The organism is Haloterrigena salina JCM 13891 (assembly GCF_000337495.1).
GTDB classification, from domain to species: domain Archaea; phylum Halobacteriota; class Halobacteria; order Halobacteriales; family Natrialbaceae; genus Haloterrigena; species Haloterrigena salina.
On record NZ_AOIS01000061.1, the window covers coordinates 1 to 53,371 of the forward strand.

The window sequence follows — 53,371 nt, forward strand, 5'->3', positions numbered from 1 at the left end:
TCGCGCCATCAGAGATGTGTATAAGAGACAGCAGTCGTGCCGGAACCAACGAAAGACGCTTTGCGTCTTTCGAGCGTTAGACCTCTCTCGTACGCTCAATCGTGTCTGAAGCTCCGCTGGCCCGTAAACGCCATCGCGATCCCGTGTTCGTCCGCGGCCTCGATCACGTCGTCGTCGTTAACCGAGCCGCCGGGCTGGACGACCGCCTCGATGCCCGCCTCGGCGGCCTCCTCGATCCCGTCCGGGAACGGGAAGAAGGCGTCCGAGGCCATGACCGCGCCCTCGGCGTCCTTTCCCTCGGCGTGCTCGTCGGCCTTCATCGCCGCGAGGCGGACCGCGTCGACGCGGGAGACCTGCCCCATGCCGATGCCGACCGTCTCGGTGCCGTCCGCGAAGAGGATCCCGTTGGACTTGACGTGTTTCAGGGTCTGCCACGCGAAGACCATCGACTCGAGTTCCTCGTCGGTCGGCTCGCGCTCGGTGACGACCTCGAGGTCGTCGACCGAGATCGACTGCAGGTCGCGTTCCTGGACGAGTCGGCCGCCGACGAGCGGTTTCTCGGTGAAGCGTTCGGTCCGCTCGCCGAGTTCGCCCACGTCGAGGACGCGCAGGTTGTCCTTCTCGAAGAGCACCTCGAGGGCGTCGTCGGTGTAGCCGGGGGCGACGACGACCTCCTTGAAGGAGTCGATGATCTGTTCGGCGGTTTCGGCGTCGCACTCGCGATTCAGGGCGACGATGCCGCCGAAGGCGCTCATCGGGTCCGTCGAGAGGGCCTTCTCGTAGGCCTCGGAAAGCGAGTCGGCGGTCGCACAGCCAGCCGGGTTCGTGTGCTTGATCACCGCGGCGGCGGGCTCGTCGAACTCCTTGATCAGGTTGAGCGCCCCGTCGGCGTCGTTGTAGTTGTTGTACGACAGCGCCTTCGCGCCCTCGTTGAGCTGGTCGGCGTGGACGACGCTGGCCTCGTCCGTCGTGTAGTCAGTGTAGACCGCGGCGTCCTGGTGGGGATTCTCCCCGTAGCGGAGGGTGTCGGCGCGGTCGTTTGAGACGAGCCGGCGCAACGGGAGACCGTCGTGGTCCTCGTCTCCGACGGTCGCCACGTCGCTCTCGACAGTGACCTCGCCGGCCTCCGTATCCACGTCCACTGCCCCGTCGGCGAACCACTTCACCGCACGCGGGTACGCGCGGAACTCGCCCTCGTAGAGGACGCGCTCCTTCAGGCTCTCCTCGTCGTCGCCCTCGTAGACCGGAATCGGCTCCTGAGTGACGATCGGGCCGGCGTCGACGTCTTCTTCGACGACGTTTCCGTCCCCGTCGGTCGCGTCCGTGACGACGTGGACCGTACAGCCCGTCACCGAGACGCCCTCCTCGAGCGCATCGCCCCAGGCGTCCATCCCGGGGAACGCGGGCAAGAGCGCAGGGTGGACGTTCAGCGTCGTCGGCGCCTCGGAGAGGAACGTCTCCGAGAGGATGCGCATGTAGCCGTCCAGACAGACCAGCTCGAAGTCGTACTCCGAGAGGGCCTCGAGCACCGCTTCCTCGTGCTCGCTCCGACTCATGTCGTCCTCGAGCGGGACGACTTCGGTCGGGATCCCGCGCTCGGCAGCGGCCTCGAGCACCGGCGCGTCCGCGTCGTTCGTGAGGACGACGGCCAGTTCGGCCCCGCCCGGGTTGCGATCGGCGATGTTCAACAGGTTGCGCCCTCGGTTGCCGGCCATCCCGGCGATTCGCGTCATGGTCGGAGTGGCGCCCGCGAACGGCAAAGTGGTTGCGGTCTCGTTCCCTCGGGTATGCACATTCGTGGACACTTATGCCGATATTACCGGACCGGAACGTCGAGATATGCACGCTCGTGGCCCCGAGCGGGTCGCGGTTTCGATACCCTTTTTCGCCATCGTTGCGGACGGACTACTATGGCCGACACCGACGCCCTGTACGCCGTCTCGCCGCTGGACGGTCGGTACAGCAGCCGGACCGCACCGCTGTCGCCGTACGCCAGCGAGGCCGCGCTCATGCGAGCGCGGGTTCGCGTCGAAGTCGAGTACCTCGTCGCGCTGGCCGACCTCGAGGCGACGCCGCTCGAACTCGACCTCGAGGAGCGCGAACACCTCCGCGGGCTCTACAAGCACTTCGCCGAGGAGGACGCCCGCCTGATCAAGAAACTCGAGACCGAGGGCCACGGCGAGTTCGAGGCCACCAACCACGACGTCAAGGCCGTCGAGTACTTCATCCGCCACGAACTCCCCGCTGACAGCGACGCCTCGGCGTGGATCCACTTCGGGCTGACCAGCGAGGACGTGAACAACCTCGCCCACCGGCTGCTCGTCCGGGACGCCGTCGACGAGGTGCTCCTGCCCGAACTGTACGAGGTCCGCGACGCGCTCGCCGAGATGGCCCGGGAGCACCGGGACCTCCCGATGCTGGCCCGCACCCACGGCCAGCCCGCGACGCCGACCACGTTCGGCAAGGAGATGGCCGTCTACGCCTCCCGGCTGGCCCGCGCGACGGGTCGCATCCGGCGGGCGACCGACGACCTGCGGGGGAAACTCGGCGGCGCGTCCGGAACCTACGCGGCCCACCACGCCGCGTACCCAGAGGTCGACTGGCCGGCGTTCGCGCGGGAGTTCGTCGAGGACGGTCTCGACCTCGGGTTCGAGCCCCTCACGACGCAGGTCAACCCCTGCGACGACCTCGCGACGCTGTTCGACGCCTTCCGGGGAGCCAACGACGTCCTGCTGGATCTGGATCTGGACGTCTGGCTCTACGTCTCCGATCGCTATCTCGGCCAGGAGGCCGTCGAGGGCGAGACGGGCTCCTCGACGATGCCCCACAAGGTCAACCCGATCGACTTCGAGAACAGCGAGGGGAACCTCTCGAAGGCCAACTCGGATCTGACCTTCCTCGCCGACTACGTCACCACCTCGCGGCTCCAGCGGGACCTCTCGGACTCGACGGTGAAACGCAACATCGGCGCCGCCTTTGCCCACTGCCTGATCGGCTACACCAAGGCCGCCGCCGGCCTCGAGAAGGTCGTCCCCACCGAACAGGTCATGCGCGAAGACCTCGAGTCGACCCCCGAGATCATCGGCGAAGCGGTCCAGACGATCCTCCGCCGGGAGGGCCAGGCGGACGCCTACGAGCAAGTCAAGGCCGTCACGCGGGGCAAGGACGTCACGATCGAGGACTTCCGCGAAATGTTCGACGACCTCGACGTCGACGAGGACGTCCGCGAGGAGCTGCTGGCCCTGACGCCGACGGACTACGTCGGCGTCGCCGACGGGCTGGTCGACGACCTCGAGTAACGAGGGTCGCCCGACGGGGCCCACCCGACGTGTCAGTACCTATTTCTATCCGTAGTGGGTAGGGTCGACCGTGTCCTCGAGTCGATCGATCGCCGGAACGGTTCCGGCGCGCCTCCGCGTCGTCGTCCTCTGTCTCGCCCTCGCCTTCGGCGGCTGGCTGACCGGCTACGCCGCGACGCTGGGCGTTCAGGGACAGGTGTTCGCGCTCGGCTACGAGGCCGAGGCGATCACCCAGATATCCACCTCGGTCGCGTTCAACGTCGTCGGGACCGGCGGCCTCGCGCTGACGTACCTGATCGTTCGCCGCAACGGATTCGACCGCGATTTCACCCGCGCGTTCCTCCGCCTTCGGAACCCCACGATCTGGGATCTGGCGTGGATCGTCCTCGGACTGGCCGGGGCGTTTATCGTCGTCGTCGGCTACCACAGCCTCGTCGAGTACGTCGATCCGTTCGGCACGGGCGGCGAGGGCGAGACCCACTCGAGCATCGAGCAGAACCGTAACCACCCGGTGTTGTTTCTGGTCGGCATTCCGATCGCGATCCTCCTGACCGGTCCCGGCGAGGAACTGCTCTACCGCGGGGTCGTCCAGTCGCGGCTGGGCGAGGCGTTCCCGACGCTGCTCGCCGTCCCTCTGTCCGCGCTCGTCTTCGCCGCCGTCCATCTCCCCGTCTACATGGGCGAGGAGTTCGGGGCCGTCCTCGTGAGCCTCGGAACGGTGCTGTCGCTGGGGCTCTACCTCGGCACGCTGTACGAACTCTCGGGCAGCCTGCTCGTCCCGGCGCTGATCCACGGCTGCTACAACGCGGTCGTCTACCTCTCGAACTACCTGACCTACGCCTGAGATCGGACGCCAGGACCGAGAAGTTCGGGTCGTCCGTCGGCGATTTCGATTCCTTGTAACTCGAGTCCGACCGGGTCGAAGAGCAAATTCCGTTGCACTCGACGACTCGAGTCCTGCTGCGGCCAGCATCGATTCCCGCTGCCGCCGACCCGCTCACGGCGGCGCGCCATCCGTGCGTCCTTACCGTTCGTCGGCGGGTTCCTCGCGAGACGGCTCGGCGTCGCCGTCCCCGTCGTCGGCCGCGTCGGCGTCCCACTGCCAGCCGCCGACGGTCCAGTTCTCGCCGTCTCCGACGATGTCGATCTCGTCCCGGCCAGAATCGTCGTCGCCGTCCCGTTCGAGGACGGCCTCCGTCCCATCCGGCCACGAACGGTCCTCGCGGTCCGCCGGCTGTCCGGCCGATTCGTCTCCGCCGTTCCAGGTCACGGCGGCCGGCGACCGGTCCGGTTCGGTCTCCCACCCGGCACTCGAGCGACCGATTTCCGACCGCCCGGCCGACTCGCCGGCCGCGTCGCCGTCGAACAGGCGCTCGTCGACGTCGAACCGAAGCCGCGCGACGGCCCCGATCGCGACGGTCGCCAGCCCCATCGCCACCAGCGCGCCGAACACGGGAACGAGTTGGCTCGCGCCGAGGACGACGGCGCCGCTGCCGACCGCCGGAACGAGCGACGCCGAGTCGCCGCGCCGTCGAGCGAGTCGGTCGCCGATCGCGACGGCTCCGAGACAGCTACCGACGACCACGGCGAGGCCCCAGACGAACAGTCCCGGCCCGGCGACGACCGCCGTCAGCGCGGAGATCGCCGGGTGTTCGACCGTCATCGACAGAATCAGTGGCAGCGTCACGACGACGAGCAGTCCGAACAGGCCGAGAAACCCGACGGCGAACGAGAGATCCGGCCGCTCGCCGATCTCGTCACCGACCGTTCGCGTAACCGACGAGGCGGCGGCCAGGAGAACGACGCCGACGAGGAGCGCGACGATCGTCGTCCCGAGCGGGAGCCAGAACGGGCGCGGAACGACGGCGCCGACGCTCGAGGCGGCGAGGGGAGTCGTCCAGTTCGGGCCGACGGCGGCGAGGGCGAGCGGAGCGAACGCGGTTTCGAGGGCGACGGCGAGGGGAGACACGTGCGTATACGGATAGGTGTGGCAGTATCGACAAAAAACGCCCGATCGGATCGGTCTCGGTTCAGGCACTCCCGGCCGGCTACGCGACGAGCGTCCGGAGCGTCTCCTCGAGCGCCCGCGACGCCGCTCGAACGGCGTCGACGCGGACGTACTCCCGCGGGGCGTGGGCGACCGCCCCTTCGTCGTCCGCGAGCACGCCGGGACCGAAGACGACCGTCGGCGCGTCGGCCGCGAAGTAGGAGGCCTCGGTCGCGGCGGTGAACGGGCGCACTTCGCCCCCGGACGCGTCCGCGAGGACGTCGACGATTTCGGCGTCAGGGTCGGTATCCCAGGCCTCGAGGAACGGCGTCGGCCGATCGGTAAAGCGGAACTCGACGCCGACATCGTCGGGAACGGCCGCCTCCAACTGGTCGGTCAGCGCGGCGTGGAACTCGTCGGCCGTCTCCGGGGGCACGCTGCGACGGTCGACCGTCAGCGCGCAGTCGGCCGGCACCTGGTTCGTTGCTTCGCCGCCCTCGACGACGGTCGGCGTGAGCGTCGCGGCGCCGAGCTGGGGGTGTTCGGGCGGTGCGTCCGCCCGCTCGTCGAAAGTGCGGATCGCCGCGAGGACGGACTCGAGGGCCGCGACCGCGTTGGCGCCGGTCTCCGGCTCCGCGGCGTGGGCGTTGGCGCCCGTCAGGTGAATCGTTCCCTGAAACCGGCCCTTCGCGGCCGTACAGACGTCAAGATCGGTCGGTTCGCCGACGATCACGGCGTCGGCGTCGCGCGTCGGCGAGTCCTCGCCCGTCACGAGTTTGTAGGCGCCCGTCGAGAGCACCTCCTCGTCCGGCGTGATCGCGAGCGTGACCCGGCCCTCGGTCGGGTCGACGGCGAAAAACGCCGCGAGCAACGCGGCGAGGGGCCCCTTCGCGTCGCAGGAGCCGCGGCCGCGGATCACGTCGCTCCCGCCGGCTTCGCTCCCGCTCTCGTCGCGCTCGAACGAGACGTGCGGCGAGACGGTGTCGATATGCGTGTTCAACACGACGCGGGTATCGGCGTCGGCCGGCCCGCGGGTCGCCAGCACGTTGCCGCCGTCGTCGACGCGGGGCGAGACGCCGTGGCTCTCGAGCGTCTCGCAGAGGAACGTCCGCATCGGACCGACGTCCTCGTGTGAGTCGTGCTGGACGGCCGTCTCGAGGAACTCGACGGGGTCGAATCCGGCGAACGCGCTGTCCGCGGTCGACATCGTCGTCGCGCCGTCGTCCCCGCTCACAGTTCCGTCGGCGATCGGACGGTCACTTCGCCGTCGAACTCGTGTTCGACGGGGCCGGCGAGCGTCGCGTTCCCGCGGTCGTTGAAACTTACGCGCAGATCGCCGCCCGGCGGATGGACGTCGACCGGGTCGGCGTCGGTGTGGCCGAGTCGGCGCGCGACGACGGCGATGGCGACCGCGCCGGTGCCACAGGAGTCGGTCTCGCCTTCCACGCCGCGCTCGTAGGTTCGCTGATCGAAGCCGCCCTCACCGTCGGAGCTGGCGAGCGTGACGTTCGTTCCGACCGGGAACGCGTCGGCGTAGCGGACCGGCGGCGCGACCGTCTCGAGGTCGACGTCGTCGACGTCGTCGACGAACGTGACGGCGTGGGGGACGCCGGTGTTGACCATCGTCACCTCGAGACCCTCGATCTCCTCCTCGAAGACCTGCTCGTCGGCTCGGACGGGTACCTCGTCGGGGGCGAACGTGGGCGTGCCCATCTCGATGGTGATCCCCTCGTCCGTGCGGTCCGCGCGGAGGGTCCCCGCCTGCGTGTCGATCATGACGCTGTCGGAGCCGGTCTCCTCCATGGCCCAGTCGGCGGCACAGCGCGCGCCGTTGCCGCACATCGGAGCCGTCGCGCCGTCGGGCTGGACCAGCGTCATGATGACCCGCGGCGGGTGGAACCGCTCCTCCAAGGCGAGATAGAGGATGCCGTCGGCACCGACGCCGTCGTCGCGGTCGCACTCGCGTTCGGCGAGTGCGCCCCGATCGGGGACGTACTCGTCTGCCTGGATGATTAGAAAGTCGTTGCCGGTGCCGTGGTACTTCTGGAATGGGACGCTCATCGTGCTATCGTATATCGTGGTCGTTATGTGCTTCTCGGTTGGTATCCGCGTTCCGGTTCCGACTCGGGTTTTCGATCGTCGGATCGGCCGCGTCCGTCTCGACTCGCGTTACGTCGTCGAACGTCTCGCGTCGGCGGGCGAGTCGGCCCGCGTCGTCGCCGTCGCCGTCGATGACGACCGACGCGGGCCGGGGCCGGGAGTTGTACTGGTTGGCCATCTCGTAGCCGTAGGCCCCCGCGTTGCCGATCGCGAGCACGTCCGTGCGTCTGCTGGCCGGTAGTTCGCGGTCGGAACAGAAAACGTCCCCGCTCTCGCAGATGGGGCCGGCGATCGTCTGTGGGACCGTCTCGCGGCCGTTATCGCTCGATTCTCCGGCTTCGTCGCTCGAGTCGGCCTCGAGGTCGGCTGTCAGGTTCCGAATCGGGTGGTAGGCGTCGTACATCGCGGGCCGCAGCAGGGTCGTCATCCCGGCGTCGACGCCGACCGCGAGGGTGTCGCGGGCCTCCTTGACGGTGTTGACCTCGGTCAGGAGGACGCCCGCGTCCGCGACGAAGTAGCGACCGGGTTCGATCGTCAGCCGCGCGTCGACCTCGCCCAGTGCCTCCCGCGTCGCCTCGGCGACGGCCTCGAGGTCCAGCGGGTCCTCCTCGGCGCGATAGGGGACGCCGAAGCCGCCGCCGATGTCGACGAATTCGAGGTCGCCCACGGTGTCACTTACATCGCGTGCGAGCTCGCCCATCCGCGCGACGAACGCCCGGTGGTCGTCCAACTGGTCGCTCGAGACGCCCGATCCGACGTGGGCGTGGACCCCGACGACGTCGAAGCCGCGGTTGGCGGCGTCCGCGAGCACGTCGACCGCGCGCCCGATCGGCACGCCGAACTTCGCGGCGGCGCCGGTCTTGACCTTCTCGTGGTGGCCGGCGTCGATCCCCGGATTCACGCGGAGACAGAGTCGTCCGTCGTAGCCGCGCTCCTCGAGGCGGTCGATCGTGTCCTTGGCGCCGACGGTGATCGTCAGTTCGGGGTGGTCCTCCCAGGCGTCGACGACCCAATTGAGGTCCCGCGCGGGCGGATTGACGGCCGTGTAGTGGACGTCCGCGCCCGATCCGTCGCTCCTATCGCTCGCCTCGGCGGCCGCGAGCGCGCGTTTCACTTCCCCGGCGGAGGCGCACTCGAGTCCCGCTCCCTCCTCGTGGAGCGCCTCGAGAACGTCTCCCAGCGCGTTGGCCTTCACGGCGTACATGATCTCGGCGTCGGGAAACGCCGCCGCGAGGCGTCGGTAGTTCTCGCGCACGCGCTCGAGGTCGAGCGCGTACAGCGGTGAGCCGTAGTCGCCGACCAGCGACTCGAGGCGAGTCGCGTCCCAGTCGGCGAGCCGGCGAATCGCCGGCGAATCCGCGAACTCGGTCATTGTTCATCTACAGTGACCGAAAGGATTCAAGGGTTTGGATTCCGGTTCTCGAGCGTTTTTCTACGGTGTTACAGCAGAGAGGGTCCTGCAAACACCACGAAAGCCCCTGCCTGTTCTGGTCGAAGGGCTCGCTGCGCGCTTCCTTCACTTCGTTCAGTCAGTGCTTGCGTCGCCCGTCTTCCCGGAACAGGCAGCCCCTTTCAGTCCCACCCGCGGTGGCCAGACCGATCAGCCGGAACGGGTGGGACTGAAAGGGGCTGAGGCGGTCGACGAACCTAGACGACGTAAGCACCGCAGGCCGAAGGCCGAGAAGCGCAACGAGTCTCGGGAGTCGAGCGCCTCAGGGGCTTTCGTGGTGTTCTCGATGCCTCCAGTAGCGGAATCCGTGCTGTAGAAACGAACCGTCCAAAAACCGTGACGTCGGTAAAACGATTATTCGCGAAGCGCGTCCTCGCGCTCGGTCGCCTCGAGCGTCTCCGTCTCCAGATCGGTCGCGACCACGGCGGGCTTGTAGGCGCCGCCGTCGAAGAGGTCGTGATCGCTGATCGAGGACTCGACGAAGCGCGTAAAGGCCCGGCGGTCGGCGGGCAGTTCGCCGTAGATGACCTCCTCTTCGACGAGGTCGTAGACGGGGATGCGCGGCGTCAGCAGGGTGTTCTCGCCGACGACGCTGTTCTCGCCGACGACGAAGCCAGAGGTGACGCGGCAGCCGGCACCGAGCGAGACGTTGTCCTCGACGATGACCGGCGCGTTCTCGACGGGCTCGAGGACGCCGCCGATGAGGGTGTTGGCGCCGAGCTTGACGTTGTCGCCGATCTGGGCGCAGGAGCCGACGGTGTCACAGGAGTCGACGAGGGTGCCGTCGCCGACGTGGGCGCCGATGTTGACGAACGACGGGCTCATCATGATGCAGTCCGAGCCGATGTGAGCGCCCTGTCGGACGACGGTGCCGTCGGGCGTGTTTCGGCTGCCGCGGTCGCCGTACTCGCTCGAGTCCGCAAGCGGCAGGACGTCGTTGTACGTCGTGCCGCCGTGTTCGTACTGCTGGATCGAGCGGAGGCCGAAGTTCAGCAGGATGCCCTGCTTGACCCACTCGTTGGCCTCCCAGGAGTCGCCCTGCTTCTCGGCGGCGCGGACCTCGCCGTCCTCGAGGGAATCGAGGAACGCCTCGAGGGTGGCGTACTCGTCCTCGCCGGCCGTGCCGGCGTCGATAGCGTCGTTCTGGTACTGCGTCCACAGCTCCGAAATCTCGCTTTCGAGTGCGCTCATTCGCTGATCACGTCCGCGAAGTCGTAGCGACCTGCCTTTTGTCCAGCGATCCAGACCGCCGCGTCGACCGCGCCGGCGGCGAAGACGCCCCGATCCTCCGCGCGGTGGGTCAGTCGGACCTCCTCGTGGTTGCCCGCGAGGACGATCTCGTGTTCGCCGGTGATGTCGCCGGCCCGCAGCGCGTGGACGCCGATCTCGCCCTCCTCGCGGGGCGCCTTGCCCTCGCGGCCGTGCGTGCGCTCGGAGAACTCGCCGTTGGCCTCGATCTCGGAGAGCAGCCGGTTCGCGGTCCCGCTAGGCGCGTCGCGCTTGGCGTTGTGGTGGGTCTCGACGAGTTCGACGTCGTATCCCGGTAGATTCTGGACCGCCTCGCCGACGACGTTGACCAGCGCCTGCACGCCGCGGGCGAAGTTCGGCGCGTGGAGGACGGCGACGTCGTCGCCGGCGGTCTCGAGCGCCTCGCGCTGGTCGTCGTTGAAGCCGGTCGTCCCGGTGACGAAGGCGACGCCGGCGTCCGCGCAGGCCGCGGCGTAGTCGACGGCCGACTCGGGACCGGTGAAGTCGATGATGGCCGTGGGTTCGCGGTCGACGACCAGCGAGTCGAACTCGTCGGCCGGCTCGATCTCGACGCCGTCGACGGTCTCGCCGTCCGGCTCCCGGTTGACCGCGAAGACGACCTCGCAGTCGTCGCGGTCGGTGGCGGCGGCGATCACTTCGCGGCCCATCCGACCGGTCGCGCCGGTGACGCCGATCCGAACCGTCATCGATCGCCCTCCACTGCGGCTCCCTCGTCGCTCGCGTCGGTGGTACCGGCGCGGGTCGACTCGTCCTCGAGGTCGGCGAGGACGGCCTCGAGGTCATCGCGGTACTCCTCGGAGAGGCGGGTCAGCGGCGAGCGCATGCGAGCGGGGCCGTAGCCGCGGATCTCCATGGCCTCCTTGACCGGGATCGGGTTGGTCTCGACGAACAGGTGGCGGTACAGCGGCCCGAGCGTGTGATGGAGCTCTTGGGCGCGCGCGTAGTCGCCGTCGAGGGCGGCGCCGACCATCGCGCAGGTCAGTTCGGGTTCGATGTTCGCACAGACGCTGATCGTCCCGGTCGCGCCGACGGAGATGGTCGGCAGCGTGAGCGCGTCGTCGCCCGAAAGGACGGCGAACTCCTCGGCGGTCGTGCGCTCGGCGATCTCGCCGATCTGACCGAGATCGCCGCTGGCGGCCTTGTAGCCCGCGATGTTTTCGTGGGCGGCGAGTTCGACCGCGGTGTCGGGTTCGATGTTGCGACCCGTCCGCGAGGGGACGTTGTAGACGATCTGGGGCAGGTCGACGGCGTCCGCGATCGTTTCGTAGTGTTCGATCAGCCCGCGCTGTTCGGGCTTGTTGTAGTACGGCGAGATAAGCAGGAGGCCGTCGGCGCCCGCGTCGGCGGCCCGCTCGGAGAGTTCCAGCGCCTCGCGGGTGTTGTTCGAGCCCGTGCCCGCGATGACGGGAACGTCGTCGACGGCCTCGATGACCGCCTCGACGACCTCCACGTGTTCGTCGTGGGTCAGCGTCGCCGACTCGCCGGTCGAGCCGACGGGAACGAGCCCGTCGACGCCCGCGGCCTCGAGTCGCTGCGCGTCGGTCTGGAGCGTTTCGAAGTCGATCCGTTCGTCCTCGTCGAAGGGCGTACACATCGCCGGGAAGACGCCCGAAAGGTCGAGTGCTGTCATTGTCGTGTATCGTGGTCGTGTCGGTAGTGGCGTTTCGATCGTCCGTGATCGATCGTCGTCGCTGGCGTGCGGACCGAGACCGCGCCCGAAACGGGGCTGCTACACCCGCTTCGAGCACTTTCACACACGTTTACGTTTCGAAAAACGAGGGGAGACGTCGCTCGAGACGGAGCCGACGGAGCGGTGAGCGACGTGGCGCATACCTGATTCACTGATCCGAACCCCCTTATCCGTTGCGTCTTCGGCCGGCGGCCGTCCCCGCGGCGTACCAGCAGCTGATATGATCTTCCGCGTAATTTATCCCCGAGCGTTACATAGAATCGTCTATGACAGACTTCGGACTGAAACTTCGGATGGTCGTCGTCGGTACCATCCTCTTTGCCTTCTACGTCGGAGCAGCGACGTTTTTGGCCCTGCTATTCGGCGTCAGCCCGATCCTGATACTGCCCGCCGGGATCGTCATCCTTCCCGCGATCCAGTACAAACTCGGGAAGTGGATGGCGCTCAGAGGCGCCGAGGAGATGCCCGAGGACGGCCGGTACCGCGAGGTCCACCAGATGACCGAATCGCTCTCCCGCGACATGGGCGTCGACAAACCCAAGCTGATGGTGATGAACATGGGCGTCCCCAACGCCTTCGCCGTCGGCCGCAAGGGCGCCGGCGTCGTCTGCGTCTCGACGGAACTCATGCAGATCCTCGAGCGCGACGAACTCGAGGGCGTCATCGCCCACGAGATCGCCCACATCAAGAACCGCGACGTGATCACGATGGTCGTCGGCCAGTCCATCGGGATGATGGTCGGCTACGTCGCCTACTTCGCGGTCCTGATGGGCGGCGAGCGCAACATCGGCACCTGGATCCTCGCGATGGTCGCCTCCTCGCTGGCGAACATGCTCGTGATGATCTTCGTGCTGGCCATCTCGCGGTACCGCGAGTACGTCGCCGACGAGGACGCCCGCCAGTACATCGGTACCGGCGAACCGCTGGCGCGTGCCCTCGAGAAGATTTCCGGCGGCGCGAAGGGACGCGAGTCCCAACTCGACGACAGCATGAGCGCGCTGTGTATCATGAACACCGACCGCGGCCTCATGGAGAAGCTGTTCGCGAGCCACCCGCCGACGGAGAAGCGCATCGAGAAGCTCCGCAGCTAAACGGACCCACTCGTCAACCGTTTTGTATCGACGCTATCGTCCTCGCACGATAGCCGCTGTGACGGCGACCCGTTCTCGTTCGGTCAATCGAGCAACACGTATTTCAGGCGTCACCTGAAACGTCCAGTATGGAGTGGCCGGTGGACTGGGGCCTGCGAGTCCGAATGCTCGCGACGATGGTCCTGCTGCTGGCGGTGTACCTGGGTATCACGTCCGGTATCGCCACCGTAGTCGTCGGCTACACTAGCGGTGGTGGTACCGTCGTCTACGGACTTCTCGCGCTCGGCTTCGCCGGCGTCCACTACTGGTACGCCGCGTGGTTTCTCCCGCGCGGTCTGGGTGCGACCGCGGTCGATCCTGACGAGTATCCCGACCTCCACGCGACGGTCGAGCGACTCGCCCGGCAGGCAGACCTCCCGACCCCGACGGTCGCCGTCATCGACGCCGAGGTCCCCAACGCCTTCGTCACTAGCCACAGCCGGCGCAGCGCTACGATCACGGTAACCAGCGGGCTGCTCGATACTCTCGAGGGCGAACAGCGCGAGGCTGTCCTCGCGCACGAACTGGCTCACGTCAAGAATCGGGACGCGATCGTGATGACCCTCGCTTCGTTTCTCCCGACGATCGCGCTCGTGATTCTCGTGGCGAGCGGTCTGGCCTTCGACGGTCGCGACGGTGGCCACGACGTTCCGAGCGGTGTCGTCGTACTCGCCCCCGTTTCGATCGTCGCCTGGCTCGTCGGCTCCGTCTTCGTTCGCCTCCTCGCTCGCCACCGCGAACTCGTCGCCGACAGCGGCGCGGTCGCGATCACCGGCAACCCGTCGGCGTTGGCCGCCGCGTTGCGATCGCTTTCGGACGAACTCGAGCGCGTTCCCGACGAAGACCTCCGAGGTGTAGCCAAACTGAACGCGTTCTTCGTCGTCCCCGTACAGTCGGATTTCGTCGGTCGGTTTCTCTCGACCCATCCGCCGGTCGACCGGCGACTCGAGCGGTTGCAGCACCTCGAGCGCGAACTGGCGTAACTCGCACCGACGAGACATCTCGGTATGGGAGGCCGTCGCGAGGCTCGGTACGGTAACCGGCGATCGTGCGATTCGCGGAACGCCGCGATTTTTACGGGAGCCCCGCACAGTGTGACGTATGACCGAAATTCACCCGGGCCAGCGCGTCGCCGTTCTCGTCGACGCCCAGAACCTCTATCACACGGCCCAGAGTCTGCACAGCCGCAACATCGACTACTCCGCGCTGCTCGACAAGGCCGTCCAGGACCGCCAGCTCACCCGCGCGATCGCCTACGTCATCCGCGCGGATTCCCCCGAGGAGGAGAGCTTCTTCGAGGCGCTGATCGACATCGGCTTCGAGCCGAAGATCAAGGATATCAAGACGTTCTCGGACGGGACCAAGAAGGCCGACTGGGACGTCGGAATGAGTCTCGACGCGGTGACGCTTGCCAACCACGTCGATACGATCGTGCTCTGTACCGGCGACGGCGACTTCTCGCGGCTCTGCTCGCACCTGCGCCACGAGGGCGTCCGGGTCGAGGTGATGGCGTTCGAATCCTCGACGGCCGAGGAACTCATCGCGGCGGCCGATTCGTTCGTCGATCTCGGCGAACGCCACGAGACGTTCCTCCTCTGAGAGCAGGCCCCGCTCGCGTCAGGGCCGATCCGAGCGCCCTTTCCAGAGTCCGACTAACAGTGCGTACCCGGTCACGAGCAGCATCGCTCCCGTCAGAACGTATACGAACGGCCCGGAAACGAGCGTCGCCGGCCCGGCCAGCGTCAGGGTGCCAAAGAGGAACAAGGCGACCCCGAGAGCGATTTGCGTGGCGTCCATACGATACCGGAATTACTGAATCGAGTATTATAACGTTCGTCATTTTAGATAGTCATGAAATCCAACAGTCTTACTCTCGCGGCGATTCGGGTACGGGAGTCGGGACCGATCGCTCGAGTCCGGGCGAGGTCGAAGGGCTTTCGACCGCGGGCGCGAAACCCCGTCCAATGAGCGATCCAGCCGACGGGAACGGACAGGCGGGACTGCCGGAGCTGCGGACCATCGCGGACTACCAGTTTGGCGCGGGCGCCGGCGACGCCCTCTTTCCGCCCGCGGAGTCACTCACGATCAAACGCACCTCTTCGGGTCGTCCCCAGCAGATCCACGCGGATGACGGGCGGATCGTCTCCTTCGGGACCGACGGCCGATTCACCCTCGGCCTCGAGGGCGGCCGTCGGCTCCACGCGGCCCTCGAGCACCCAGCCTACCGCGTCGTCGTCGACGACGAGAGCGAACCGTTCGTCCGCGACGAGAAGAACGTCTTCACGAAGTTCGTCCTCGAGGCCGGCCCGGAAATTCGGCCGGGCGACGAGGTGCTCGTAGTCCACGAGCGCGGCGAGTTGATCGCGGTCGGGACGGCGGAACTGGCGGCCGATGCCATCGCGGACTTCGAGACCGGAATGGCGGTGAACGTGCGCGAGGGCGCACCCGCGGAGAACTAACATTTTGCTGGCCGGGAGCGCGCCCGAGCGATAGCGAGGGCGCGCGACCCAACGGAAGACGCGTAGCGTCTTCCGGACATCGCGGAGGCGTTGCCTCCGCTCAACGGGGAAGGGCAGGGGATCACACGAAACGACCGCGAGCGAAGCGAGGCGGCGAAGCCGCCTCGGATACGCGAACGGCGCAGCCGTGAGCGAGGCCGAAGGCCGAGCGAGCGGGCNGAGGCGGCGAAGCCGCCTCGGATACGCGAACGGCGCAGCCGTGAGCGAGGCCGAAGGCCGAGCGAGCGGGCCGACGACCGACCCGGAAGCCGCGTTCACGCGGCTGGAGGGGAGGGAGGAGTGCTTTTCATCAAAGCTGAGCGGGATCTTCGATCCCGCGAGGTCCAAAAGAGCGCTTTGCACTCTTTTGAAGATTTTGCCGAGGGTGCGCCGCAGGCGCACCCGCAGAGCAAAAGTTTGAACCGCAGAGTAAAAGGGCGCGGGTAGCGACGTGTCGGGTATGTTTGGAGGAGGCGGCGGCGGACTGAACCCGCGCAAGATGGAACAGATGATGCAACAGATGGGGATCGACGTAGAGGATATCGACGCCGAGGAGGTCATCATCCGCACCGAGGAGTACGACCTCGTCTTCAACGACGCCGAGGTCACCAAGATGGACGCCCGCGGCGAGGAGACCTACCAGATCATCGGCTCGCCCGAACAGGTCGAGTCCGGTGCCGCCGGCGCCAGCGCCGGCGCCGACGAGGACGCCGGGGCCGCGATTCCCGACGAGGACGTCGAACTCGTCGCCACCCGCGCCGGCGTGAGCGAGGACGAGGCCCGCGACGCCCTCGAGGCGGTCGACGGCGACCTCGCCGCGGCGGTCGAACGCCTCGAGTGACGTTCGCGTGACCGACGACAGCGATTCCGAGACTGAGGTCGAAACGGAGGGCGAGGACCGCGTCCCCGTCCTGCTGGTCAAGGACGACCGCGAGTACCTGATCCAACCCGGCGGCGAGCAGGGGACCGATCTGGGCGTGCTCGAGGTGCCCGAGGACGTCCAGCCCGGCGACACCGTCGAGACGCATCTGGGCGAGGCGTTTCGGGTACGCCGGCTGCGCGGTCCGGATCTCTTCCACCAGTTCGAGCGGACCGGGGCGCCGATGGTCCCCCGTGACGTGGGACTGGTAATCGGCGAGACCGGCGTCTCGCGGGGCGACCGCGTGCTCGACACCGGCACCGGGACGGGCGTGCTCGCGGCCTCGATGGCCCGCGCGGGCGCCGAGGTAGTGAGCTACGAGCGCGATCCGGAGTTCGCGGACGTCGCTCGCGAGAACATGAAACTCGGCGGCGTCGACGACAGCGTCGACGTCCGGACGGGCGATCTGACCGAGGAGATCGACGCGCTCGAGCCCTCGTCGTTCGACGTGTTGACCCTCGATACGGGCGACGCGGCGGCCGTCGTCGAGCACGCGCCCGACCTGCTGGTCGACGGTGGCTTCGTCGCCGTCTACAGCCCCTTCATCGAGTCGACCCGTGAGGTCGTCGCGGCGGCCCGCGAGGTCGACCTCTCGAACGTCCGCACGCGCGAGACGATCCAGCGGGAGATGCAGTTCGACGACCGCGGCTCGCGGCCGTCGACCGCGCCGGTGGGCCACACGGGGTATCTGACGATCGCCCGCAACGTCTGAGTTCGCTTCGTTCGGCCCGACCCGTCCACTCGGTGGCGGACCGCAGTGTTCGACGGTTCACACGTCGGCCGAAATCCCGTTGTAAACCGGTTCTTACCACAGAAATTCATTCAGTTTCGAGTTGCGAATGTTCGCAATTGTTCGCAACCTTCTTTATTCGCTCGGGTGTCGAGACAGATAGCAATGGCTGTACTCTGGCTGGACGAGATCAGTGCCGGCGACCTCGAGAAGGTCGGCGGCAAAGGAGCCTCCCTGGGCGAACTCACGGGTGCTGGGCTGCCCGTGCCCCCAGGATTCGTCGTAACCGCCGGGACCTATCNGGCAAAGGAGCCTCCCTGGGCGAACTCACGGGTGCTGGGCTGCCCGTGCCCCCAGGATTCGTCGTAACCGCCGGGACCTATCGATCGTTCATCGAAGAAGCCGAAATCGACGAGGAACTGTTCGCGGCCGTCGACGTCGACGTCGACGACTCGTCGGCGCTGGCCGAGGCGGCCGACCGCGCCCAGGAACTCATCCTCGAGACGCCGTTCCCCGACGAACTGCGCGCGGAGATCCTCGAGTCCTACCGACAGGTCGGCGACGGCGAGGCGTTCGTCGCGGTGCGGTCGTCGGCGACGGCCGAGGACCTGCCGGACGCCTCCTTCGCGGGCCAACAGGAGACGTTCCTCAACGTCACCGAGGAGGCGCTGCTCGATCGCGTCCGGGAGTGTTGGGCCTCGCTCTTTACGCAGCGGGCGATCTACTACCGCCAGGAACAGGGCTTTGACCACTCGGCGGTCAACATCGCGGTCGTCGTCCAGCAGATGGTCGACGCCGAGAAGTCGGGCGTGATGTTCACGAGCCACCCCTCGACGGGCGATCCGACGATGATCATCGAGGCCGCCTGGGGGCTCGGTGAAGCCGTCGTCTCCGGCGCCGTTTCGCCGGACAACTACGTCGTCGAGCGCGAGGATCGGTCGATCGACGTCACCGTCGCCGAGAAGAAGGTGATGCACGAAAAGGACGAGGAGACCGGCGAGACCGTCGAGAGCGAAGTTCCCCAGGACAAGCGCAACGAGCGGGTCCTCTCCGACGACGAGATCGGCGCGCTGATGGATCTCGGCGAGCGCGTCGAGGACCACTACGACGAGCCCCAGGACGTCGAGTGGGCCATCGTCGAGGGCGAGGTCTACATGCTCCAGTCCCGGCCGATTACGACCATCGACGAGGGCGGTGACGAGGCGGCCGAAACCAGTGGTGTCGACATCTCGAAGGGGCTGACCGACGGCAGCGGCGGCATGCAGGCCGCCGGCGGCGAGTCCTCGAGTTCGGGTTCGGACGCCTCCGGCGACGTTATCGTCGACGGACTGGGCTCGAGCCCGGGGACGGTCAGCGGGGCCGCCCGGATCGTCAAAAAGCTCGACGACCTCGATAAGGTCGGCGAGGGCGACATCATCGTCACCGAGATGACGATGCCCGATATGGTGCCCGCGATGAAGCGGGCCTCTGGGATTATCACCGACGAGGGCGGCATGACCAGCCACGCCGCCATCGTCTCGCGCGAACTCGGCGTTCCGGCCATCGTCGGCACGACGAACGCGACGACCGTCCTCGAGGACGGCCAGGTCGTCACGCTCGACGGCGACAAGGGCGCGGTCCTCGAGGGGACGGAAGTCGAGCCCGACGAAGAGACCGAACCCGTCGAGGAGGTCCGCCCGCAGTCGCCGGTCAAGCCCATGACGGCGACGGAGGTCAAGGTCAACGTCTCGATTCCGGAGGCCGCCGAACGCGCGGCCGCGACCGGGGCCGACGGCGTCGGCCTGCTCCGCATGGAGCACATGATCCTCTCGCTGAACCAGACGCCCGCGAAGTTCATCGCGGAGAACGGAGAGGACGCCTACATCACCGAACTCGTCGAGGGAATCCGCGGCGTCGCCGACGAGTTCTACCCCCGTCCCGTCCGCGTGCGCACGCTGGACGCGCCGACCGACGAGTTCCGCCAACTCGAGGGCGGCGAGGACGAGCCGAAGGAGCACAACCCGATGCTCGGCTATCGGGGCATCCGGCGCTCGCTCGACCGTCCCGACGTCTTCGCCCACGAACTCGAGGCGTTCCGGCGGCTCTTCGAAATGGGCTACGACAACGTCGAGATCATGTTCCCGCTGGTCAACGACGCCGAGGACATCTACCAGGCCAAGTCGCTCATGAAGGAGGCCGGCATCGACCCCGAGAAGCGCCGCTGGGGCGCGATGATCGAGACGCCGGCCTCGGCGCTGTCGGTCGAGGAGATGGCCAAGGCCGGCATCGACTTCGCCTCCTTCGGCACGAACGATCTCACCCAGTACACGCTCGCGGTCGACCGCAATAACGAGCACGTCGCCGACCGCTTCGACGAACTCCACCCGGCCGTCTTGCGACTGATCGGCGACGTCATCGAGACCTGCCGCGAACACGACGTCGACACGAGCATCTGCGGTCAAGCCGGCTCCAAGCCGGAGATGGTCCAGTTCCTCGCCAAGGAAGGCGTCACGTCGATCTCCGCGAACATCGACGCCGTCCGCGACGTCCAGCACGAAGTCAAGCGCGTCGAGCAGAAGCTGCTGCTCGATTCGGTTCGCTAAGTCGGTTGGTTAGCCTTCGAGAATCCTTCTTCCCCGTATTTCGCTTCGCCGTGAGGTGCTGTCGGCGGCGTAGTGCGCAACCGTCCGTCGACGCGGTCGGTCTCGCCCCTGTCGATACGAGGACGGTGCGTAGGCGAAGCGTCCGCTGTGCGTTCGGTCGACTGCCGTTCGTTATCTCGAGAGCGCTTCGAACTCCGAGGTCCCGCACCGACAGCCGTCCTTTCGGCCGATGGGCTGGACGGTCTCGTCGGCGAACACCCACGCGGAGTAGATCGCGCCGCAGTCGCGACATTGCGCGGCTACTTTCTCCCGCTCGTCGGCCGCGGGCTCGTCGACTTGCTGGCTCTGGCGGTGCCCTGTCATAGACGGATAAAGACGACCCTTGCGGAAGAGAGGGGTGGTTGTATAGACCACCTCGAGATCGGTTACGCGGAACCACCGCGGGCGGAGGTTACTCGTCGTCAGGGTGAGAGAACGTCAGCGTGCTCGTGATGAGGTTTCGATGGGCGGCGTGAAACCGTTTCGAGAGCGCCTGCTGGGAGACGTGCAGTCTGTCGGCCAGTTCGCTCATCGTGATTTCCTGTGGAACCGCGTAGTAGCCCTCCTCGAGCGCCGCGACCAGCGTCTCGCGTTGCTTGGTCGTGAGATCGTACTGGGCGCTGGCCATCGGCTGTTCCTGGTCCTTGATGCGGTTGAGTTCGAACGCGATTTCGTTGTCTTCGCAGTAGTCCTGAAACTGCGCGAGGCTGTCCCGATCGTCGAACCGCATCCGGAGCTCCCAGTTTTCGTCCCGTCCGATCGCCTGCAGGATCGTCGCTCCGAGTTCGACGTAGGCGTAGACGATCGTTTCGACGTTCTGCGTCCACTCGGCGCGATACAGTCTGGCGCCGTCTACTTCGTCGATCGGGGTGACGCCCGTCACGGAGTCGTCCTCCTGAAACGCCGCCTCGAACTCCGCGTGATCGCCGCCGCTGACCCAGAAGTACGGCATCACCCTGTCCTCCATCGTCGCCACGACCTGCTCGATCTCGACGACCATCCCCGGCGCGGCCGTGAGGGTGTGGTACAGCGCCAGATCGTCGGATTTGACCGAGAACTCGGCGATAACGCTCACACCGTCCGTTCACCGTCGACCCGAATAAATCCGCGGCCGTCCGCCGGCATCTCGTTCCCGACCGCCTCGAGTCGATGGCCCCACGAGTCGATCGCCCTCGAGACCTCGTCGCCTACGACCCGGTCTTCTCGACGTGATACCAGCTCCCGTCCCAGCTCAGGACGTACTCGAGGACGGACCGGAGCGTGAGGACCCCGAACGCGGGGTAGCAAAGCGGCGCGAGGGCGACGCTCCACGCGATCCCGTCGATGCGGCCGTCGCGCCGATCGCGCCAGGCGACGAGGACGATGGTGGCGACGAGGGCCGCCGACGGGAGCAGGACGGCCGACTCGACGTCGAGGATGAGCAAGAGCAGGAGCTTCGAGACCAGCGCGAGGGTAAAGAGGCTGCCGAGCAGGCTCGAGCACATCCGGCCGATCGAGATCGCGCCGCGGTGGCCGACCCGACCGCGCAGGAGGTCCACGAGGGTAGCGTGGAGCACCTCGATCTGGCCGACGCGCCAGCGCTTGCGCTGGCCCCAGAGGTCGGCCCAGGTGTGGGGTGCTTCCATCGTGTTCGTACACTGGCGGGCCTGTCTAACGTCGAGGCCTTCGCGGTAGCAGGCGTGGGCGAAGTCCAGATCCTCGGTGAGCATGTCGTCGTAGCCGCCGACGTGCTCGTGGGTCTCGCGGGTAAAGGCGGTCGAGGAACTGCGGCAGTTCGTGAAGCCGGCCAGTTCGACCAGCTTGTAGCTGGCGTGGAAGACGACGCGCTCGCAGTAGGCGACCGTTTCGACGAGGCCGGTCGGTCGCGGGACCCGCCGCCCCTGGAAGACGTCCGCGCCGGCCTCGAGTTCGCCCATCGCCGTCGGGAGGAACTCGGGGGCGATCCGCTCGTCGGCGTCGAAGACCGCGAAGCGGTCGGCGTCGCTCTCGCGGACGGCGTAGTTGATCGCTCCCGCCTTCGATCCCGGCTCGCCGTTTACCAGACATCTCACGCGGTCGTGCTCGGCCGCGAGTTCGCGCGCTCGTTCGAGGGTCGCCTCGTCGTTCGGCTCGGCGACGACGGCGACCTCGAGGTTCTCGTAGGCGCTCTCACAGAGGCTCTCGACGCTTTCGTCTATCACCGCGTGGTCGCGGTAGACCGGGACGATCGCCGCGAGTTTCGGCCCGTCGGTCACCCGCTCGCGGTCGTCCCGCGAGGACCACACCTCGCGGACGAGCAGTAGGCCGGTCAGTCCGACGAAGAACGTGAAGACCGCGGCGGCCGACAGCGCCTCGAGGAAGACGAAGCGGACGGTGACCGCCAGCAGGTCGATCGTGATCGACTGGACATCCGTTGCATCGAGAAACCCGAAGACGAACAGCGCGAGGACGCCGCTACCGGTGCCGACGTATTCGACGAACCGCGACGCGGACGGGAGCATTTGCGGGCTCTTTCGGCTGACGCGGTATCAATATTTCTTCGGCCCGTGGACTCCCTCGAGGTCACGTCCGCCGGGAACCGATTTCGGCGGGATCTGATCGCGGACAGGACCGTTAAGCGCAACGTCTAAACGGGTGAACGTACTTGTGCGTGATATGCAATCCGAGCCGCAAGCGTTCGACCGGGTGCTGTCGTCGATGTGTACGGAGCCCCACCCGGTAGCGCGCGACGCGGCCGAACGGTTCCTCGCGACCAATCCCGGCGATCCGGGGACGTATCCGTCGGTCTCGACCCTCGAGGAGGAGGCGATCGCGATGCTGGGTTCGATCGCCGGCCTCGAGGAGCCGGCCGGCTACATCGCCAGCGGCGGGACGGAAGCGAACATTCAGGCCGTTCGCATCGCTCGCGACCGCGCCGAGAGCCGGCGGCCGAACGTGGTCATGCCAGAGTCGGCCCACTTCAGCTTCCAGAAGGCCGCGGACATCCTCGGCGTCGAACTGCGCATCGTTCCGACCGACGACGACTTCCGGGCCGATCTCGAGGCGGTCCGCGCCTCGGTCGACGAGGCGACCGCGCTGGTCATCGGCGTCGCGGGGACGACCGAGTACGGCCGCGTCGACCCGATTCCGGAACTCGGCGAGATCGCGCGGTCGGTCGACGCCATGCTCCACGTCGACGCCGCGTGGGGCGGGTTCGTGCTGCCCTTTACGGACTACGACTGGAACTTCGACCACGCCGCGGTCGACACGATGGCGATCGACCCCCACAAGATGGGCCAGGCCGCGGTTCCCGCCGGCGGGCTGCTCGCCCGCTCCGAGGAACTGCTGGACGAACTCGCCGTCGACACACCCTACCTCGAGTCGACCTCCCAGGCGACGCTCACGGGGACGCGGTCGGGCGCCGGCGTCGCCAGCGCCGCGGCGGCGATGGAGGAGCTGTGGCCCGAGGGCTACAAGCGCCAGTACGTCCGCTCGCAGAACAACGCCGAGTGGCTCGCCGACGCCCTGGAGAAGCGGGGCTACGAGGTCGTCGATCCGACGCTGCCGCTGGTCGCGGCCGACGTGCCCCGATCGACGTTCGACGCCTTACGCGCGAAGGGGTGGCGGATCTCCCGGACCGCTACTGATGAGCTTCGGGTGGTCTGTATGCCCCACGTCACCCGCGAGATGCTGGCCTCCTTTATCGGCGATCTGGACCGACTCGAGGTGCGCGCGAGCGTGCCCGTCGCGAGCGACGATTGATTTTCGCTCGAGTGATCGGGGCTCGAGACTGTGGTTTACCGCGGCGAGTGACTACCGTTTCCTGGAGACTCGAGCGTCCTGCTATCGTGGCAACAGGGAGTCGCCACACCCTCCCCAGCCGATTCGCTCACTGTGTTCGCTCATCCCTCGCACGGTATCGGCGATCGGTCCTCGCGTTCACTCGGACGCGATCGACAGCGCGCGCCACCGCACGCCGAAAGTCGAATAGCGACGATCGGTAGCTGTTTGCCGCGTCGCTGCAACTCTCGCGTATGGCGCTGGCACTGGATCGGATCGACGTCGTGACGATCGTCGGCTTCCCCGTGCTGGCCGCGGCGTCGGTCTCGGCGGCGCTCGAGGGGGTCGTCGTCGCGGCTCTCGTCGGGGGCTTCGCGCTCTCGCTGTCGACGTGGCGGCTCCACGGCGGGCGGCCGTGGGAGGCGCTGGCCTGGCTGGCGTGGGTCGGTGCGGCGGTCGCGGTCGTGATCATTCCCGGGATGCTGGGAATCGTCGCGTTTCTCGTCCTGCTGCTCGTCGGCCTCGGACTGCTGTTCGGCGGTCGACTGGGACTGTTGCCGTCGATCTGGGACCGCGACGGACCGGCGACGAGCGACGAGTCAGTCGACGGCTAGGCGGAGCCGGGCGGAGGTCGCCACGGTCGATCGAAAACCGGCGGGTTTTACGCCCGGCACCGCCTCGTAGTGCATATGAGCAACGACGAGTTCCCGACGGACCAGCCTGCGGTCGTGACCTGCGGGTTGCCCTACGCCAACGGCGACCTGCACATCGGTCACCTGCGAGGGTACATCGGCGCGGACGCCTTCTCCCGCGCCCTCGAGACGCTCGGTCAGGAGACGGCCTACGTCTGTGGCTCGGACATGCACGGCACTCCGGTCGCCGTCAACGCCGAACAGCAGGGCGTCGATCCCGATGACTTCGCTCTCGAGTGGCACGAGCAGTACGAGGAGACGTTCCCGCAGTTCAACGTCGAGTTCGACAACTACGGTCACACCCACGACGAGACGAACACGGAACTGACCCAGGAGATCGTCCGAAAACTGGACGACGAGGGCTACATCTACGAGAAGGAGATTCAGGTCGCCTACGACCCCGACGCCGACCAGTACCTCCCCGACCGCTACGTCGAGGGCACCTGCCCCTACTGCGGCGAGAAGGCCCGCGGCGACGAGTGCGACGAGGGCTGTCAGCGCCACCTAGAGCCCGGCGAGGTCGAGGACCCGACGAGCACGATCACGGGCAACCCCGCGGAGTACCGCGAGCGCACCCACAAGTTCTTCGAGGTCTCGGAGTTCGCCGACTTCCTCACGGAGTTCTTAGACGGCCTCGAGGGCACCTCCAACGCGCGCAACCAGCCCCGGCAGTGGATCGAAGAGGGGCTGCAGGACTGGTGCCTGACCCGCGACATGGACTGGGGAATCGACTACCCCGGCGACGACGGCGAGGCGTCGGACCTCGTCCTCTACGTCTGGGTCGACGCGCCCGTCGAGTACATCGCCTCGACGAAGCAGTACTCCGAGCGCGTCGGGAGCGACGAGTACGACTGGGAGCGGGTCTGGAAGGACGACGGCGAGATCGTCCATGTCATCGGTCGCGACATCATCCAGCAGCACACGATCTTCTGGCCCGCGATGCTCGAGGCGGCCGACTACAACAAGCCCCGTGGCATCGCCGCGACCGGCTTCATCACGATCAACGGCAAGGGGCTGTCGACCAGCCGCAACCGCGCGATCTGGGCGAAGGAGTACTTGGACGAAGGGTTCCATCCCGACCTGCTGCGGTACTATCTGACCACGACGGGCGGCCTCCAGCAGGACGTCGACTTCTCGTGGGACGCCTTCCAGGAGAAGGTCAACGGCGAGTTAGTGGGTACGGTCGGTAACTTCTGGTACCGCTCGCTGCTGTTCGCCTACCGCAACTACGAGGGCACCCCTGAGACGGATATCTCCGAGGAGGTCCGCGAACGCATCGAGGGCGCCATCGGCGACACCCGCGAGAGCGTCAACGACTACGACCTGCGGGGCATCGGGGAGGCCGCGACGCAACTGGCCCAGTTCGGCAACGAGTACATCCAGCGCAACGAGCCCTGGAAGCTCGAGGCCGAGAGCGAGGAGGCGACGCAGGTCATCCGCGACTGCGTCCAGATCGCCAAGGCCGTCGGCGTCCTCCTCGAGCCGATCGCGCCCGACAAGGCCCAGGCTCTCTGGGAGCAACTCGGCGAGGACGGCGCGGTCGCGGACGCCCACCTCGAGGACGCCCTCGAGGCCCCGCCGCGGAACTTCGACGAACCCGGCGAGCTCTTCGCGAAGATCGAGGACGACCGCGTCGAGGAGTTGAACGAGAAACTCGAGGAGCGCGTCGCCGCCGCGGGCGATGACGAGAGCGCGGACGCGGAAACCGAAAGCGACGACACCGACGGGGACGAATCTGACTCCATGGCAGACACCGACGATCTCGAGGCGCTCGCCGACGAGCGCATCGGCTTCGAGGACTTCCAGGAACTTGACATCCGCGTCGGCCGGATCGAATCCGCCGAGGGAATCGAGGGCGCCGACGACCTCGCGCGACTCGAGGTCGACATCGGCTTCGAGACCCGACAGGTCGTCGCGGGCATCAAGCAGCTCCACGACCTCGCGGAACTCCCCGGGGAGAAGTGCATCCTGCTGGCGAACATGGAGAAGGCCGAACTGTTCGGCGTCGAGTCCAACGGGATGATCCTCGCCGCCGGCGAGGAGGCGGACCTCCTGACGACCCACGGCGACGCCGAGGTCGGCGAGAAGGTTCGGTAACGCGGTCGATTGGACTCATTTCCGTTTTTCGGCACGTTCGAACGATCTCAATTCGCTCGCCGACGATTCGATCTGCGGTGGCGCACGCTGGGCCGCGGTGAGTGACCAACGAACCGCGTCCTGAAGTCGTGCGAGGGATGAGCGAACGAACGGAGTGAGTGAGCAAATCGGCTGGGGAGGACGTGGAAATCACTGTCGCCACGTGAGGAAGACACATGAATCGACCAGAAGTTCTATTGATGAGACTGTAACCGAGGCGTTCTGCTCATTCTGGCGGCTAGGAATTCCACACCCTCCCTAACCGATTCGTTCGGTCGCTACACTCCCTCTCTCATCCCTCGCACGAATTCCTCGGCGGTCTCGCTTTCACTCGCCCGCCCGAGAGCGCGCGCCACCACACGCTGGGGCGACGGCTCGAGAAGCCTCGACGAATGATGACACTGCTCGAGTGAACGCTTACGTCACGATCGAGAACGAACAAACCAGAGAGAACGAATGACACGCGATCCGAACGCCGTTCAGAGAACCGTCTCGAACGCCTCGAGCGTCGAGAGTTCGTAGGTCGGCTCGTGGGCGTGTGGGCCGCCGTCGTCGTCGTGACCGGGATCGACCCAGGCCGAGTCCAGCCCCATCGCGTTCGCGCCCGCGACGTCGGCGCGGATCGAGTCGCCGACGTGAATCGCCGCGTCCGGCGCCACACCGAGTTCCCCGAGGGCGTACTCGAAGGGGGCCGCGTCGGGTTTCGGGAAGATCCCCGCGCTCGGCTCGGTGAAGACGCTGACGTCGAAGGCGTCGGCGATGCCCAGCGCCTCGAGTTTTTGCGTCTGAGTCGGCCGGCCGCCGTTGGTGATCAGCCCGACCGGTCCGAGGTCGCGGGCGTGCTCGAGGGCGGCCCGCGCGCCGGGACGGAACCTGACGGCGGTCGGGTCCTGTTCCTCGAGGTACGCTCCGGCCAACCGCGGCGCGACCGCGGGGTCGACGTCGGCCCGATCCGCGACCTCGGCGAAGAGGTTCTCGTAGAACTCGCGATCCGTTTCGGCCGTCGGGAGCGACGGGACGGCCGCTCGCAGGTCCGCCGGCGTACAAAACGGGGCGATTCCGGCCCGCTCGAACGCCGCCCCGAGCACGTCCCCGGCGTCGCGCGTCGGCTCGCAGAGCGTGCTATCGAGATCGAAACAGATCGCGTCGTACGCAGCCATCTCCGACACGTACGGTCGTGTTCGTTCTTAAGGTTTCGACAGCGTGAGAATCTCTTTCACACGATGGTTCGAGCTCGCGGATCGAAGTTCAATCGATCGACGTTTTTCGCAGCCGTTATTTTCACCGCGGCACCTGTCGGTGTATGGACGTCGTCAAACGAGTACACATCGTGCCGCTTGGCTACGAGTACGACCGAATCCTCGGGCCGATCCGGAACCAACGGGCCGATCTCGTCTACCTGCTCGAGGACGACGGCACCGACGCGGGGGCCCGGACCGGGACGGCCGACTACCACGACGACCTCCGGGCGGAACTCGAGTCGGCCGTTCCCGAGGTTCGAACGCGGGAGTGCGACCTGACGGACGTCTACGCCGTCCTCGGTATCGTGACGACCCTCGCGGCGAAACACGCCGACGACGACGTCTCGGTCAACGTCTCCGGCGCGGGGACGATCCCCGCCATCGGCGCGACGATGGCGTGTATGGACGTCTCGACGGACGCTCGAGCCTACTACGTCGAACCCGAATCCTACGACCACGACGGGGAGCGCGAACCGATCTCGGCGGGCGTCGCCGAAACCGAACAGCTCCCGGCGTATCCGATCGACTCGCCGACGCCCGACCAGGTCGCGATCATGGACTTTCTCGCCGAGCCGTCCGACTGGGAGGCGTATCACGACGCGCGGACGACGCCGCCGAAGAAGAAGGACCTGATCGAGTACGCTCGCGATCGGAGCCTCTCCTTTATGGCCGACCGACGGCCGCCCGAGGATCGCGGCGGCGAGGACAAGGGAGCTTTCCGGGTCCTCGATACGCACGTGCTCGAGCCGCTCGCGGACGACGGCTACGTTACGATCGAATCCGTCGGCCGGCGTCGCGTCGTCGAACTCACCGAGCAGGGGGAAAACGCCTACCGGGCGTTCAAGCACAAGCTCGCGGCGGTCGACGGCGTCGAGTACGATTACGAATCCGAGGCACGAGGCTGAGCGACCGCGGCATCCGACGATCCGATGACGTTCGGAGGGCCGAAGCAGCGGAGGGGCCGGCGCGTCACTGCCGGCGTATCGGCGAGTGGAGGGCCGAAGCGTCGGGGAGCGGATCGATCGGGCGGCGCGGACGCCGACGCGGAGAGGCGGCGAGGTGAGCGACCGCCAGCGGCGACTTACTCGTCGGCGACCAGCGCGGCTAGCTTCGTCCCCAGCCGAGCGCACTCGAGGTCGGCCTCGAGTCGCCCGACGTGGGCGCGGAGGCTCGCCTCGTCGAGGTCGGCCTCGCGGTCGTCGAGACAGACGGGATCGCCGGTCGCTCGAGCGAGCAGGAACGGGGCGGCAGCGGCGAGATACGAACCGGGTAGGTCGGGGCCAGCGACAGTCCCGCGCTCGGCGGCGGCCAACAGCTCGCGGGCGACGATCAACCGGCGCCGCAACGACGCGATCTCCGACTCCGGCGCCGGCGTGCCGAGATGGCGCGATAGCTCCGATTCGGCCGCGACGACGTCGTCGAGGTCGACGTCGAACGCGGCCGCGAGCTCCTCGCGGTCGACCGTCGGGCGTCGGCTTCGCCGGGTCGCGAGCCGAACGGCCCCCAGTACGGCCGGGGTGTGGCCGTGTTGCAGGGCCGCCAGCTCGCCGGCGTGATCGAACGCCGCGCGGGCGATGTCGGCGACCGCGTCGACCTCGAGTCGGCGAACCGCTTCGTCGACCGACGGACCGTCGTTCGCGATCCCGGAACCGCCTCCCGCGGGGGACTGTCGCTGACCCATATGCGTGTCATCTCGCCGCCATACATTATCTACTTCTGAGAAAGTATCGTTACTATCGTTACTTCCGTTACTACCGATACGATCGGTACTGTGAGCAATTTTCCGACAGGCCGCGAGTGTTCCGACCGTCGCTTGGTCCCACATCGCCCCTCGAGTCGGCTCTCGATCGAAGACGGCGACTCGCCAGCGAAGACGTGACGGCTCGGAGACATCGGCCAGTACCGTCCCGAACAGCCGACAGCGATCGCGGACGGGTCCGCCCGCCCTGCGGCATTCGCCACGTTCAAGCCGGTCCCCTTCGAGGGTCGAGATATGACGCGATCTGTCTGGGTCAAAGCCGACGACACCGTCGGCGACTGGGACGACCGCCGGGCGCGGATCACCGCCGCGCTCGAGGCGGGTGCAGACTGGGTACTGGTCGACGAAGAGGACGTCTCCCGCGTGCGCGAACTCGGCGACATCAACGTCGCCGCCTTCCGGACCGACGGCGACGTGACGCTGGTCGACGACATCGACGACGTCGAGACCGACGCGGACGCCGACGACGTCGCCGAGTCGACGACGGACGCCGACGCGGTCGTCGTCGGCAAGAACGGCGAGGGTGACGCGACGATCGACCTCCCCGAAGACTTCTCCGGCTCGGCCGACCTCTCGACGCTTCGCCGGCGCGACGGCGACGTCGAGCGCGGCGCCTACGTCCGCATCCTCGGCAAGGAGTACGAGCGATTCGCCGAGACGGCCGCCGAGGAGGCCGACCACACCATCATCGTCGGCGAGGACTGGACGATCATCCCCCTCGAGAACCTGATCGCCCGGATCGGCGAGGAAACTAACCTCATCGCGGGGGTCACCACCGCCGACGAGGCCAAGACGGCCTTCGAGACTCTCGAACTGGGCGCCGACGCGGTTCTACTCGACTCCGACAGTCCGGACGAGATCCGCGAGACCGTAGAGGTCCGCGACGAGGCCGAACGCGAGTCCCTCGACTTGGAGTACGCCGAGGTGCTGGACATCGAGCAGATCGGTAGCGCCGACCGGGTCTGCGTCGATACCGGAAGCCTGCTGGAACACGACGAGGGGATGCTCGTCGGCTCGATGGCCCGCGGCCTCGTGTTCGTCCACGCCGAGACGGCCGAATCGCCGTACGTCGCCTCCCGGCCCTTCCGCGTCAACGCCGGCGCCGTCCACGCGTACATCCGCACGCCCGACGGCGGCACGAAGTACCTCTCGGAGCTCCAGAGCGGCGACGAGGTTCAGGTCGTCGACACCGCGGGCAACACCCGCGAGGCCATCGTCGGCCGCGTCAAAATCGAGAAGCGGCCGATGTTCCGGGTCGCCCTCGAGACCGACGACGGCGACCGCATCGAGACGCTCCTCCAGAACGCCGAGACCATCAAGGTCGCCACCGGCGAGGGCCGGACCGCCGTCACGGACTTAGAGGCCGGCGACGAACTCCTGTTGTACACCGAGGACACGGCACGCCACTTCGGTGAGGCCGTCGAAGAGAGTATCATCGAGAAATAGTCGATTTCGTCGACCTCTCGGATCGGTATCATAGTCATTTGGTAACTTACCCCACGCTCTGCGGTCAGATTCGGAACGGTGTGTCGATTAGTTGCCACCTTCGCGGACAGTATCCCGTCGAGACACCCTGAAACGGAACAATCATCTCTTGTGGCGGTAATTCCACGCGGCGGCGAACAACTTCTATGGTGGTTGTTATCGTCACACGTGGCAGACGATGAGTATTACTCGAGAGGCCATTCGATCGGTCGAACCGCCCGAATTCGCAGTGACGCTTCGCAACGCCGGCCTCGCGGGCGCAGGCGGCGCCGGATTCCCGACGTACGCCAAGTGGGAGCGCCTCGACGAGGTCGACTCGCTGCTGGTCAACCACCAGGAGAGCGAACCGAACTACTACATGGACAAGTGGCTGGGCCGCGAGCGAACCGAGGAGTTGGCGGCGCTGTTCGACGGTCTCCTCGATCGCGCGTTCGATCGGATCGTCATCGCCGCCAAGTGGCCCGACCGCGACGAGTGGATGGGCGACCTCGAGGCGGCGACCGACGCGACGATCCACGCCCCGGACACGCTGCCGGTCCCCGAAGACGAGACGGGGATCGTCATCGCCTACACCGACGACAAGTACGAGTTCGGGATGGAGAGCGTCCTTATGCGGCTCGTCGCGGGCGTGGTCATGGGAGGGAACGAACTCCCGATGGACAACGGCTGGATCGTCCAGAACACCGAGACGCTCTCGAACGTCTATCGCGCCCTCGTCGACGGGGAGCCGACGACCCGCAAGTTCGTCCACGTCGACGGGCGGGTGCCGACCCACCGGTTCCTCGAGGTCCCGATCGGCACGCCGGCGACGGACCTGCTCGAGGCGGCGGGTCGCACGGACGACCTCGCCGACAACGAGGTCATCCTCGACGGCGGTCCGGGGTGGTGTTTCGAGATCGACGCGGCCCCGGACGCGTTCGGGGTCCGCAAGCGAACGAACTGCCTGCTCGTGATGGAGGAGTCGGTCGTCGAGGAGAACACCATCGGGAGCGGCGGCCGAGTCAACGTCCTCGCGCCGGCGGCGTGGAAGGAGTCGGTCCACGAGACGGCCCCGACGGAAGCGCTCCGTCCGGATCGCGTCGAAGTGCCCCTGATCACGAACCCCGCTTTCGAGGGCGTCGTCACGCCGAGCGAGCCGATCGTCAAAGTCGGCGACGAGCTCGGGACCGGCGAGATGATCGCTCGGCCGGCCGACGGGATCAGCATCGCCCAGCACGCTCCGATCGACGGCACGGTCACCGGCGTCGGCGATCGATCGATTACGATCGAGCGCGACGATCGGTCGACGTCGGGCTGATGCCGCCGGCGCGGCTACGGCTCATCGCCGGCACGACCACGGCTCACCGCCGGCACGGCTACGGCTCATCGCCGGCACGACCACGGCTCACCGCCGGCACGACCATACGGTCGTCGATCGGATCCACGCGGACGGGGTCCGCCGATCGCAGATGACGGTGCCGCCGCCGTCCTCGTAGCTGACGTAGTGGTCGAACGCTCGATCCGCCGTCGCCTCTCGCTCGTCGTAGTCGCCCTTTGCGTGCATTCGAAATCACGTCCGTCGGTCGCCGAGACCGACTTGATAGCCGCCGTACCAAGCGATCAGTGAAAAGGGCTCCGTCGATGTACTACTAGTGTGATTATATTACGGGTGCGCGGTGGTAACGCCGGTCACTCGAGCGAGGCTGGGGATTACGTCTGGGCCGGTTCCTCGTCGGGGCTCGGCTCGAGGCGGGCCGTACACCAGTGACAGAACTCGAGGTCCTCGTCGAGTTCCTTACCGCATTCGGGGCAGGTGGCCCCGCCGTCGTCTCCGCCGCCGCTCGGCGAGAACTCGAGCGCTCGAACGATCGCGTCGAACGCCGCGATGAGGTTGACGAACAGGAGTGTCAGCTGAGACAGCATGTCGACCTCGCCGGTGATCGTCATCGCCTCGGCGAACGATTCGGCCGTTGCGATCTGATCGACCGGGAAGAAGAGCCAGAACGTGACGAAGTAGAGTCCGGCAAAGAGCAGCGCTCGAAGCCAGTCCCGGATCACGACGTGTCCGGCACCGGGAAAGACCATCGAGAGGCCAGCGGCGACGACCGCGCGAAGCCATGTCATCGTACGTGGTGGTAGGGGACCCTCGTCCTTAACATTCCGATTTCTTTCGACGGCGGTGTACGTTCGGATCGATAACCGTTCCGGGCGGGAACGGACCGGCAACCCGTACCCGAGTAGTCGCTTCGCTCCCACTCGGTCTGGTAACTTCTCGACGGCTCGGATACGCGCTCTACAGTTCCTCGAGAACACCAGCATCCACCGCGCCCGTCTCGAGCGTCTCTACCAGCGAACGGAGGTCGCGCAGCGGCAACTGTCCAGGCGCGTACTCGCTCGAGTCCGAGGCCAGCGGCGCGTAGCCGAGCGCCGAACCGTACAGCGGGGCGACGACGCGCGTGTGACTGCCGAGTTTTCCCATTCCCATCCCGGCGGTCCGAATCCCGTCGCGAGTGGCGCTTTCGATCGCCGACAGAATCCGCAGACAGTCCCGGCGGTCCTCGACTTGGGTAGCGAACTTGGCGATGTCGCCGTACTCGGCGCACTCCTCGATGATCGCGTCGAGGGTCTCCCGATCCGGCGTTGCGTCGAAATCGTGGAAGGAGATCACTAGTTCCACGTCCTGGTCGCGGAACTCGTCGACGACCCACTCCGTCCCGCGGGCCGTCTCGAGTTCGATGTCGACCAGTTCGACGGCGTCGAATTCCGCGGCGGTCATCAACGCGTCCAAGCGACCCTGATCCTCCGCGTGGCCGCCGGCCCACTGCGACCGGTTCGTGGCGAGGATCGGCAGTTCGCCGTCGTAGTCGGCGAGTTGCTCGATCGGGTCGTCCGCGCTGTCCATCCGAAACTCGAGCAGGTCGGCGGCCTCGCGCGCGTCCGGTTCCCGTCCGAGATCGTTCGTCGTCGCGGCGAGGGAGAACCCGTCGACGGTCATGATACTGGCTACCAATCCTCCGGATAAAAGGATTTCGAGAGGCTGGATAGCGGCGTCTGCCGAACGCCCGTCGGCGACGGGATTCGATCACCACGGAGGGACGGAAAATAACGAAATACAACGGTCATTCGCCGGAGTTAGTCGAAGTGAAGCGTCCGATCGACGTCGGAGCCCTCGTTCGAACCATGCGACAGTTCCAGACTCGAGATGGCCATTTATATATCTCTCATCGAGAATCCTCGAGACCGTTCGTCCGAAACGATTCGAGCGGCGAGTCAGCGGACGAGTAGGAGGCGTCAGCGATCGGCCAGCCGACTGACGTCGGAGAGAACGGCGGTGGCGGTCTCCGGGCCGCCGGCGCCGCGGCCGCTCGAGTGGAGCGAGCCGGCGTGGCGCGTTTCGATCTGGACGATATTGCGGGTACCGGTGACCGCGAGCGGGCCGTTTTGCGGGACGAGTCGCGGGGCAACGCGAACGCCCTCGCGGGTGGCCTCGCCGATCAGCCGAATCGTTCGGCCGTCCTCGGCGGCCAGATTCAACGCGCTACCCGGAATATTCTGGATTCCCTCGACGTCCGCGTCCTCGAGAGCGAAGCCGCCGTCGGAAAGCACGTTCGCGAGGATGACGAACTTGAGCGCGGCGTCGGTGCCGTCGACGTCGAAGGTGGGGTCGGCCTCGGCGACGCCCAGGTCCTGGGCTTCCGCGAGGACGTGATCGTAGTCCAGCCCCTCGGCGGCCATTCGGGTCAGGATGAAGTTCGCCGTGCCGTTGAGGACTCCGCGAACCGCCGTGACGGCCTGAGGCGTTTCGTCCTCGATCGTCGAGAGGACCGGGATGGCACCGCCGACCGTCGCTTCGAACCGGATCGAACCCGCGCTCTCGTCCTCGAGCGCGCGGAGTTCGTCGTACCGTTCGGCGACGGGGCCCTTGTTGGCCAACACGACGTGACGGTCGGCCTCGAGGGCGCGTTCGACGTGGGAGAAGCCGGGTTCGGCGTCGCCGAGCGTCGTCGGTGTCGCCTCCACGAGGACGTCGTACTCGCCCTCGAAGACGTCGTCGGGGTCGTCGACGCCGACGGGTTCGCCGCTGCGTTTGCGCTGGAGGGCGCCCTCGACGTCGATGCCGTCGTCGTCGATGACGGCGTTCGTCGAATCGGCGAGGGCGACGACCTCGTGACCGTACTCGCCGGCGAGGTCGGCGACCGATCGCCCGACGTCGCCCGCACCGAGAATCGCGAGTCGCATCAGGCGTCACCTCCGAGCAGCGGTTCGACGACGGTGAGATCTTTCTCCTCGCTGACCGATCGGATGGTCTCGAAGACCGCTTCGGACCGCCCGGAGTCGATCGCGAGTCGCACTCGGGCGCTCGAGGTGTCGCCGGTTCCCTGTGGCGCGGACAGCGACAGATCGAGGACCGCGGCGCTCGTCTCGTTCTCGATCGCCAGCAGGGTATCGGAGAGATCCGTCTCGATGAGGTGGCCGACCAGCACGACGCTGATCTCCTCGCCGTAGCGTTCGGCGCCGGCCTGAATGACGTTGATACCGTTTTCTCGGAGTGCGGCGACGATATCGTCGAACCGATCCGGCGGACAGCCGAGGTCGACCTCGACGGGAATGTGTCCCCGCGGCGTGATGTTGCCGCGTTCGTGGTGAATACTCATGAGATTGCCGCCGTTTTCGGCGATCGGTTCCAGCGCGGCGAGTAACTCGCCGGGTTCGTCGACCAGCTCGAGGCGGACGGTGTAGGTACGAACGCCGCCGTCGGTCTCGGTGCCGAGGTCACCCGGTGGCGTCGGTTCGTCACCCATCGGTGTCACCGCCTCTCGGCACGTGATCGTCCGTCATCGTGGGCATGCTATCGTCTCCGTAACGGGAACGTAAAAGCGTATAGATATCCTCATCGTTCGAGACCGACTCGAGCGGGCCGCTGTGGCGGTTTCGGCGGCTGGGAGAGACGTTCCGTCAGTTCGCTCGAAACGATGCTCTCCCGAATAGGGAGCGACACTCGTTCTTCATTGCAGCCGCCGAACGTGCTCTTTCTTCTCTTGCTCGAGGTGTCGCTCTCGAGTGTATCTACATAATTATGGTTATCTCGAATACTCTATTATCGTGTATGTATCCGTTGCTCAGCTCGGTTGAGTGATCGAATTGGACGACACCCGAAAGAGCGACCCTTCGCCTGTTATCAGGCGTATTGGTCACACCAAATTAGACTGTGACACTATTTCGATCATCTGTATTTCTTGCGCTCAGAAATAGATATTGTAGCCGAATTCGTCCAATTTAGGCCGATATCCGATATTTCGGTGTGTAATTCGGGACTGTTTCCCTACTCCGATTACCCGGAGGAGATCAAATATGTCGTACTAAGAAGTAGTCTAGAAAGATGGTAATCGATACCCCCTGCTCGAGGCGACGAGAGCAAACTGCTCCGTCTGCGTCCGAGCGAACAACCCACGAGACCCATCGTGTCACCCGGCAATCCAGGGCCACTGTTCACCGTCAACCGCGCTATCAACGCCGACTAGCCAATTCTATATCGCAATATACGGTTTATGGTTATCGTAAACGGACTGCTATCGGCTGTGTGGATCACGACTGAAAGAAATTCGACGACCGCGTCGCCGCGATTAGATGTCCGAAACGACCTCGTGCTCGACGTCGACGGCCTGCGCGTCCTCGTCCAGCAGCGCCACGACGAGATACGGCACGTAGGACTCGAAGTACTCGATGACCTTGGCGATCCGTTCGGAGTCGATCGCCTCGAGGGAGTCGAGCAGCATGAACGGGACCGTCTCGTAGACGTCGTGGACGAGATAGCCCGCGAGCGCGAACACGAGCCCGGTCACCTCTCGCTCGCTCTCGCTCAGGTGTCCGATCGTGTCCTCGTAGGCCGCGCCGTCGTCGGTACTGCGGACGATTTTGAGGTCGAACGACGACCGCTCGACCTTCCGGCGGCCCTCGCGGACCTCGCGGCGCGTCCGGTCGATCCAGATTCGGTCGAGGTTATCGTAACCAAGCGCCTCGAGGAGGTTCTCCATGTGTTCGTTGAATCCCTCGACGGCGTCGGCTTCGATCTGATCGATGCGCGTTCGGAGATCCGTCAGTTCGTCGGTGATGTCTTCGCGACGCTCCTGGAGATTGCCGCGGTCGTCGAGGCGCTGTTCGATCTCGTCGATCTCGTCGTCGATCTCCTCGCGCTCGCGCTCCTTGCGTTCGAGTTCGAACTCGAGCTGGTTGACCTCCTTGTGCTGGTCGAGGACCCCGCTGTAGTCGTCGGTCTCGAGGTCGTCGATCGTCGTCTCGAGATCGTCGATCTCCTCGGTAAGGGCCTCGCGGTCGTCGACCAGGTCGTCGAGCCGGCCCTGTCGCCGGTCGAGCTCGTCGTCGATCGAGTCGAGGCGACGCTGGGTTTGCCGGTACTCGGTCTTGTTCTCGTTGATCTCCGAGAGCGTCTCCCGGCGCTCGTCGAGTTCGGAGCTGATCTCGGAGCGCTCTTCGATGCGCTCCTGTCGGACGGACCGGAGCTGTTCGATCGTCGTCTCGATCTGGTCGCGGGGAACCGACGAGCCGCAGGTCCAGCAGGTGACCGACTCCGAGTCCGCGAGCAACTGGTCCGTAACCGGGCCGTCGTCGTCCTCGGTGGCGGCGTCCGGAAGGACCGATTCCTGTTCGTCGAGCAGTTGCTCGTTGAACTGGATCGTACTCTGTAGCTGCGAGATCTCGTCGGAGAGTTCCGCCTTCTCCGTCTGAAGGGTGTCGATTTCGGCTTCGAGGCGGCTGACCTCCGTCTCGTCGCCCGACGAGAGCGACTCGAGACGGTCCTCGACCTCGTCGCGTTCGTCCTCGAGAGCCTCGATACTCTCGCGTTCGGTCTCGATGCGGTCGCGGACGGTTTCGAGCTCCGAGCGAGTGTCGCGAAGCTCCGAGAGTTTCTCCTCGAGTTCGGACTCCTCTTCCCGGCGCTGTTCGACGTCGACGTTCGTCTCTTCGAGTTCTTCGCGGGCCGCTTCGAGGTCCTCCTGAAGCGACTCGATCTCGTCGGCGAGGCGCGTCCGTTTCGCCTCGAGATCGGGCAGCCGGTTCTCGAGATCGTCGAGTTCGGACAGCCGCTCGTCGAGTTCCCGTTTCTGCTGTTCGTACTGCTCGATTTCGGCCTTGATCGCGTCGGTGTCGACCGGCCGCATGATCAGTTCGCGGAGGTCGTCGCCGCGGGCGACGGCCTGTCGCGCTTCGTTGGTCTCGAGCAGGAACGCGAACAGATCGGCGAGTTCCGGATCGTCGAGATACGGATCGCCGTCGGTAACGATCGTTCCGCCTCGGCGTTCGAGCGTCCGTCGGTACGTCTCGTCGCCGAACTCGAGGACCGCGTTGCCCTCGTCGGCGTCGGCTTTGAGACTCGCTTGCTTGCTTCCGAGCGCCGCCATGATCGCCTGCAGCAGCGATGTTCGGTTGGTCGCGTTACGCCCGGAGAGCACCGTCACCCCGCGGTGAAACGTAACCTCCGTTTCGTCGATGCCCCCGATGTTATCGACCGAAAGGGTGGCTGCCCCCGGAATGTCTCGTTGTTTCGTATCCAGTCCAGGTTCCATGCACCGGTGTACTGTCCCCACACATATAGATATTCCCACTTCAGTCACTCGTGAGAAGTTGCCGGTTCCGGGTTTCGACGACAGAGCGGATTATGCGCCGTCCGCGTCCGTCGCGTGACAATCACACGCCCGGTTCTCGAGGAGTTCCCTGATGGTGTACTCCTGGAGGCAGTCCTCACAGGTCACCGTAACCGAGACGGTGACGTCGAAGTCGCCGATGGCGACGACCTCGTTGCGCTCGAGTTGGGCGACGGTGTCCGCCGTGACGGCCGCAGTCCGATTCTGTAACGCACCGAGCTTTTCGCTGCTTCTCTCCAGCCGTTCTTCATCGCTCGGCGTCTCGAGTTTCGCACCGAGACAGTCGGTGAGGTGGTTGTAGACCGTCTGGTGGGAGACGAAATCCGACTCGACTCGGTCGATCGGAACGCCGTCCCGCTGGAGTTCGTTTCGAGTCTGAACCCGGGTCCCGCTGCTGACGTCGTCGTCGGTCAACAGTCGGTAGGTGTTCTCGACCTCTCCCTCTTTGGGCGGGATGTCCGCCTCCTCGAGCGCCGCCTCGAGCACGCGGTGATTGACGTAGGTCGCGAGCTCGCGCGTGCTGCGCTGGTCGTCTCCGTCCCCAGTCCAGTAGGCGACCAGGTCGTCGTTGAGACCCGCGAGCTCGTATTGCGTCGCGACCCGCCCGAGCTTGCACGTACACACCGCCTCCGAATCAGTCGAACTGGAACGATCGGCCACTATGCTTGTCTACTCGTCAGGAGACGAAAAACGTTCGGATCCACGTCGTCTTCGGAACGTGCAGGTGTGATCCGTGGCGGTGGAGAACTGCGTTCCGGGTCAGTACCTCGTCTTACCGCCATGTTGGCAAACCGTTCTACAGAGACATATGTAGGTTCATATCGCTATCGAGCCTCTCATCTGTCATCATCTGAGTTATGTATGTAATCGATACACCCGATTACAGAGGTACTTTTGTAATTTGTGGTACACACAGATATAAAAGTAGCGTACGTTACTTGTGGCAGCCGTGTATATACTATTTGGCTTGCAGTTGACTGGTGTTCGAGACTGACTGTCGATCCCACCCAGATTCAGGCTTCTATCGACTATTCGAACTTAGCGTGTTCAAGGCGAACTACTGAGCCCTGTTTTACGACTGTCGTCCGTGACAAGAGCAGTGGACAAACCCGTAAATAAATCGAATACTGCGATATCTTTTCCTGGCATGGGTGTTGTTTCTGTTCTGGCCCGGTATCGCGTCCGACTTGCGTTGCCCTCGAAACCTCACCGACGGATGGTATCTAGTTGCTGGTTACATCACCGAATTCGCTATCGGCATCGGAGACAGCCGGCGAGCCGTCGCCCGATTGTCGATCGAGTACAGTCGTAATTCAACAATATTGGAATTATGAAGGGCGAGTGCTTCCGCAAATTACGCGAGTACCTCTGTAAATAGCGTCCTGGTCTCGCGTCGAGATGGAGTAGTTGTCTACTCCGGTCGAAACGGGGTGGGTGCTCGCGTCGTAACTGCCTGAAGGCGAGATTGCTAAGGGATTCGGTTCCCGTCCCCTCCGATTGCGATATTACTATGCATTCTGGACGCGACGCTTCGAACACCAGAAGCGAGTGAGGGAACTATTATTTATTCGGCACCCGTCAGTACGGCGTACAATGGACTACACTGAAGAATCCGACCGAATTGTCGTCCGACTCGACCCCGGCGACGAGGTGCTGGCCTCCCTCGAGACGCTCCGGGACGACGCGGGACTCGAGCAGGGCTTCCTGATGGGGATCGGTGCCGTCGACGAAGTCGTGCTCGGTCACTACGACGTATCCGAACAGGAGTACAACGAGGAACGGTTCACCGGGCAGTACGAGGTGACGAGCTTCCTCGGAAACATCGGTCCCGACAAGATCCACACGCACATCCAACTCGGAGACGAGAACTTCGAGTCCCTCGGGGGCCACTGCTCGGAGGCGGTCGTCTCCGGGACGTTCGAGATCGTCGTCTTCCCGGGCGAGACCTCGCTCACCCACCAGCTGGACGAACGGACCGGACTCGACGTCTTCGACCTCTGAGCCCGGGACCGATTCGGTCGGCCCGATACGGTGCTCTGATCGGGCTCGCGGTCGATCCGCCCGAGTCTCGAGGCGGCGGTCGGCATTTCCGAGACCACTCGAGTCGGTCACGGCTGTGCGACGCCGTGGCACCGACCCGGAACGTCGGATGTGCCGCCGACCGAACCGACGATCGATTGATCGGCGCCGTAGCCAACATTTCGTCGCTCGATTCCCACACCTCGATTGGAAAATGGCTCAAGTACCAGAATAGAATAATAGTGTGAAAATAGACAATCTCGTTCTCTCGAGATGTAGATCAAATCTAACGGTCATCGATACGCGGCACAGTATCGCTTCTAAAACTGCTTCTATGGCACCACTTTTCGACCGCCTAGTACCGAGAGAAATAGTTTATATCCTCGAAAACAGAAGAGAGGGTACAAGGAATATCTCGATAAAACTCCATAAGTTGGCCAATATGGTGGTATTGGGTCAGAAATCGATTACAATATGAATACTCAGTCATTTCCTTACCTCTCTTAGACACTTCTCAAATACCATATGGAGATTGGTACTATATCTGACCGGGTTAGATTCCGGTTGCGTGGCAGAGAAACACGCCGAATAACTACCAGTCGGCCGACGCCCGAGGCAGTCGGTCCGCGACGGTGATACCACTGACGGCGAACCGAACGTATCGAGAACGGAGTTCGACACCGCAGGGAGTATCGAGCAACTGCAGTCGAGAGGTCAGTCGAAACGACGGTGAAAAGCCGAGCGGACCGCTTACGCGAGACCGAGGGTCTCCTCGGCCTCGAGGAGTTCGTGGTACCGGTTCCGGATCGTCACTTCGGAGATGTCGGCGACATCGCTAACGGCGGCCTGCGTGGTCTTCTCGTTGGTCAGCAGGGCGGCGGCGTAGACCGCGGCGGCCGCGAGGCCGACCGGCGACTTGCCGCTGTGGACGCCCTTCTCCTTGGCGTTCTGCAGGAGGGCACGGGCGCGGTGTTCGGCCTCGTCTGAGAGGTCCAGTCCCGAGGCGAAGCGGGGGACGTAGCTCTCGGGGTCGGCGGGCTGGACCTCGAGCCCCAGTTCCCGGACCACGTAGCGGTAGGTGCGGGCGATCTCGTTTTTCTCGACGCGGGAGACGTCGGCGATCTCGTCTAAGCTACGGGGCACGCCGGCCTGACGGGCGGCGGCGTAGACGCAGGCCGTCGAGACGCCCTCGATCGAACGGCCCGGGAGCAGATCCTCGTCGAGCGCGCGGCGGTAGATGACGGAGGCGGTCTCGCGGACGTTCGTCGGCAGGCCCAGTGCGGAGGCCATGCGGTCGATCTCGCCCAGCGCCTGTTTCAGGTTGCGCTCCTTGGAGTCGCGGGTGCGGAAGCGCTCGTTCCACTTGCGGAGACGCTGCATCTTCTCGCGCTGGCGCGAGCCCAGGGAGTTCCCGTAGGCGTCCTTGTTGCGCCAGTCGATGTTCGTCGAGAGGCCCTTATCGTGCATCGTGTTCGTCGTGGGCGCGCCCACGCGGGACTTCTCGTTTTTCTCGGTGGCGTCGAAGGCCCGCCACTCGGGGCCGCGGTCGACCGAGTCCTCCTCGACGACCAGTCCGCAGTCCTCGCAGACGGTCTCGCCGTGTTCGTCGTCGACGACGAGGTTGCCCGCACACTCGGGGCAGTCGAGGTTGCTCTGCTCGCTTTCGTCCGTCGTTTCGGTCGTGTCGTCTGTTTCGTGCTCGGTACGCCGTACTCTTGTGTTCGATGGTGTGTTGCTCATACGATGGCGAATGCTGACCGGCCGAACTAGCTGCAAAAGCCCGGACGGATTCGTTACCTTCCACGTTCAGACACTCGATGGTTAAGGGTTTCGAAATCGCGAGCCGACAGCTCTCGAGAGCGGGTAATTCGCCGGAACTAGTATGAATGATCGGGACAATCATGAGGGGCGTCTCGCCGAACCGGAGCCCCCAACTGCCGCCCCTTCGAACCGCCGCTATGGACCTCGCAGTCGGAAGCACGAACCCGACCAAGATCGACGCCGTCGAACGGACCCTCGAGCGATTCGATCCGACCGTCGTCGACGCGGCGGTCGACTCCGGCGTCCCCGAGCAGCCGTGGTCGATCGAGGAGACCGTTACCGGCGCCGAGAACCGCGCCCGGCGCGCGCTCGCGGCGACCGACGCCGACTACGGGATCGGCCTCGAGGGCGGCGTCGCGCGTATCGACGGCGTCCCGGGGCTCTCGCTGATCATGTGGGCCGCGGCGACGGACGGCGACCGACTGGAACGCGGCGGCGGGCCGACGCTTCGCCTCCCAGACGACGTGGCGCGTCACCTCGAGGACGGGGCGGAGCTGGGTCCGGTAATGGACGACCGCCTCGGCACGGACGGGATCGCCGAGGCCGAGGGCGCCGCCGGCGTTCTGACGGCCGGCCTGACGAGCCGAACGCGAGCGCTCGGCGAGGCGGTCGCGTGTGCGTTCGGTCCGTTCGTCGCGGACGAGTCGAGCCCCGATCGCGTCTAGCGCCGTCGTACCGTGTCACAACCCATCACCGGAGATGACAGACTGACCGGGATCATCATCAGAGACGCGTGATGGTCTATCGCGCCTGATGCTCACCAAAAGACATATATTAACCGCACGTACCAACGGGAGCTTTCTACTCGATTATGGTCCCATTAACTCCCGGCAAAACCGCAAGCGGGCGTCGGGTTAACCGCACGTACCAAACCCCCTAAGGGTGTTCCTGCCATCGAACGAAGTATGAGCACTGCAATGGCGGCCGACCTCACGAGCAAGCAACGCCGTATTCTCCAGTACCTTCGCGATAACGCCGGCACGAAGACCTACTTCAAGTCGCGACTCATCGGCCAGGAACTCGGGATGACTGCGAAGGAAGTCGGATCGAACATTACGGCGCTGCAGGACGGCAACTTCGACGTCGAGATCGAAAAATGGGGTTACTCCTCGAGTACGACGTGGAAAGTTAACGTTTAACGCTCGCGACGTCAGGCGACGGGCGCCATCCGCCGTCCTCTCCGTATTTTCTCTTCGTCATCCGTCCGGTAGCGTAGCAGCCGTTTTTTCACGGTTCGCGGCGTAGGACCGGGCGAGAAATGCCACAGCCGATTCTGTTCGATATGGACGGCGTCCTTCTCGAGGGTCCGGGAACCCACCCGCAGGTGTACGCGGACGCCGCCGACGCCGCCCTCGCCGAACTCGAGGCCGATCCGACGCCGACCCAGCGGGACGATCTTCGCCGAAACGACCTCGAGAACGTCGTAGACCACTGTGGGGCGCTGGGTATCGATCCGGCGCGGTTCTGGGAACTGAAGGAACGCTACGCCTCGCAGGGAACCCACGAGCGACTCCAGGCCGGCGAGCGCGGACTGTACAACGACATCGACGCGATCGAGGCTCTAGCCGAACGAACCACAGTCGGGCTCGTGACCAACAACCGCCACGAGACCGCGGAGTTCGTCGCCGACTACGTCGGTATCGACTTCGCGGTCGTTCGCGGTCGCGATCCGACGTTCGAGGGCTACCGGCGCCGCAAACCCGAACCCGATTACATCGAGGAAGCGCTCGACGAACTCGGCAGCAGCGAGGGGCTCTACGTCGGCGATTCGATCAAAGACGTCACGGCCGGTCGAGCCGCCGGCCTCGAGACGGCGTTCCTCCGACGGTCGCACAATCGCGACCTCGACCGCCCCGCCGAGGCGACGCTCGAACTCGAGTCGCTGGCGGCGCTGACCGATATCGTCTGAAGGGTATCGATCACAAAATCGACGCGTAACGCGCTATTACCGGTGAGTAGTCCGCTCTTAGCCGTCGTACGTGAGGTACTGGTCCGCGTTCCGCGCGAGTTGACGGGCCGCGTCGCCGAAGGAGTCGGCGTGGCGGACGACCAGAACGAGGACCGTCTCGGGCCGTTCGACGGCGTAGCCGTCCTCCCGGGAGAGCAGGCCCTCGTCCTCGAGTTCGCCGGCGTACTTGCTGACGGTCGGCGGCGAGACGTCGAGTACCGCCGCGAGGTCGCCGCCGGTCGCCGCCGGGTTCCGGAGGAGTTCGATCAGCATTCCGCGAGGCGTCTCCCGGCGGAGGTAGCCAAGCGCCTGCTTTTCGAACTCGTCGAACCGGCCGGCCGGCACGAATCGTTTGTAGTCCCCGTCCCGGTAACGCTCGATTACCTCGAGTTCCTCGAGGCGTCGCAGGTGGTGTTGGGTTTCGCCGGTTCCCAACTGGAGATCGTCGCGGATCTTCGAAAAGTGGGCGCCGGGCGTCGTCGAGAGATAGCCGGCAATCGCGTCGCGAGCGTCGCTTTCGCCCGTGTCGGCCGCAGCTGACTCGGAGAGTCCGGCGAGCGGCGACGCTGCTCCGAGCGCGGCGAAGCGACGGAGGGTCGCTCGTTTCTCGTCGTCGACCCCGTTTGATGTCGTCATGCTGTGCTTACTACGAGGAATGGGACGGTACCTAAAACAGGTTTCGCTCCGATTCGTTTCGTGAAGTGTGACAGTCTCTGCGCGATGTTTATGGCGGAATTCGGTTTTCGAAGGGGTCCGGTTTGGGACCAGAAGGTTGGCGGGCGGTTGGTGAACTGCCGCGGCGCGTGGCAGTTAGTTCGTCGTCGAGTCGTCGGCGTCGTCGGCCGACGGTTCGGCGCCGCCGTCGGTTCGTTCCTGGAAGTCCTGATCCATCTCCTCGATGACTGCGTCGGGGTCGGAGATGGTGCCGGCGTCCTTGCCTTCTTTGATCGCTTGGGCTTCCTGTTCCATCGCCTCGAGGTCCATCTCGGCTTCCTCGTCGATCTCGCCGATGATCTCGGCGATGTCGTCGAGGCCGATCAGTTCGCGGGTCTCCTCGTCGAACTCGCGGCTCTCGAGTTCGGCGCCGTTCTCCTTCACGTCGCTTCCCGAGAGGTGCTTCCCGTAGCGGCCGACCAGCGAGGTGAGCTCCTGGGGCATGACGAACGTCGTCGATTCGCCCTGGCCGATGTCGGCCAGCGTCTCCATCCCCTTGTCGATGACCGCGCGTTCGCCCATCGACTCGGCGGATTTGGCGCGCAGGACCGTCGAAATCGCGTCACCCTGGGCCTCGAGGATCTGGCTCTGCTTTTCACCCTGGGCGCGGATGATCTCGCTCTGTTTGTCACCTTCGGCCTTCTCGACGGCGCTGCGGCGTTCACCCTGTGCCTCGAGGATCATCGCGCGCCGTTTGCGCTCCGCGGAGGTCTGTTGCTCCATCGCGCGCTGGACGTCCTTCGAGGGGTTGACCTCGCGGACCTCGACGGACTCGACGCGGATCCCCCACTCGTCGGTGGGTTCGTCGAGTTCCTGGCGGATGCGCGCGTTGATCTCCTGGCGCTTGTTGAGCGTGTCGTCGAGTTCCATGTCGCCCAGCACGGCTCGGAGGGTGGTCTGGGCGAGGTTGGAGACGGCCTTTTTGTAGTTATCGACCTGCAGGAACGCCTTCTTGGCGTCCATGACCTTGATGTAGACGACGGCGTCGGCCGTCACGGGCGAGTTGTCCCGCGTGATCGCTTCCTGACGGGGAACGTCCAGCGTCTGCGTTCGCATGTCGAACCGATAGGTGTTCGAGACGAACGGCGGGACGAAGTTGATCCCCGGCTCGAGCAGTTTGCGGTACTCGCCGAAGACGGTCAGGGCGCGCTTCTCGTAGGCGTCGACGATTTCGATCGCACTGAGCAGTGCGGCGATGACGACGAGGAGGACGAGCGCGCCGACGAGCAGCAGCGCACCCTCGACGGCGGATTGCAATGGAAGTGTTTCTACGACCATATTTCGCTCTTGCGGCGGTGGAGGGAAAAACGTTCCCTTGTTTAGACTACATGTTTGGTCGATCCGATCGGGTCAGCTCGATTTCTCGGTCTCGGTCTCGGTCTCAGCTTCGGGTTCGGACGGCGACTTCTCGTCGACGGCGTCGGTATCGTCGGCGTCGTCCGCCCCTTTCGAGAGCGCGCGATCGATCTCGTCCTCGGCGATCGAGCCGAGCGCCTCGACCGTCAACACGTTGCCGCCGCCGGGATCGAGGACGATGACCTCTTCGCCCTCCTCGATCGTCCCGCCCGTCGACCGGGCGCTGTAGTACGGCGAGAACCCGCCTTCCTCGAGTTTGACCTGTCCCTCGCGGGCCGTGACGGTCTGGGTCACGTAGCCCGTCGCGCCCGCCAGCGAACTCGAGTCGGAGGTCTGGGCGGTGCCCTTGCCGCCGTAGAAGTCGAACTCGCGGTAGACGTAGGCCGCTCCGACGCCGATGGCGAGCGTCAACGCCGCGAGAACGATTGGGCTCAGGGTGAGAGGGACGAGCACGCCGATCAGTCCCGCACCGACCAGTGCGACCCCGATCACGATGAGGTGTGCGCCCGGCGAAATCGCCTCGAGACCCATGAGTACGAGCCCCGCGATCAGGAGCGCGAGCGGCATGTTCCCGACGAGGAGTTCCAGCATACTGTCAGCTAAGTTCTCACCCGGATTAAAGGTTGCCGAGCGACGCCACCACGGGATCGGGGCTACAGGTCGAGAACCGCCGACGAACGCCCGCTGTGGGTGTCGACGGCCGCCTTCGCGGCGAGTCGTCGACGCGTTCGCGCGGTCGCGATCGCGATCACAGCGGGAGGGTCATAACTCGGAGGAGGACGAGCGTCATCGCGACCGCGCCGAGGACGACGAAGATAGCGCTCTCGAGATCGGGATCGCCGGGTTCGACCGGCGTCGAATTCGGTTCGGGCGCGTACGAATCGTCCCCGTCCTCGTCCGCGTCGGCGTCGGCCGCCACGTCGGCGTCCCCGGAGAGATCCAGCGGCACGCGGTACTCGTCGTCCCGAGAGGGGCCGTCGAACCCGTCGTCGCGACGGTCGAAAGCGCTATCGTCGGCACGCTCTCGCCGGTCGTCTCGATCCCACGGGTCGCGGTCGTCCGCGGTCTGCCGATCGTCGATCGAGTTCGTCGCGTCCGGATCGGACGCCGACGAGCCGCGTCGCTCCCCGTCGTCGCCGCCGGCTCCGGCCGCATCGTCTGCCATAGGTGACCGTAACAGCCCCGTCGTCAAAAACCCGCGGGCCCGCGGATCGGTTTTCCCGGAGCGCAATCAGGGCCGGTCGGCCCGTGCGCCGAGATCCCCGCCGTAGACGACGCCGCGCTCGGCGTCGAGCGTCACGACGTCTCCGTCGACGGTTTCCTCGAGGTCGGCGCCGCTGATCATCGGGATGTCCATCTCGCGGGCGATCAGCGCCGGGTAGCCCGTCAGCCCCCGCTGGGCGTCGATGATCCCGCCGATCTTCGTCGGGTCGCCCGTGAACTCCTCGTCGAAGTCGGTCGGCAGCGAGAGGATCGCCCCCTCGGGGACGTCCGTGAGGTCGCCGTCAGTAAGCTCGACGACGGGGCCGGTCACCCGTCCGTCGACGACGACGCGACCGGTCGTCAACGCCTCGGCGGCGACGTGGACCTTCAGCATGTTGGTCGTGTTCGCGCCCTCGAGTTCGGTCATCATGCCACAGAGGACGACGACGGTGTCGCCGCTCTCGGCGACGCCCGCGTCTAGGGCCGCCTGGACGGCTCGCTCGACGACCGCGTCGGCCCCCTGATCGGAGACGCGGGCGTACAGCGGCGTCACGCCCCACGTAAGCGACAGCTGCCGGCGGACGCGGTGACTCGGCGTCGAGGCGACGACCGGCACGCCCGGGCGGTACTTGGCCGTCTTCAGCGCCGTGTAGCCGGATTCGGTCGCGGCGACGACGGCGTCCGCGTCGATATCCCGCGCGAGGAAGCGCGCCGAGCGCGCCAGCGCGTCCGTCCGCGCCTCGCCGGCGGCGGGAACGCGCTGTTCGAGCAACTCGGCGTACTCGTTCGATTCCTCGACCTCGCGAATGATGCTGTCCATCGCGTCGACGACCTCGGCGGGGTGGTCGCCGATGGCGGTTTCGGCCGACAGCATCACCGCGTCGGTGCCGTCGAGGACGGCGTTTGCCACGTCGGAGGCCTCGGCGCGGGTCGGCCGCCGGGCGTGCACCATCGAGTCGAGCATCTCCGTGGCGGTGATCACGGGCGACCCCGCCTCGCGGCAGTTCCGGATGATCCGCTTCTGGATCATCGGGACGTCCTCCATCGGACACTCCACGCCCAGGTCGCCGCGGGCGACCATGATCCCGTAGGACGCTTCGATGATCTCCTCGAGGTTCGCCACCGCACCGGCTCGCTCGATCTTCGCGATCAGCGGAATCTCGACGCCCAACTCCTCTAAAACTTCGCTGACCTCGTAGACGTCCTCGGCGTCGCGGACGAAACTCGCCGCGACGAAGTCGACCTCCTTCTCGGCGGCCAGCTCGAGGTCCTTCCGGTCTTTCTCGGTGACGATGTCCAGGTCGAGGTCGACGCCGGGAACGTTGACGCCCTTGCGGCCGGCCAGTTCGCCGCCGGCGTCGACGCGGGCGCGGACCGAGTTGCCGTCGTGCTCGAGGACAGTCGTCTCGATCAGGCCGTCGTCGAGCAGGATCCGGTCGCCCTCCTCGACGGCGCCGATGGGCAGGGAGAGGCCGACCGTCTCCGAACTCGCCTCGTCGCCCTCGACGAACCGGATCTCGGAGCCGGTCTCGAGGGAGACCGTCTCGCCGTCGGGCAGTGGCGCGGTCCGGATCTCCGGGCCCTGCATGTCGAGCATCACCGCGACGGGCTCCGGCCGCTCCTCGTCGACGGCCCGAACGCGGTCGATCAACTCGGCGCGATCCTCCCGGCTGCCGTGGCTGGCGTTCAGTCTCGCGACCGACATCCCCGCCTCGGCGAGCTCCTGAATCGTGCCTCGATCGCTCGAGGCGGGCCCCAGCGTACAGACGATTTTCGCGTTTCGCATAGGTCGACGTTGCGCGAGTACGGCCAAAAATGGTGGGGTCGGGAACTCGAACTCGAGTTCCCGTTCGTGCCGTCCTGTGCCACGCGAACCGTTTTCCGCTCGTTTGCCGGACGCCGACGTATGGCAACCTACGCGTCGCTCGTCGACGTCGACGATCGGGCCGTCCAGAACGCCCAGGAACTGTCGTCGATCTGGGGCGAGATCAGAACCGAGTTCGAGGACCACGAGGCGGAGATGCTCGACTCGTACGCGATTCTGGGACGGCACGACTTTCTCGTCCTCTTCGACGCGGCGGACCGCGAGTCGGCGTTTAAGTCGGCATTGACCCTCCGCCGGCACGGACTGTCGGCGCAGACGATGGAGATCGTCGACACCGACGACTTCGCGAATCTAGTCGACGAAATCTGACGGCGTCGAGCGCCGCCGTTCCGCGGTGGTGTCGATACGCTACGCGCCCGACGGCAACAGATCCGTGTGGACGACGGCCCGGTACTGTTCGTTCGTCGCGGCCTCGAGTCGGCCGAGGAGGGCGGTGGCGTCGGCAAAGCTCTCGGGGAGTTCGAAGGAGTCATCGGCGTCCTCGTCGCGCCGTTTACAGCGCTTGACGAACGAGAGCAGCGTCGGGTACGTACCGCCTCGGGCGTAGACGACGCCGATTCCCTCGCTCACCTGCTCGGCCCAGTGGTCGACGATCGGCTCCGTCTCGACCCGCGGTCGCTGCTGTTTCTCGGCCAACTCCGCCGCGTCGATCTCGGTCTCGCCGAGGACCTGATCGAAGGCCGCCTCGAGTTCCTCGGCGTCGTCGGCGGGCGACGGCGCGTCGGCGTCGGCCGCGAGCAACTCGCGAAACGCCTCGATCTCCGACCGTCGGACGGCGACGGGGTAGACGAAGTCGTGGGTCTCCTTCGGCAGTTTGTACGATCGCCCGTCCACGCCGCTCTCGCCGGGACCCGATTCGCCCAGCATCAACTCGAGTATGCCCATACTCGAAAGAGACACCGGAAGTCGAATAAGTGTTCCGCGGCCGTCTCGCGGTTCGCAGCCGAGGGCTGCTTCGGGGTCACCGATTCCGCCGTGCGGACCGTCGACGCCTTACCATTCCTCGCCCAGCGCCGCCTTCACGCCGCCGAACCCGCTCGCGGTCGTCCACGTTCGGCCGCTCGCCGCGTGCTCGACCTCGTAGGCGCCGCCGCAGGCGCCACAGCGGTACCGGTCGGGCGCCTTCACGGGCTTCGAGGCGCGGTGGCGCCGCGCCTCCCAGTCGCAGTCGTCGTCGCGACAGCGGAGGACGTACCGGGGGTCCGAAAACGACTCACAGTGACGCGGCGCCTCGAGTCGCGACGCCTGCTCGCGAAAGCGCGACCCGTGTCCCGACTCGCCGAACCGCTGGAACTCCCAGGCGTGGACGAGTTCGTGTCTGACGACGCCGGCGAACGTTTCCCAGTCGTACCGCCGGTAGGCCGCCCGCGTGAGCACGATCGTCGCCACCTCGCGGTCGGCGTCCCAGCGACACGCCCCGGCGCGGCGGCGTGCGCGCGTCGAAACGTCCCACTCGAGGGCGTCGCGATCGACCTCGAGGTCGTGGGCCTCGAGAACCTCGCGGGCGTGGATCCGCGCGCGGGCGACGATTTCGTCGTCGACCGTGAGGGCGTCCTCATCGTCGTCGGTCACGGACCGACGAACGAAGGCGGATTTCGAGAGCGTTTCGATCGAACTCGAGCGCGACGAGGGTGGGACTTCGCGACTTTCACTCGAATCGAGGTGATGCGTACCGCGTTCCCTCGAGCGGAATCGACGCGAATTGCCGTTCGAGTACCGATTCTGGAAGAGCCGGTTTTCAGACACGAGGTGACGGGCCCGCTTCTCAAATAATGCGAAGCGGGTTGGCCGAAGCGCGATCGGGAAGACCCGATCGTGATCGGTCCGGAGTGTTCCAGTCAATATCCTCTGAGCGTGAACTCGCCGAGCCTCGTGTACGTGGTTATCCCCGACGGATGGGGTACCTCGTCCGGTCGGCCTTCCATCAGCAGCCAGGCGAAGACCGCCTCGCCCTGGATGAGTTCGTCGTCGACGTACTGGGCGGGATGATAGAACTCGAACTCGGCTTCCGGATCGAGGGCGCGGATGGCGTCGCCGATTTCGCCTTCCTTGGGGCGGACGACGACGACTTCCTTGAGATCGTCGAGCGCGAGGGTGATGCTCTCGGGGCCGTCGGGGTTCCGGAACCGGACCAGCGTCTCCTCGTCGCCCGTGAGGTAGAATTCCGTCTCCGGCGTGGTCCACTCGCTCCCGTCGAAGATCTGTGTCTCGACGCCGTCCGTCGTTCCAGGAGTCGGCCGGGTTACCCACTTCGAGACGTAGAAGATCGTCGGCCCGCCGTACTCCGCGTCGCGGTAGGTCTGGAACTCCGTCACATAGCCGGGGCCCTGACGCTGCCAGACCGGCATGAAGACGCCGTCCTCGTAGAAGTCGTAGTTGATGTAGTAGTTGTACGGGGCGAACCGATGCCCGGAGTGGAAGTCACGGGCGTTCGGGACCGCGCCCGTGTGAAAGTGCGTCCGAAGTCGGAATCCGCGCGGATGCTCGGGGGTCTCCGGATACTCGGTCGTCCCGAGCACACCGGGACCACCGAAGTCGTTGCTGTGGATGTCCCAGTAGAGCAGTTCCCCGCTGAAGACGGGCTCGTCGTCGGGAAACATGAACTCGCGCGTGTTGCGGCCGTTCCGCTCAGGAAGGGCGTAGCCGGTCGACGTGCTCACCGGAGCAATGTACTCGAACGCCGGTTTCCCGTTGTAGGTCGCGCTGACCTCCGCACCGACGGTTCGCGGACCCGACCACTCGACGGACCATCCCGCGTCCTCGATGACTTCGTCGACGCTTTCGACGCGGTGGTATCCCTCCGGTGCAGTGATCTGTGGCCGTTGCATCATCGGCGGTTCCGGGACGCTACCGAGAACCGTCTCTCCGTCCGGATTCATCCCTCGTGCGAGTTGTTGCGGTGGGTGTTCGGCGAAATCCTCGACGAGGACCACGTCCAGGAGTTCGATATCGTCGCCCGCGACGTTGATGAACGTGCTCACGACGTTGAGTTCGCCGTCCTGCATCACGTAGTACATCGCGGGCGAGACCTCCCCGTGGGCGTAGTCGCCGTAGGCGGTGATGATCTCCGCGGCCTTCTCCATGGGGTACCAGTCGTTCCCCTCGAGGTGTTGCCAGACCTCGTCCTGATCGAGGACGTACTCGTGGCGTCGACGTCCCTCTTCGTCCGGATAGTCGCGGTTCCACGTTACATCGATCGGGTCGGTGATGTGGAGCGCCTGTAGCTCCTCCGTGTGCCGATCGACGAGACCGTAAGCGACCTGCCGTTGCTCCGCCGTGACCTCGAACTCCCCGGATTCGCGGCCACCGTCGACGCTCATTCCGGTCGTTCCCTGGACGCTGATGGCGTCGAGATCATTGGTTAGCGGATCGTAGGCTTCGAACGACGCAATCCACTCGCTCGCCACGTCGTTCACCGCTGGGTCCGCGAGTAGCGTTTCGACTGCCTGTCGCTTTCGGTATCCCCACAACTCCTTGTATCCGAAGTCGCTGACGTCGCGCGGACCGATACGACGTGCGTTCGCGATCCGATCGCCCGGTTCGGGCGGATCCTCCGATTCCGGCTGCCCTTCGACGCTCCCGTCCGAACAGCCCGCGAGGGCGCTCCCCGTCGCGACGCTCAACGCCGCTACGAATCGACGTCTACTGACGTTTCGAAGCGTGCTTTGTATGCCTTGCTTTCCCATACCACGAACAGTGCCTCTTGGAAGTCTTCTACTTACCCAATAGTATCCTGAATATTCTATCGGTAATGTTCCGAGTATCCGTCGGTAAAAATCAGTGATTTACTTCCAGTCCGTTATCTACCTGTGAGAGGCAATCGTACTGCTCATAGCATCGCGAACGAAATAGAGTCGCAATGAGTTACCGTCTCGCGGAGACACGTTTCTCGGTAATCGTGCAACCGAACGAACCGTTTGCTTCGGCGGGGACCATCCATGACCGCCAGTGATGACACACTCCCGATCGCTCGCAGTCCGGACCCGGACGACCCCGTCGTCCCCGCCGCGCTCGTCCTCACCGCGGCGTTCGAGGATC

At 65.8% G+C, this 53,371-nt stretch carries 49 protein-coding genes and 1 pseudogene; 20 read left to right on the plus strand and 30 right to left on the minus strand.

Features of this window, described 5'->3' with window-relative positions; all coding sequences use genetic code 11:
- Nucleotides 1-95: 95 nt before the first annotated feature.
- Nucleotides 96-1,733 (minus strand): bifunctional phosphoribosylaminoimidazolecarboxamide formyltransferase/IMP cyclohydrolase, encoded by a 1,638-nt coding sequence (gene purH, locus C477_RS19030; protein WP_008896178.1) that lies wholly within the window; start codon nucleotides 1,731-1,733, stop codon nucleotides 96-98.
- Between the two features lie 177 nt (nucleotides 1,734-1,910).
- On the opposite strand from purH, the gene purB reads away from it, so the two are divergent.
- Together purB and C477_RS19040 are read left to right on the plus strand one after the other, a co-directional pair.
- On the plus strand, nucleotides 1,911-3,299 hold the full coding sequence (gene purB, locus C477_RS19035) for an adenylosuccinate lyase (RefSeq protein ID WP_008896179.1): 1,389 nt from the start codon (nucleotides 1,911-1,913) through the stop codon (nucleotides 3,297-3,299).
- A gap of 70 nt (nucleotides 3,300-3,369) precedes the next feature.
- The gene (locus C477_RS19040) at nucleotides 3,370-4,143 is read left to right on the plus strand and encodes a CPBP family intramembrane glutamic endopeptidase (protein ID WP_008896180.1); all 774 of its coding nucleotides are present in this window, start codon (nucleotides 3,370-3,372) and stop codon (nucleotides 4,141-4,143) included.
- Nucleotides 4,144-4,323: 180 nt separating this feature from the next.
- Here C477_RS19040 and C477_RS19045 read toward each other — a convergent pair whose 3' ends face one another.
- The 7 genes from C477_RS19045 to dapA form a co-directional block, all read right to left on the minus strand.
- Complete coding sequence (locus C477_RS19045) at nucleotides 4,324-5,268, minus strand: hypothetical protein (RefSeq protein ID WP_008896181.1); 945 nt, start codon at nucleotides 5,266-5,268, stop codon at nucleotides 4,324-4,326.
- Nucleotides 5,269-5,347: 79 nt separating this feature from the next.
- Nucleotides 5,348-6,493 (minus strand): M20 family metallopeptidase, encoded by a 1,146-nt coding sequence (locus C477_RS19050; protein WP_049914687.1) that lies wholly within the window; start codon nucleotides 6,491-6,493, stop codon nucleotides 5,348-5,350.
- Nucleotides 6,494-6,516: 23 nt separating this feature from the next.
- Nucleotides 6,517-7,347, minus strand: a complete 831-nt coding sequence (gene dapF / locus C477_RS19055) for a diaminopimelate epimerase (RefSeq protein ID WP_008896183.1) — start codon at nucleotides 7,345-7,347, stop codon at nucleotides 6,517-6,519.
- A 4-nt stretch (nucleotides 7,348-7,351) separates the two neighbouring features.
- The gene (lysA, locus tag C477_RS19060) at nucleotides 7,352-8,758 is read right to left on the minus strand and encodes a diaminopimelate decarboxylase (protein ID WP_008896184.1); all 1,407 of its coding nucleotides are present in this window, start codon (nucleotides 8,756-8,758) and stop codon (nucleotides 7,352-7,354) included.
- A 432-nt stretch (nucleotides 8,759-9,190) separates the two neighbouring features.
- On the minus strand, nucleotides 9,191-10,027 hold the full coding sequence (locus tag C477_RS19065) for a 2,3,4,5-tetrahydropyridine-2,6-dicarboxylate N-succinyltransferase (RefSeq protein WP_008896185.1): 837 nt from the start codon (nucleotides 10,025-10,027) through the stop codon (nucleotides 9,191-9,193).
- Nucleotides 10,024-10,791 carry a 4-hydroxy-tetrahydrodipicolinate reductase gene (dapB, locus tag C477_RS19070; protein ID WP_008896186.1) on the minus strand — a complete coding sequence of 256 codons (768 nt, stop codon included), beginning with the start codon at nucleotides 10,789-10,791 and terminating at the stop codon, nucleotides 10,024-10,026. Before dapB ends, C477_RS19065 begins: the two co-directional genes overlap by 4 nt.
- Nucleotides 10,788-11,735 (minus strand): 4-hydroxy-tetrahydrodipicolinate synthase, encoded by a 948-nt coding sequence (dapA, locus tag C477_RS19075; RefSeq protein WP_008896187.1) that lies wholly within the window; start codon nucleotides 11,733-11,735, stop codon nucleotides 10,788-10,790. The genes dapB and dapA overlap by 4 nt, the downstream gene beginning before the upstream one ends.
- Before the next feature lie 326 nt (nucleotides 11,736-12,061).
- Between dapA and C477_RS19080 the strand changes: the two genes are divergently transcribed.
- From C477_RS19080 to C477_RS19090, 3 genes are all read left to right on the plus strand, one after another.
- On the plus strand, nucleotides 12,062-12,886 hold the full coding sequence (locus C477_RS19080; RefSeq protein WP_008896188.1) for a M48 family metallopeptidase: 825 nt from the start codon (nucleotides 12,062-12,064) through the stop codon (nucleotides 12,884-12,886).
- Nucleotides 12,887-13,014: 128 nt separating this feature from the next.
- Nucleotides 13,015-13,908 (plus strand): M48 family metalloprotease, encoded by an 894-nt coding sequence (locus C477_RS19085; RefSeq protein WP_008896189.1) that lies wholly within the window; start codon nucleotides 13,015-13,017, stop codon nucleotides 13,906-13,908.
- Nucleotides 13,909-14,026: 118 nt separating this feature from the next.
- A complete protein-coding gene (locus C477_RS19090; RefSeq protein ID WP_008896190.1) occupies nucleotides 14,027-14,524 on the plus strand; it encodes a LabA-like NYN domain-containing protein in 498 nt (165 codons plus the stop codon).
- Nucleotides 14,525-14,542: 18 nt separating this feature from the next.
- Here C477_RS19090 and C477_RS19095 read toward each other — a convergent pair whose 3' ends face one another.
- Nucleotides 14,543-14,722, minus strand: coding sequence for a hypothetical protein (locus tag C477_RS19095; RefSeq protein WP_008896191.1), 180 nt, complete (start codon nucleotides 14,720-14,722; stop codon nucleotides 14,543-14,545).
- A 167-nt stretch (nucleotides 14,723-14,889) separates the two neighbouring features.
- On the opposite strand from C477_RS19095, the gene C477_RS19100 reads away from it, so the two are divergent.
- From C477_RS19100 to ppsA, 4 genes and pseudogenes are all read left to right on the plus strand, one after another.
- Complete coding sequence (locus C477_RS19100; protein WP_008896192.1) at nucleotides 14,890-15,384, plus strand: PUA domain-containing protein; 495 nt, start codon at nucleotides 14,890-14,892, stop codon at nucleotides 15,382-15,384.
- Nucleotides 15,385-15,883: 499 nt separating this feature from the next.
- Nucleotides 15,884-16,264, plus strand: a complete 381-nt coding sequence (locus C477_RS19105) for a nascent polypeptide-associated complex protein (RefSeq protein WP_008896193.1) — start codon at nucleotides 15,884-15,886, stop codon at nucleotides 16,262-16,264.
- Between the two features lie 7 nt (nucleotides 16,265-16,271).
- A complete protein-coding gene (locus C477_RS19110) occupies nucleotides 16,272-17,054 on the plus strand; it encodes a methyltransferase domain-containing protein (RefSeq protein ID WP_008896194.1) in 783 nt (260 codons plus the stop codon).
- A gap of 183 nt (nucleotides 17,055-17,237) precedes the next feature.
- Nucleotides 17,238-19,654: pseudogene (gene ppsA, locus C477_RS19115) on the plus strand (phosphoenolpyruvate synthase).
- A gap of 171 nt (nucleotides 19,655-19,825) precedes the next feature.
- On the opposite strand, the gene C477_RS19120 reads toward ppsA, so the two are convergent.
- The 3 genes from C477_RS19120 to C477_RS19130 form a co-directional block, all read right to left on the minus strand.
- On the minus strand, nucleotides 19,826-20,017 hold the full coding sequence (locus tag C477_RS19120; RefSeq protein ID WP_008896197.1) for a hypothetical protein: 192 nt from the start codon (nucleotides 20,015-20,017) through the stop codon (nucleotides 19,826-19,828).
- A gap of 88 nt (nucleotides 20,018-20,105) precedes the next feature.
- Nucleotides 20,106-20,768 carry a helix-turn-helix domain-containing protein gene (locus C477_RS19125; protein WP_008896198.1) on the minus strand — a complete coding sequence of 221 codons (663 nt, stop codon included), beginning with the start codon at nucleotides 20,766-20,768 and terminating at the stop codon, nucleotides 20,106-20,108.
- Between the two features lie 112 nt (nucleotides 20,769-20,880).
- Nucleotides 20,881-22,173 (minus strand): glycosyltransferase, encoded by a 1,293-nt coding sequence (locus tag C477_RS19130; protein ID WP_008896199.1) that lies wholly within the window; start codon nucleotides 22,171-22,173, stop codon nucleotides 20,881-20,883.
- 145 nt (nucleotides 22,174-22,318) lie between these two features.
- On the opposite strand from C477_RS19130, the gene mfnA reads away from it, so the two are divergent.
- From mfnA to metG, 3 genes are all read left to right on the plus strand, one after another.
- Complete coding sequence (gene mfnA / locus C477_RS19135) at nucleotides 22,319-23,413, plus strand: tyrosine decarboxylase MfnA (protein WP_275040484.1); 1,095 nt, start codon at nucleotides 22,319-22,321, stop codon at nucleotides 23,411-23,413.
- A 272-nt stretch (nucleotides 23,414-23,685) separates the two neighbouring features.
- The gene (locus tag C477_RS19140) at nucleotides 23,686-24,045 is read left to right on the plus strand and encodes a hypothetical protein (protein ID WP_008896201.1); all 360 of its coding nucleotides are present in this window, start codon (nucleotides 23,686-23,688) and stop codon (nucleotides 24,043-24,045) included.
- A 75-nt stretch (nucleotides 24,046-24,120) separates the two neighbouring features.
- Nucleotides 24,121-26,220, plus strand: coding sequence for a methionine--tRNA ligase (gene metG, locus C477_RS19145; protein ID WP_008896202.1), 2,100 nt, complete (start codon nucleotides 24,121-24,123; stop codon nucleotides 26,218-26,220).
- A 518-nt stretch (nucleotides 26,221-26,738) separates the two neighbouring features.
- Here metG and C477_RS19150 read toward each other — a convergent pair.
- Nucleotides 26,739-27,419, minus strand: coding sequence for an HAD family hydrolase (locus C477_RS19150; RefSeq protein ID WP_008896203.1), 681 nt, complete (start codon nucleotides 27,417-27,419; stop codon nucleotides 26,739-26,741).
- 143 nt (nucleotides 27,420-27,562) lie between these two features.
- On the opposite strand from C477_RS19150, the gene C477_RS19155 reads away from it, so the two are divergent.
- Nucleotides 27,563-28,405: an HFX_2341 family transcriptional regulator domain-containing protein gene (locus C477_RS19155; protein WP_008896204.1), complete on the plus strand. Its 843-nt coding sequence runs from the start codon at nucleotides 27,563-27,565 to the stop codon at nucleotides 28,403-28,405.
- A gap of 176 nt (nucleotides 28,406-28,581) precedes the next feature.
- On the opposite strand, the gene C477_RS19160 is transcribed toward C477_RS19155, so the two are convergent.
- Complete coding sequence (locus tag C477_RS19160) at nucleotides 28,582-29,181, minus strand: hypothetical protein (RefSeq protein ID WP_008896205.1); 600 nt, start codon at nucleotides 29,179-29,181, stop codon at nucleotides 28,582-28,584.
- Nucleotides 29,182-29,493: 312 nt separating this feature from the next.
- On the opposite strand from C477_RS19160, the gene C477_RS19165 reads away from it, so the two are divergent.
- Together C477_RS19165 and C477_RS19170 are read left to right on the plus strand one after the other, a co-directional pair.
- The gene (locus C477_RS19165; RefSeq protein WP_008896206.1) at nucleotides 29,494-30,705 is read left to right on the plus strand and encodes a 3-dehydroquinate synthase II; all 1,212 of its coding nucleotides are present in this window, start codon (nucleotides 29,494-29,496) and stop codon (nucleotides 30,703-30,705) included.
- A 217-nt stretch (nucleotides 30,706-30,922) separates the two neighbouring features.
- The gene (locus tag C477_RS19170) at nucleotides 30,923-32,041 is read left to right on the plus strand and encodes an NADH dehydrogenase (RefSeq protein WP_008896207.1); all 1,119 of its coding nucleotides are present in this window, start codon (nucleotides 30,923-30,925) and stop codon (nucleotides 32,039-32,041) included.
- An 87-nt stretch (nucleotides 32,042-32,128) separates the two neighbouring features.
- Here the strand turns inward: C477_RS19170 and C477_RS24235 are convergent, their stop codons facing one another.
- The 7 genes from C477_RS24235 to rdfA all read right to left on the minus strand — a co-directional run bounded on the left by C477_RS24235 (nucleotide 32,129) and on the right by rdfA (nucleotide 39,047).
- Nucleotides 32,129-32,287, minus strand: coding sequence for a DUF7331 family protein (locus C477_RS24235; RefSeq protein WP_008896208.1), 159 nt, complete (start codon nucleotides 32,285-32,287; stop codon nucleotides 32,129-32,131).
- A gap of 146 nt (nucleotides 32,288-32,433) precedes the next feature.
- Nucleotides 32,434-32,847, minus strand: a complete 414-nt coding sequence (locus C477_RS19175) for a zinc ribbon domain-containing protein (protein ID WP_008896209.1) — start codon at nucleotides 32,845-32,847, stop codon at nucleotides 32,434-32,436.
- Between the two features lie 169 nt (nucleotides 32,848-33,016).
- Complete coding sequence (locus tag C477_RS19180) at nucleotides 33,017-33,718, minus strand: type I 3-dehydroquinate dehydratase (protein ID WP_008896210.1); 702 nt, start codon at nucleotides 33,716-33,718, stop codon at nucleotides 33,017-33,019.
- Nucleotides 33,719-34,014: 296 nt separating this feature from the next.
- Nucleotides 34,015-34,962 carry a homoserine dehydrogenase gene (locus C477_RS19185; RefSeq protein ID WP_008896211.1) on the minus strand — a complete coding sequence of 316 codons (948 nt, stop codon included), beginning with the start codon at nucleotides 34,960-34,962 and terminating at the stop codon, nucleotides 34,015-34,017.
- Nucleotides 34,962-35,525 (minus strand): amino acid-binding ACT protein, encoded by a 564-nt coding sequence (locus tag C477_RS19190; RefSeq protein WP_008896212.1) that lies wholly within the window; start codon nucleotides 35,523-35,525, stop codon nucleotides 34,962-34,964. The genes C477_RS19185 and C477_RS19190 overlap by 1 nt, the downstream gene beginning before the upstream one ends.
- An 822-nt stretch (nucleotides 35,526-36,347) precedes the next feature.
- Entirely contained in the window at nucleotides 36,348-38,309 is a 1,962-nt protein-coding gene (locus C477_RS19195; RefSeq protein WP_008896213.1) for an archaea-specific SMC-related protein, read from the minus strand.
- 90 nt (nucleotides 38,310-38,399) lie between these two features.
- The gene (rdfA, locus tag C477_RS19200; RefSeq protein WP_049914681.1) at nucleotides 38,400-39,047 is read right to left on the minus strand and encodes a rod-determining factor RdfA; all 648 of its coding nucleotides are present in this window, start codon (nucleotides 39,045-39,047) and stop codon (nucleotides 38,400-38,402) included.
- Nucleotides 39,048-39,980: 933 nt separating this feature from the next.
- Here rdfA and C477_RS19205 point away from each other — a divergent pair.
- Nucleotides 39,981-40,388, plus strand: a complete 408-nt coding sequence (locus C477_RS19205) for a PPC domain-containing DNA-binding protein (protein WP_008896215.1) — start codon at nucleotides 39,981-39,983, stop codon at nucleotides 40,386-40,388.
- Between the two features lie 768 nt (nucleotides 40,389-41,156).
- Here C477_RS19205 and C477_RS19210 read toward each other — a convergent pair.
- Entirely contained in the window at nucleotides 41,157-42,146 is a 990-nt protein-coding gene (locus C477_RS19210) for a transcription initiation factor IIB (RefSeq protein WP_008896216.1), read from the minus strand.
- 218 nt (nucleotides 42,147-42,364) lie between these two features.
- On the opposite strand from C477_RS19210, the gene C477_RS19215 reads away from it, so the two are divergent.
- From C477_RS19215 to C477_RS19225, 3 genes are all read left to right on the plus strand, one after another.
- Nucleotides 42,365-42,892: a DUF84 family protein gene (locus tag C477_RS19215; protein WP_008896217.1), complete on the plus strand. Its 528-nt coding sequence runs from the start codon at nucleotides 42,365-42,367 to the stop codon at nucleotides 42,890-42,892.
- 240 nt (nucleotides 42,893-43,132) lie between these two features.
- The gene (locus C477_RS19220; RefSeq protein WP_083870329.1) at nucleotides 43,133-43,366 is read left to right on the plus strand and encodes a DUF7123 family protein; all 234 of its coding nucleotides are present in this window, start codon (nucleotides 43,133-43,135) and stop codon (nucleotides 43,364-43,366) included.
- 119 nt (nucleotides 43,367-43,485) lie between these two features.
- A complete protein-coding gene (locus C477_RS19225) occupies nucleotides 43,486-44,136 on the plus strand; it encodes an HAD family hydrolase (protein ID WP_049914682.1) in 651 nt (216 codons plus the stop codon).
- Nucleotides 44,137-44,193: 57 nt separating this feature from the next.
- Here the strand turns inward: C477_RS19225 and C477_RS19230 are convergent, their stop codons facing one another.
- The 5 genes from C477_RS19230 to pyk all read right to left on the minus strand — a co-directional run bounded on the left by C477_RS19230 (nucleotide 44,194) and on the right by pyk (nucleotide 49,234).
- Nucleotides 44,194-44,811 carry a winged helix-turn-helix transcriptional regulator gene (locus C477_RS19230; protein WP_008896220.1) on the minus strand — a complete coding sequence of 206 codons (618 nt, stop codon included), beginning with the start codon at nucleotides 44,809-44,811 and terminating at the stop codon, nucleotides 44,194-44,196.
- Between the two features lie 174 nt (nucleotides 44,812-44,985).
- Nucleotides 44,986-46,167: an SPFH domain-containing protein gene (locus tag C477_RS19235; protein ID WP_049914684.1), complete on the minus strand. Its 1,182-nt coding sequence runs from the start codon at nucleotides 46,165-46,167 to the stop codon at nucleotides 44,986-44,988.
- A 72-nt stretch (nucleotides 46,168-46,239) separates the two neighbouring features.
- Nucleotides 46,240-46,836 carry an NfeD family protein gene (locus C477_RS19240; protein WP_008896222.1) on the minus strand — a complete coding sequence of 199 codons (597 nt, stop codon included), beginning with the start codon at nucleotides 46,834-46,836 and terminating at the stop codon, nucleotides 46,240-46,242.
- Between the two features lie 157 nt (nucleotides 46,837-46,993).
- Nucleotides 46,994-47,410, minus strand: a complete 417-nt coding sequence (locus C477_RS19245; protein WP_008896223.1) for a DUF7312 domain-containing protein — start codon at nucleotides 47,408-47,410, stop codon at nucleotides 46,994-46,996.
- 66 nt (nucleotides 47,411-47,476) lie between these two features.
- Nucleotides 47,477-49,234: a pyruvate kinase gene (pyk, locus tag C477_RS19250; RefSeq protein WP_008896224.1), complete on the minus strand. Its 1,758-nt coding sequence runs from the start codon at nucleotides 49,232-49,234 to the stop codon at nucleotides 47,477-47,479.
- Nucleotides 49,235-49,354: 120 nt separating this feature from the next.
- On the opposite strand from pyk, the gene C477_RS19255 reads away from it, so the two are divergent.
- Nucleotides 49,355-49,642, plus strand: a complete 288-nt coding sequence (locus C477_RS19255; protein ID WP_008896225.1) for a GYD domain-containing protein — start codon at nucleotides 49,355-49,357, stop codon at nucleotides 49,640-49,642.
- Between the two features lie 39 nt (nucleotides 49,643-49,681).
- Here the strand turns inward: C477_RS19255 and C477_RS19260 are convergent, their stop codons facing one another.
- From C477_RS19260 to C477_RS19270, 3 genes are all read right to left on the minus strand, one after another.
- Nucleotides 49,682-50,218 carry a hypothetical protein gene (locus tag C477_RS19260; RefSeq protein ID WP_008896226.1) on the minus strand — a complete coding sequence of 179 codons (537 nt, stop codon included), beginning with the start codon at nucleotides 50,216-50,218 and terminating at the stop codon, nucleotides 49,682-49,684.
- 108 nt (nucleotides 50,219-50,326) lie between these two features.
- Nucleotides 50,327-50,905, minus strand: coding sequence for a SprT family zinc-dependent metalloprotease (locus tag C477_RS19265; RefSeq protein WP_049914685.1), 579 nt, complete (start codon nucleotides 50,903-50,905; stop codon nucleotides 50,327-50,329).
- A 266-nt stretch (nucleotides 50,906-51,171) separates the two neighbouring features.
- Complete coding sequence (locus C477_RS19270; RefSeq protein ID WP_008896228.1) at nucleotides 51,172-52,956, minus strand: hypothetical protein; 1,785 nt, start codon at nucleotides 52,954-52,956, stop codon at nucleotides 51,172-51,174.
- Between the last annotated feature and the right edge of the window lie 415 nt (nucleotides 52,957-53,371).

Bases quoted from the DNA above. Each gene is read 5' to 3' on its own strand.
- purH (WP_008896178.1), bottom strand. From the start codon at position 1,733: ATGACGCGAATCGCCGGGATGGCCGGCAACCGAGGGCGCAACCTGTTG.
- purB (WP_008896179.1), top strand. From the start codon at position 1,911: ATGGCCGACACCGACGCCCTGTACGCCGTCTCGCCGCTGGACGGTCGG.
- C477_RS19050 (WP_049914687.1), bottom strand. From the start codon at position 6,493: ATGTCGACCGCGGACAGCGCGTTCGCCGGATTCGACCCCGTCGAGTTC.
- dapF (WP_008896183.1), bottom strand. From the start codon at position 7,347: ATGAGCGTCCCATTCCAGAAGTACCACGGCACCGGCAACGACTTTCTA.
- lysA (WP_008896184.1), bottom strand. From the start codon at position 8,758: ATGACCGAGTTCGCGGATTCGCCGGCGATTCGCCGGCTCGCCGACTGG.
- C477_RS19065 (WP_008896185.1), bottom strand. From the start codon at position 10,027: ATGAGCGCACTCGAAAGCGAGATTTCGGAGCTGTGGACGCAGTACCAG.
- dapB (WP_008896186.1), bottom strand. From the start codon at position 10,791: ATGACGGTTCGGATCGGCGTCACCGGCGCGACCGGTCGGATGGGCCGC.
- dapA (WP_008896187.1), bottom strand. From the start codon at position 11,735: ATGACAGCACTCGACCTTTCGGGCGTCTTCCCGGCGATGTGTACGCCC.
- C477_RS19080 (WP_008896188.1), top strand. From the start codon at position 12,062: ATGACAGACTTCGGACTGAAACTTCGGATGGTCGTCGTCGGTACCATC.
- C477_RS19085 (WP_008896189.1), top strand. From the start codon at position 13,015: ATGGAGTGGCCGGTGGACTGGGGCCTGCGAGTCCGAATGCTCGCGACG.
- C477_RS19090 (WP_008896190.1), top strand. From the start codon at position 14,027: ATGACCGAAATTCACCCGGGCCAGCGCGTCGCCGTTCTCGTCGACGCC.
- C477_RS19095 (WP_008896191.1), bottom strand. From the start codon at position 14,722: ATGGACGCCACGCAAATCGCTCTCGGGGTCGCCTTGTTCCTCTTTGGC.
- C477_RS19100 (WP_008896192.1), top strand. From the start codon at position 14,890: ATGAGCGATCCAGCCGACGGGAACGGACAGGCGGGACTGCCGGAGCTG.
- C477_RS19105 (WP_008896193.1), top strand. From the start codon at position 15,884: ATGTTTGGAGGAGGCGGCGGCGGACTGAACCCGCGCAAGATGGAACAG.
- C477_RS19120 (WP_008896197.1), bottom strand. From the start codon at position 20,017: ATGACAGGGCACCGCCAGAGCCAGCAAGTCGACGAGCCCGCGGCCGAC.
- C477_RS19130 (WP_008896199.1), bottom strand. From the start codon at position 22,173: ATGCTCCCGTCCGCGTCGCGGTTCGTCGAATACGTCGGCACCGGTAGC.
- C477_RS19140 (WP_008896201.1), top strand. From the start codon at position 23,686: ATGGCGCTGGCACTGGATCGGATCGACGTCGTGACGATCGTCGGCTTC.
- metG (WP_008896202.1), top strand. From the start codon at position 24,121: ATGAGCAACGACGAGTTCCCGACGGACCAGCCTGCGGTCGTGACCTGC.
- C477_RS19150 (WP_008896203.1), bottom strand. From the start codon at position 27,419: ATGGCTGCGTACGACGCGATCTGTTTCGATCTCGATAGCACGCTCTGC.
- C477_RS19155 (WP_008896204.1), top strand. From the start codon at position 27,563: ATGGACGTCGTCAAACGAGTACACATCGTGCCGCTTGGCTACGAGTAC.
- C477_RS19160 (WP_008896205.1), bottom strand. From the start codon at position 29,181: ATGGGTCAGCGACAGTCCCCCGCGGGAGGCGGTTCCGGGATCGCGAAC.
- C477_RS19165 (WP_008896206.1), top strand. From the start codon at position 29,494: ATGACGCGATCTGTCTGGGTCAAAGCCGACGACACCGTCGGCGACTGG.
- C477_RS19170 (WP_008896207.1), top strand. From the start codon at position 30,923: ATGAGTATTACTCGAGAGGCCATTCGATCGGTCGAACCGCCCGAATTC.
- C477_RS24235 (WP_008896208.1), bottom strand. From the start codon at position 32,287: ATGCACGCAAAGGGCGACTACGACGAGCGAGAGGCGACGGCGGATCGA.
- C477_RS19175 (WP_008896209.1), bottom strand. From the start codon at position 32,847: ATGACATGGCTTCGCGCGGTCGTCGCCGCTGGCCTCTCGATGGTCTTT.
- C477_RS19180 (WP_008896210.1), bottom strand. From the start codon at position 33,718: ATGACCGTCGACGGGTTCTCCCTCGCCGCGACGACGAACGATCTCGGA.
- C477_RS19185 (WP_008896211.1), bottom strand. From the start codon at position 34,962: ATGCGACTCGCGATTCTCGGTGCGGGCGACGTCGGGCGATCGGTCGCC.
- C477_RS19190 (WP_008896212.1), bottom strand. From the start codon at position 35,525: ATGGGTGACGAACCGACGCCACCGGGTGACCTCGGCACCGAGACCGAC.
- C477_RS19195 (WP_008896213.1), bottom strand. From the start codon at position 38,309: ATGGAACCTGGACTGGATACGAAACAACGAGACATTCCGGGGGCAGCC.
- C477_RS19205 (WP_008896215.1), top strand. From the start codon at position 39,981: ATGGACTACACTGAAGAATCCGACCGAATTGTCGTCCGACTCGACCCC.
- C477_RS19210 (WP_008896216.1), bottom strand. From the start codon at position 42,146: ATGAGCAACACACCATCGAACACAAGAGTACGGCGTACCGAGCACGAA.
- C477_RS19215 (WP_008896217.1), top strand. From the start codon at position 42,365: ATGGACCTCGCAGTCGGAAGCACGAACCCGACCAAGATCGACGCCGTC.
- C477_RS19220 (WP_083870329.1), top strand. From the start codon at position 43,133: ATGAGCACTGCAATGGCGGCCGACCTCACGAGCAAGCAACGCCGTATT.
- C477_RS19225 (WP_049914682.1), top strand. From the start codon at position 43,486: ATGCCACAGCCGATTCTGTTCGATATGGACGGCGTCCTTCTCGAGGGT.
- C477_RS19230 (WP_008896220.1), bottom strand. From the start codon at position 44,811: ATGACGACATCAAACGGGGTCGACGACGAGAAACGAGCGACCCTCCGT.
- C477_RS19235 (WP_049914684.1), bottom strand. From the start codon at position 46,167: ATGGTCGTAGAAACACTTCCATTGCAATCCGCCGTCGAGGGTGCGCTG.
- C477_RS19240 (WP_008896222.1), bottom strand. From the start codon at position 46,836: ATGCTGGAACTCCTCGTCGGGAACATGCCGCTCGCGCTCCTGATCGCG.
- C477_RS19245 (WP_008896223.1), bottom strand. From the start codon at position 47,410: ATGGCAGACGATGCGGCCGGAGCCGGCGGCGACGACGGGGAGCGACGC.
- pyk (WP_008896224.1), bottom strand. From the start codon at position 49,234: ATGCGAAACGCGAAAATCGTCTGTACGCTGGGGCCCGCCTCGAGCGAT.
- C477_RS19255 (WP_008896225.1), top strand. From the start codon at position 49,355: ATGGCAACCTACGCGTCGCTCGTCGACGTCGACGATCGGGCCGTCCAG.
- C477_RS19260 (WP_008896226.1), bottom strand. From the start codon at position 50,218: ATGGGCATACTCGAGTTGATGCTGGGCGAATCGGGTCCCGGCGAGAGC.